The organism is Variovorax sp. S12S4 (assembly GCF_023195515.1).
GTDB lineage: Bacteria > Pseudomonadota > Gammaproteobacteria > Burkholderiales > Burkholderiaceae_C > Variovorax.
Genome location: NZ_JALPKR020000002.1, coordinates 1211852 through 1267943 on the forward strand (window position 1 = coordinate 1211852; position 56092 = coordinate 1267943).

Here is a 56092-nt window from a genome sequence, read left to right on the forward strand (position 1 = left end):
CCGTCCGATTCGCCGACACCCGCAAGGCCCAGCCGCGGCCCGAGGTACAGCAGGATGGCGGCGGTCTGCCCGACGACGATGTCGCCGTCGATCAGGAACGGCGGCGCGAACGCCGGGCGAACGATCTCAGGATCGTCGAGCCGGTCGCTCAGCGCCGATTCGCCGCCACCCTTCTTCTCGGGCAACCGCGCCACGTCGACATAGTCCGCACCGGCCGCCTCGAGCGCGAGCCGCACGAATTCGCCTCGGCCCTGGATGGTGGGCCAGTAATGAAGTTGGTACGTCATGCGGCCATGGTGTCAGGGTCTGCGCGACCCTGCAACCGGCCCGCTCTTAGCCCTTAGAGCCCCTCTGCGAGCTCGGTGGCCCTGCGTTTTGCCTCGGCTCTTGCGCCGGCATCAACCTCCGGGCCCATCAGCGTCTTTTCGACGACGACCGAGCGCACCTCGCGCACGCCGATGAACCGCAGCCACGTCTCGATGTAGGGCAACTGAAAGTCGAGTGCGTGCGCGGAGCCGTCTTTGCCCAGCGGGTAGTCGAGCCCCCGCGCGCAGACCACCGTCGCCATGCGGGTCTGGAGCATGCCCGAGAGGCCCGATGCGTCGAAGCGGAACAGCACGTCCTTGTGCGAAACCACGTCGATCAGGTGCTTCAGCTTGTAGGGAATGCCGAAGTTCCAGAGCGGCATGGCAAGCACGATGTGGTCCGCTGCGTGGAAGGGCGCGGCAATGCGCCGCACTTCGTCCCACTCCGTTTGCTGGGCTGCGGTGAGCGGCACGCCGTTGATGCCGGCGTACTTGGCGTCGAGCATGTCTTGCGACAGCTCCGGAAGCTCCATCGTCCAGGGGTTCAGGGTGGTTACGCGGCAGCCGGGGTGGACGCGCGTCACCTCGTCGATGAACGCCCCGGCGACCTCGATGCTGGCGGAGCGCGCAGATCTCGGCGACGTCTCGATGTACAGAAGTTCTTTCATGGCATGCGGTGAGTAAATGGTTCAGGAAAGCCGAGGCTAGGCATCGCACGCAATGCACACAAGCAACATAATTTGCACCGATTCAGAACCAACCGCACTGAAACCCATGCTCGACTCCCAACAGCTGCGCGCCTTCGTCTCGGTTGCCGACCACGCCAGCGTGACGCGCGCGGCTGACGCCATGCACCTGACGCAATCGGCCGTCAGTGCGCAAATCAAACGGCTGGAGGAGCAGCTGGGTTGCCGCGTGTTCGACCGCACCACGCGCTCGCTGCAACTCACGGCGCAAGGCAGCGTGCTGCTGAGCTATGCGAGGAGCATCCTCAGCCTGCAGCAGCAGGCGGTCTCCAAGCTCGCTGCGCCGCGCCATGCGCCAACGACGTTGCGCCTCGGGTGCTCCCGAAGGATTCCCCAGCGAGTGGCTGTTCGCCGCGCTCGCGAGCTTTCGCAGCCGCAGGCCGGACGTGCATGTGGAAGTCACCTGCGGCATCAGCACGATGCTTGCCAGGCAGGTGCGGGAACGCTCGCTGGACCTGATGGTCGGCACGGTCTGCGATGCCGGTAGCGACACGGAAACCCTCTGGATGGAACCGCTCGTCTGGGCATTTTCAGAAAAGTCGCTGCTCGACCCCGAGGGGCCGATTCCGCTCGCCTTTCTTTCGGAGCCCTGCCCCTTCCGCGAAGCCGCGCTGGCATCGCTGGCCGGCCATGGCCCGGCCAACTGGCAGATCGTGCTGACTGCGCAGGGCTCGAGTGCTTTGACGGCAGCGGCCGCTACCGGGCTGGCCATCACGGTGCTGACACCGTCGGGCATGCCGCCGGGCCTGAAGGCCATTCCGGCGGGGAGCTTTTTGCCGGTGCTGCCGCCGGCGAGGTTCGTGATTCAGCGCGGCGGAAGCGGCACCGCGCCTGAAGCCCTGTCGGCGCTGGCCAATGAGGTTCGGGAGGCCTGCTTTCGATGGAGGGGGTCGCGCGCAGGAGCGGCCGGGGTATAGCGCCTCGCAAATCACCGGCTCCGATCTCGGTCATCCATCGCGCGAAGCCGCTGGCCGCGATCGACGCCTACGTGGTAAATGCTGGCCAACTCGCATCGTCGCCAGAAATCCAGGCCTTCCAACGCATTGGTGATGTCGATCTTCGCGAGCAGAGAGAACCCCAGGACCACCCCTTGCGCGAATGCCAAGATCAGCGGCTCCGCGTGCTCGGTACTCCTCAAGCTGCCGCGGATTAGTTGGCCGCCAAGCTCCATGAGCTTCAGTGTGTGGGCAGATGCGGTAGCGGTGCCTTCCTTCGGTACCCTCAGACACCAAAGCCTGGAGCCGAGCGTCCACACCGTGTGGCGCGGAACCTCGTCGCACCGCGCCTCTTCGATCGCGATCTGCCTTGCGCGGATTGCACAGAAGTTGCGATGGTCCCGGCCGTAGAAGAATTCAGCGAACTCGTCGGCTTTCTTCTCCACCGCGCGCTCACCACGTGTCATGTTCTCTGTCGCCCTGAGGCCGGAGACATGCTCGACAAGGAACCCTAACTCATCGTCTGACATTCGGCGACCGGACGCGAGGCGGTCATACCAGACCGCTAGTTGGGCCAAGGTCTTGCATTCCGTGAAAGCCCTGTCGAAGGGCATATCAGGAGCGAGGCAAGCGAGCCGCTTGGGCTTGCCTTCAATCCGCTCCAGAGCAGCGTCCCTCCGCTCGGGCCACGCTCGAGAAAACTTCCCGCACTTCATTTCGAATCCCCCTGCCGCTTATTGGTATCGCGTCGATCAGTTGCCACCGCGCAGGAAAGATCGTAACTTAAAAGATGCTTATAGACCGCGCTTCTATGGACCGCCAACCTATGGACCGTGGAGTCTTGGACCTTCTAGGGCGACCATCGAGAAATGGCCCGAGTACCACCCCCCACTAGAAGAAAGACACCCTGCGCTGGTGGCTTTTGGCCAGGCCGTGCGAAATCGGCGGAAGGCGATGAATTTTTCGCAAGAGTCGTTCGCCGACGAGTGCGGGATCGACCGAAGCTACATGGGCGGTGTAGAACGCGGCGAACGCAACCTTGCCATGGTAAACATGATGAAAATCATCGACGCCCTGGGCGTGCAGCCCTCGGAGTTCTTCAAGGCGTTGGACAAGCCCACCAAGAAGAACAAGTCTGCGTAGCGATCGGTGGTTGGGCTGCTCCAACTGGCTGGTTGGATCAGTGTTGGGCGCCGGGGCAATTCAATTCGATGATCTCGCATCACTGCTGAGCCATTAGCAGCGGTTGATCGAAATGGTTGGTGAGGCTGGCGATAACGGCCACTCATGCGCCTCGACCACACGCCTGAACGTCCACAAGGGCTGTTGTGCAGCGGATGCTGTCGCGGAGTCCGCGAGGGCCAGCGTACGGTCTCAGCTCAATCTCAATCATCGCCCAACAACCGCGCCCGCGGACCGCGAACGACTGGTTTGAAGCTGTTCGCTGACTCGTCACGACGCCAATGCACGCTGGCGTGTGCGTGATCAATTTTTGCATCCAGCGTCTGTCGGTGAAGCGGCGAACGTTCTTCATCGTGTCAAAAGTTATCTTCGCCTGATATGATCTTCGCAGCATCATTTGGAGCCGTCGCATGCGCACCATCGTTGGCATCCGTAGCGAGCCTGCTCCCCAGGGCGTCGTTCCCATTGAAGCGCCCACGGTGTGGTTCGAATCGTGGCGGCAGTTGGCCGGCGTTCTGTCAGATGAGAACAGGCAGCTCCTCAAGATCATGAGTTCGGCGCAACCACAGACGGTCGCGGAACTGGCCAAGTTATCTGGTCGGGCACCGAGCAATCTCTCCAGAACACTGAAGAACCTTCAGGCCCATGGTCTGGTTCGCTTGCATCGTGCTGATGGTGCCCGCGCAATTCGACCCGAGGCGATTGCGACAGAGTTCATGGTGCTTCTGGAATGAAGCTCGGGAAGTACAAGAACAAAGTCTACGAAAAACTGCATCTGTTTCAGGAGGAACGCGAGTGAACAAAGGAGACATGAGCGAACGCGACATCTGTACCAAGTTCATCACCCCCGCCATACAAAACGCCGGATGGCAGCAGGCGCAGTTCCGAGAGGAGGTCAGCCTCACTGATGGCCGTGTCATGGTGCGTGGCAAGCTGGCCGCACGCGTCCGCAACCCAGAAGCCAAAGGCGGGCCGAAACGCGCAGACTACGTCCTCTACGCGCGGCCGGGCGTCCCCTGGCCGTGGTAGAGGCCAAGCAAGCCCGCTTCCCTGTGGGGCACGGCATGCAGCAGGCGCTGGCTTATGCTGAGATGCTGGACGTGCCCGTCGCCATCTGCAGCAATGGCACCGCACTCCTAGTGCACGACCGAACAGGTCTCACCTCGCCCACCGAACGTGAAGTCCCGTTGGACGCGTTCCCGACGCACGCCGAACTTTGGGCGCTCTACCAGCAGTGGAAGGGGCTGACCGAGCCCACTGCCATCGCGCTCGTGGAGCAGCCCTTTTATACAGACGGCAGCGGCCGGGAACCCCGCTACTACCAACGCGTCGCCATCAACCGCGCCATCGCGGCCATTGCCAAGGGCCAGCAGCGCGTGCTGCTGGTCATGGCCACGGGCACGGGCAAAACCTACACCGCGTTCCAAATCATCTGGCGGCTGTGGAAGGCCAAAGCCAAGAAGCGGATACTGTTCTTGGCTGACCGGAACATCCTGATTGACCAGACCATGCAGCAGGACTTCGCCCCGTTCGGCGAGGTAATGCACAAGGTGACCAACCGCCAGGTCAAGAAGAACTACGAGGTCTACCTCGCCCTGTACCAGGCAGTGACCGGCCGCGAAGAATGGAAGCAGATCTACCGGCAGTTTCCCGCGGACTTCTTTGACTTGGTGGTCATTGACGAGTGTCACCGCGGCAGCGCTGCAGACGACTCGGCGTGGCGCGACGTGCTGGACTACTTCAGCGCGGCCACGCACCTGGGCCTGACGGCCACACCGAAGGAAACCAAGGAGGTAAGCAACATCAGCTACTTCGGTGATCCCGTTTACACCTACTCGCTCAAGCAAGGCATCGAAGACGGCTTCCTTGCACCCTACAAAGTCATCCGCATCGCTACCGATGTCGACGCTGTCGGCTACACCCCGAAAAAGGTAAGGTCGATAAACTCGGCCAGACCGTTGAGCAACGCCAGTACAACACCAAGGATTTCGACCGCAATCTGGTGCTCGAGAAGCGCACCGAGCTCGTTGCCAGCAAGGTCTGGGAATATCTGAAGGCCACCGACCCAATGGCCAAGACAATTGTGTTCTGCGACGACCAAGATCACGCCGAACGCATGCGCCAAGAGCTGGTCAAGCTCATCCCCTCCGCTGCCAGCAACCGCCGCTACGTGATGCGCATCACTGGCGACGACACCGAAGGCAAGGCGCAGCTCTCTTACTTCATCGATAACGATGAGCCCTACCCAGTCATTGCCACGACGTCCAAGCTGCTCACGACCGGCGTTGATGCCAAAACCTGCAAGCTCATCGTGCTGGACCAGAACATCAACTCGATGACCGAGTTCAAACAGATCATTGGCCGTGGCACGCGCTTGCGTGAGGACTACCAGAAGCTGTACTTCACCATCATGGATTTCAAAGGTGCCACTCGCTTGTTCGCTGACCCGGATTTCGATGGCGAACCCGTGGTGATCTACGAACCCGAACCCGACGAACCCGTGGTGCCGCCAGAAGACACGGTTCCACCTGGTGCTGGCGAACCAGAGCCGCCCCCTATGGTCCCGGCGCCACAGTCGAAGACAACACGCCACCCGGGGGCAATACAGGTGGAGGCGGCGGCGAAGGCCGCACCAAGTATGTGATTGACGACGCCAACGTGCGCGTGGCCGTGGAGCGCTCGCAGTACCTCGACGCTGATGGCAAGCTCATCACCGACGACTATCGCGTTCTGCTCAAGGACGACATCAAGAAGGCACTGCAAGCCGAGTTCGGCACCATGACCGACTTTTTGCACCGGTGGAACAGTGCCGAGCGCAAGCAGGCCGTCCTGGAGGAACTCGCAGACCACGGCGTGCCTTTCGAAATACTGCGGCAGGCAGTAGCTAACGGCGCTGAGCTTGATGTATTTGATCTGGTCGCCCACGTCGCCTTCGACCAAAAGCCATTGACCCGCCGGGAGCGCGCCAACAACGTCAAGAAGCGCGATGTCTTCGGCAAATACGGTGAACAAGCGCGCGCCGTGCTCGATGCCTTGCTGGACAAGTTTGCCGACCACGGTGTGCAAGACATTGAAGACGCAAAGGTGCTGGAACTGCCGCCGTTTGATCAATTCGGCAGCAAAACCCAAATCCGGCGTGGCATCTTTGGCAGCCTTGAGCAATACACCCAAGCCGTTCACGAGCTGGAACAAGCGATCTACGAGCAGCCAGAATTGAAGCAGGCCTGACACTACGTCAAGCCACGTAAAACGAACACAACAAGATGAATCTCAGTAGCACCATCAAATCCATTCAGGACATCATGCGCAAGGACGATGGCGTCGATGGCGATGCTCAGCGCCTCGGCCAACTCACCTGGATGCTCTTTCTCAAGGTCTTTGACCAGCGCGAGGAAGAATGGGAAGACGACAACAAGAAATACAAATCACCGATGCCCGAGCGCTGCCGCTGGCGCAATTGGGCTGCCTATATCGTCGATGCCGATGGTAAGAAGAAGCCGCAGATCGCTGCGAGCGACTTGGTGCCCTTCGTCAACAACGAACTCTTTCCGGCGCTCAAAGATCAAATTGATGCGAGCAAGAGCCCGCAGCACAAGGTCATCAAGCAGGTGTTTGAAGACGCCAACAACTACATGAAATCCGGCCCGCAGATGCTGGCTGTGATCGAGAAGCTGGAAGACGCCATCAACTTCCACGACTTCAAGACCCGCGCCAGCTTGGGTGATGTCTACGAGCAAATGCTCAACGACCTGCGCGGCGCTGGCAATGCCGGCGAGTTTTACACCCCGCGCGCTATCACCGCCTTCATGGCCGACCGCGTCAACCCACGGCTGGACAAACGTGAAACCGTGATGGACCCGGCCTGCGGCACCGGCGGCTTCTTGACCGCCGCCATCGACCATTTTCGCAATCAACTTTCAGCCAAATCCAGTGCTGAAGACAAACGCGCCATCGAAGAACTGATCCACGGCATCGAGAAGAAGCAACTGCCCCACCTGTTGTGCACCACCAATATGCTGCTGCACGACATCGACGTGCCCAGCCAGATTGAGCACCGCAACACCCTGGGCATCGGCTGGAACGAATGGAGCGCCAACCACAAGGTCGACTGCATCATCACCAACCCACCCTTTGGTGGCTATGAAGATGATGGCGTGGGCAGTGACTACCCGGCCGACCTGCGCACCCGGGAAACCGCCGATATGTTCATGGCGCTCATCATCAAGAAGCTCCTCAAAGAAAACGGCCGCGCCGCCGTGGTGCTGCCCGATGGCTTTTTGTTTGGTGACGGCATCAAGGGCACGCTGAAAAAGCTGCTGCTGCGCGACTGCAAGCTGCACACCATCATCCGCCTGCCCAGAGGCGTGTTCGCCCCCTACACCGCCATCAAGACCAACCTGCTGTTCTTCACCAGGGGCACTGCGGTGGACGATGGCACCGAGCACTTCCAAACCGACGCCATCTGGTTCTACGAGCACCCCTACCCAGCGGGCTACAAGAGCTATTCCAAGACCAAGCCGATCCGGCTGGAAGAATTCAAGCCCGAGCAGGAGTGGTGGGGCACAGAGGCCAACGACTTTGCCGACCGCCTGGAAAATGAATTCGCCTGGAAGGTGGACTTTAAAACCAAGCGCGAGCAAGCCGAAGCCGCTGCCCAACCGCATTGGCAACGCGCCGAAGACCTGAACAACCAAGCTGCCAAACTGGAAGGCGAAGCGGGCGACTTGCGCAAGAGCCTGGTTGGCACCACCGATGTCGCCTACCGCGAAAAGATCGAAGCCCAGATTGCCGAGCTGCGCGCCCAAGCCGAACCACTGCGCCTGCAAGCGCGAGATGCGCAGGCCGCTGGCGACCGCATCTACTGGCCCATCTTCAACCTGGACATCAAAAACCCCAATGCGCCAGAGGAAGAGACCCACGACCCCGATGCGTTGCTGGTGAAATACAAAGAACTGTTGAGCGAAATTGAAGAAACCGAGAACCAGCTCAAGAGCGAATTAGCCGCCGCACTTGCGCATCACTTCGTGAGCGAGGATGCCTGATGGATGCACAGCGGTTTTTGGCGGAGTTTGGGCATATTGCGAATGCGCCAGCGGGTGTTGGCAAGCTACGTGAGCTGATCATCCAATTGGCCATTTCAGGCCGACTAGTAGAGCGCATCGAATCTGAAGCTGCTGTCTCGCAGGCAATTGAAGCTGCTACAGGGATGCGCCGTGCGTATGAAGAAGAGCTCGATCTCCGGGCCACCAGAATGCATCCACCAATGCATTCGAAGCCATTCGCGGTGCCCGATCATTGGCTGTGGATTCGCCTAGAACAAATCTGTCTCTACATTCAACGAGGCAAAGGCCCTAAGTATGTCGAGAAGAGCTCGACTCACGTTGTCTCACAAAAATGTGTGCGATGGTCTGGGTTTGATCTGTCGGCCGCGCGCTTTGTCGCCGACGACTCATTGAATTCCTACGGCAAAGAGAGATTTCTTTGCGCAGGCGACTTGTTGTGGAATTCGACCGGAACCGGCACAGTCGGACGTGTGGCAATCTATCCGCCGGCAGAGAACATCACGGCCGTCGCAGATTCACACGTTACGGTTGTTCGTCTCGCCAGCTGCTCCCCACGCTACCTGTGGTGTGTAATCGCTTCGCCTTGGGTGCAGGCACGTATCGAGCCGTCGCATCCAGATTCGCTGGTGTCAGGTACAACGCAGCAGGTGGAATTAAATACCAGCACAGCACGCGCGCTTCCCATTCCACTTCCGCCAATCGAAGAACAATCTCGCATTGTCGCCAAGGTCGATGAACTGATGGCCTTGTGCGACACGCTGGAAGCGCAACAGCGAGCCCGCCGCAAACTGCAAAACAACCTGCGTCAGTCCACCCTGCAAGCCGTCGCCAGTGCCACCAGCCCGCACGAACTGCAAACCACGTGGACGCGCTTGGCCGACAATTTTGGGAGACTGTTTCATGCGCCGGAGGATGTGGCAGACCTCAGAAAAATGGTGGTCGAACAAGCAATACGTGGTGCACTCGTCGCACGCAGCGAACCCTCAGATGAAACTGCTGTTGATACATATCTAGCAGAACTAGCTGGCAAAAAGTCTGGAAAGAGGTTTGCAAAAATCACTCACATTGACGAAGACATTCCTCTACCCAACGGGTGGCGCTGGGTTTTTTCTTGAAAATCTCCTTGTCGGTTCTGAGTCGGGATGGAGTCCAAAATGTGACCCTGAACCTCGGCGCGGCAATGAATGGGGTGTGTTAAAGGTGAGTGCTGTTACTTGGGGATTCTTCAATCCAGAAGAAAATAAGCGATTACCACTATCCTTAGAAGCCAGGCCTGAATGTGAAGTGAAGCCTGGCGACTTCATGCTTTCTCGCGCAAATACAGCGGAGTTGGTAGCTCGAAGCGTGATAGCCCCTACGAACTGCCCAGAGCAGCTATTGATGAGTGACAAAATTGTTCGGTTAGTTTTTTTGGATGAGAGATTGAAGCCGTGGGTAAATTTGGTCAATAACTCAGAATTATCGCGCTCGTATTACAAAGCAAGAGCAACAGGCACAAGTGACTCGATGCGGAATGTGTCGCGCCAAGTGATTCATGAATTACCCATTCCGCTTCCATCACTGCAAGTTCAAGAGCGTGTTTTGAAGGCGTTGGGTCGTATGATGACTTTCTGTGATGAGCTGGAGCGGCAATTGGTATCTCGTATGAGGTTGAGTTCGCAACTATCGATAGCAGCCGTCTCCAGTCTCACTGGCATCACCATCGAACAAGAAGAGGACCCTATGAAAGCCCCGCAGACCGAATTGATCGCACCACTGCGTCTGGGCACTGCGCCCGACATCAAAGCCCAGGCCCCGCTAGCCACCATCCTAGCGCGCCACAACGGAGAAATGAGCGCCAAGGATTTGTGGCAGCGCTTCGCCGGCGAGATTGACGCGTTTTACGCGCAACTGAAAACCGAAGTGGCCCACGGCTGGATTCTGGAGCCCGCGCCCGCCGAAATGCGCGAAAAGCGAACTGACGCGGTGAGCGCCTAGTATGCAACTACAGCGCATCCGCATCCCGGCCTTCCGCAATCTGCGAGATCTCGACATCGCCTTCGATTCGCACTTGCCGCTTGCTGCGGGGACCTTTGCGGACGCGATGCCCAAATCTATCCGCAGCCACGCCCTGATCGGTCAGAACGGCACCGGCAAATCCAACTTGATCGAGGCGCTGATTACCATCTTCCGGGATGTCGATCTGGCTCGCGAAGCGGCTTTTGATTACACGCTGGAATACAGCATTCGCGGCCATGCAGTGCGCATTGAAGCCGATGGCTCCAAGCAGAAACGCCCCTTTGTGTGGGTGGATGGCGAGGCCGAATCGAACGGCTATCTGCTGAAAAACCGTGAGCTGCTGCCGGCGCATATCTTTGCCTATTACTCGGGCCGCAATGAGCGCATAGAGACCTTGTTTCAGGAGCACCAGCGCCGTTTCAACCAGCGGCAGGAAATCACCACTGACGAGGTGCTGTCAGCGGCAACACTTAGTGCGTTCACCGAATCGGAAAAGTTTCTGGAGCTTGAGCAAGGATTGCGTAAATTCAAAGGGAAGCAAGAAGAAGAGCTCAGTGATATTGAACGCGTTGAGCTACAAAGAATTCTGCAGGAGCTCAAACCGTTTGAGGAGCAAAGAGCAGAATTCCTAGAGCGGACCGCAACCCGCAATCGGGGAAGGTTCGCGCACCTTGGCGACGACCGCCTGCGCCGGCTGTTTTACTGCCGTGGTGGCCATAGCCAGTTGGTGCTGCTGGCGTGTTTGCTCTCGGATGACCCAGTTTTTCAGAAGGTGCTCAAGAACCTTCACATCGAATCATTGGAATCCGCGCTGTTCGTTTTGAAAGAGCCGCACCGCCTGCGTGAAAAACGCCGCACCGGCAAGTTTGATGAACAGGAACTGATCGAGGGCGACCCGCGCTTTTGGTATGCGCGCGGCAATGTGGTGAGCGAGTTCCTCGACAAGCTCTGGCAAGTGGCCTGGGCACCGATTGAGCAAGAAGCGACCAAGCAGATCGACTTCCGGGGACGTACGGAAAAGCAGAAGCAGCTTTATCTGTTTGTGCCGAGCCAAGACAAACTGAAGCGATTGGGCGAACTGGTAGGTAGCGCCGACAGCTTCTTCCGCTACGCCGAGGGTGCTTACATCGGTGACCTCATCGACGAAGTGCGCATCACGGTCAAGAAACGCGATGAACATGGTGGCAAGGTGAGCTTCACCCAACTCTCGGAAGGCGAGCTGCAAATGCTCACGGTGCTGGGCCTGATGCGTATCACCCGCGAAGACCACTGCCTGTTCCTGCTCGACGAGCCAGACACCCACCTGAACCCCATCTGGAAGCTGCGGTATTTCGATGACATCGAAGGCGTGCTGACCTCAGAAGACGGTGCGCTGATGCAGGGCGAATCCCAGATCCTCATCACCACCCATGACCCGATGATGGTGGGCAGCCTCAAGCGCGAGCAGGTCCACATCCTGCGCCGGGATGCTAATCGCACGGTGGTGGACACGCCGGATGAACACCCGCAAGGCATGGGCGTGACCGGGCTGCTGAAAAGCGAGCTGTTCGGCTTGTCATCTACGCTGGACATTGAGACCGAGCGGCGCTTGTTCCGGCGCAACGAGCTATTCGTCAAGCAGCCTCGCACAGCCGAAGAAGGCGCGGAGTTGACCAGGCTATCGACTGAGCTTGCGGACTTGGGCTTCTCGACAGCTGACTTCCGCGATCCCGACTACGCCCTGTTCGTGCGCAAGATGGCACAGCACCGCAAGTTCCGCAAACCTACGCTCAGTCCAGAAGAGCAAGCCGAGCAAAACAAGGTGGCGGACGAGATCATCGATGAGATCTTGCGCGAGGAGGCTGGCAAGTGATCTTCATTGACCTCGAACACAAGAAGCCCACTGACAGTGACATCCCTGGGTGGACACCGTGGACGCGGGCGGAGTGGGATGCTTGGCTTGCCAAGTCTGCGCAGTTGGTGACCGACATGGCCGCTTTGCAGGCTGCTGGCAAGCGAGACGAGCGCAATGCACTGATTGATGTCAACAATGCGCACTGGGGTGCGCTGAAGCAGTGGCTTTTGGCGCTGTCGGGCGGAAAGTGCTGGTTTTCCGAAGTTCGTGACCTCTACTCGCATTACGACGTCGAGCACTTCCGACCCAAGAAGGAGGCCAAGACTCCGGATGGCGCGCAGCGTGATGGCTACTGGTGGTTGGCGTTCGACTACATGAACTTTCGAGTCTGCGGGAATGTTGGCAACCGCAAGAAGGGGGCTGGTTCCCGCTGCAGCAGGGGTCGCTTTGTTCCACGTTCTCCGCGCGCTGCGAGGAGTCTGAGGCCCCGTACCTGCTGGACCCGATTGACGACGACGACGTATCGCTGATCGCTTTCGATGAAGAAGGGAAGCTCGTTCCGATGCCCGGGAGTTCCCAGTGGGAACAAGACCGTGTGAGCGAAACCGTGAAACGGCTCAAGCTCAACGAGCATGTGCCCTTGGCTGAGGCCCGTCGAAGTGTCTGGCAGAAGGTCGATGCACTTGTCGAAGACTTTCTGGCTGCGAAAGCAAAGTGCGCCGCTGGGAAGAACCCAGCCGCAAAAGCCAAGCTGCTTGAGGTGCGCGCAAAGGTGCGCGAACTCACCCACCGGTCGGCAGAACTATCGTCGGTGGCGCGTTGGTGTCTCCAGGTTCGCAATGAGCCGCAACTGCTGAAGCTTGTAGCTTAAGGAGAGCGCGATGCCTATTCATCACGCCATCTGGCGCATCGGCGATCAACCAGCGCCTTTGTTTCCCGGCCGACTTGCCAGCGAGCAGCAGCTTGAGGACATGATCGTGCGGGATCCCCGGATTCTGTCCAGCGAGTGGATGTTGATCGGTCGCCAGGAGGTCACGTCGCATGGTGGACGTATTGACCTGCTGGCGATTGCGCCCGATGCGTCCCTGGTGCTCATTGAGCTGAAGCGCGACCGCACGCCGCGCGAAATCATCGCCCAAGCGCTGGACTATGCATCGTGGGTCGAGCAGTTGACGCCGGACCGAGTGGCTCAGATCTTCCAGCGGTTTTCCGGTGGCAAGAGCCTGGATGCAGCCTTTCAGCAGCGCTTCGGTCTGGAGCTGGACGAGGAGACCCTGAACCAGTCACATCAGATCATCATCGTTGCTGCTGAGCTCGACCCGTCCACCGAGCGGATCATCGGCTACCTAAACGCCCGCGACATCGCAATCAATGTCGTGTTCTTCCAAGTCTTTGAGCATGGGATCGACAAGCTGCTTAGCCGTGCTTGGCTGATCGACCCCGTTGAGACCCAAGCCAATGTGGCTTCCACGAGCACTGCCAAGGTAGAAAAGGAGCCATGGAACGGTGAGTTCTACGTTTCTTTTGGTGATGAATCGTCAAGGAGTTGGGATGACGCTCGTCGCTTCGGCTTCATCAGTGGTGGCGGCGGCAGTTGGTACAGCCAGACGTTGAAGCTCTTGTCACCCGGTGACCGGGTGTGGGTCAAGATCCCAAAGAAAGGATACGTTGGCGTCGGCACAGTGCTCGAGTCCGTGCAGTCGGTCAACGACTTCAAAGTGCAAACTGAATCAGGCGAGCAGCCCGCTTTGATAGTACTCAAGCACGCCGACCTATACCTGCTGACTGCCAATGATCCGGAGCGTGCTGAGCACTTCGTTCGAGTGCAATGGTTGGATACCGTTTCAGAAGACAAGGCGATCAACGAGGTCGGTCTGTTTGGCAACCAAAACACCGTTTGTAAGCCGACAACGCCCAAGTGGCGCCACACGGTCGACCGACTCAAGGGCGTATTTCCGAGGTGGGCGGAGCACCCGGGCGTCTGAGCGTCGTCGGGCGGCTGGTTGCGACGCACACCGGAAAAGCCACTTTGGATGCATGAGCGGCAAGCTTTGCCAACGGCGGTCGTTCTCCTCGCGCATCCGTCCGTCGGCAACCAGTCTGAAGCCGACTTGAATGAGCTTACGCAGGCCGCTTATCGATACCTCTTCGCAATCGCTGCAGCCCTACCCAGACTCGATGCGCTTCCTGATGCACGGCACCCGACACTGCGCCAAAAAATGAAGAGGGGCGGTTGGAAAAGCATCTCCAGACGAGAAAACAAAAAGCCGGACACCTGTGCAAGTGTCCGGCTTCATATCTGGTCCCGCCGCCAGGAATCGAACCTGGATCTCAGCCTTCGGAGGGCCGAATTCTATCCGTTGAAATACAGCGAGGAATCTGGGTTCCGGCAGAACCGGAGCCCCGCATTATCGCCTATCAGGCGGCGACTTCTTCAGCTTCGTTCTCAACGCTTGGGGTCGAGTTCCGGCCAAAGCCCAGTCCGGCCAGGTAAACGCGAAAGGTGCGCCGGCCGCTTTGCACCAGGTCGAAGGCGGCGGGGTCGAGCAGCCAGTTCTGAATGAGCCCGCTGATGAGCGCATGCAAACCCTGCGCGGCCACATGGCCGGGCACGGGCAACTTGATGCTGGCGCGGCGGGCGGCCAGGCGCAGGGCTTTTTCAAAATCGGCCACGCAGGCGTTGCGTGCGTCCAGGTGCCGCTGCTGCACCGACGCCATGTCGTGCGTGTATTCGACCTTGTGGGTGGCCACGTCGAACACGCGGCGCACCTGGGGGTCGGTCACCATGAGGGTGAGCGCATGCACCATGCCCTCTTCAATCTCGGCCAGGGGGTCGTCGTTGCCGGCCGCCGCGGCGGCCCGGGGGCCGGCCTCCAGCGGCAGGATGACGCGCTCCATCATGGCGTTGAAGAGGTCGGCCTTGTCCTTGAAGTGCCAATAAATGGCGCCACGCGTCGCGCCGGCCTGCTGTGCAATCTGTTGCAGCGAGGTCTGCGAAACGCCCTGCGCCTGAAACAGCAGCTCCGCGGCATCGAGCAACCGATGCCGCGTGGCCAATGCTTCTTCCTTCGTACGACGTGCCACCAAGTCTCCTGATTTGTAAACCCAAGCCCTTTCCGCATCGTGGGGCCATTCCATGCTGTCACTATACATCCATGAATGTATGTAAACTATCGGGCTTCCCCGATGGCCCGGCTATTTATGCTGGCTTTCTGTTCGCTTTGCGAACGCGCCATCTCCCGTCTTTGCTTCAAAGGATTCGCATGCCTCTCCTGCATGTTTCGCGTCAATCTTCGTTCTCGCCGCGCCTCGCGATCGTGGCCGCTGCCGTGGTGCTGGCGCTTGCGGCCTGCTCCAAGGGCGATGCGCCCGCCGGCAAGGGAGGTGCAGCCGGTGGCGGTGCCCCGCCGGCGCCCGAAGTGGGCGTGGTGGTTGCCACGCCGACGGACGTGGGCTTGGTGACCGAACTGCCGGGCCGGCTCGAAGCCTCGCGCGTGGCGCAGGTTCGCGCCCGCGCCTCGGGCATCCTGCTGAAGCGCGAATTCCGCGAAGGCAGCGACGTAAAGGCCGGCCAGCTGCTGTTCCGCATCGACCCGGCGCCGCTGGTGGCCGCATCGCAAAACGCGCAAGCCACGCTGGCCCGCGCTGAGGCCAACGCCGTGCAGGCCAAGGCACTGGCCGACCGCTACAAGCCGCTGGTCGAGGCCAATGCGGTCAGCAAGCAAGAATATGCAAACGCCGTGGCCGCGCAAAAAACGGCCGAGGCCGACGTGGCCGCGGGCCGCGCCGCGGTGCAAACCGCGAAGATCAACCTCGGCTATGCCGACGTGACCTCGCCCATTGCCGGCCGCATTGGCCGCGCGCTGGTAACCGAAGGCGCACTGGTGGGCCAGGGCGACGCCACCGAGTTGGCCGTGGTGCAGCAGATCAACCCGATGTACGTGAACTTCACGCAATCTGCGTCCGACGTGCTGAAGCTGCGCCGCGCGCTGGCCGCCGGCCAGTACAAGCGCGCGAGCGGCGACGAAGCCGCCAGCGTAACCGTGGTGCTCGAAGACGGCACCGACTACGCGCTGCCCGGCAAGCTGCTGTTCTCCGACCTGACGGTGGACCAGGCCACGGGCCAGGTCACGCTGCGCGCCGAAGTGCCCAACCCGAAGGGCGAGCTGCTGCCCGGCCTGTATGTGCGCGTAAAGCTCGAGCAGGCGCAGGCCACCAACGCGATCACGGTTCCGCAGCAGGCGGTGACGCGCACCCAGCAGGGCGACACGGTGTCGGTGGTAAGCGCCGACGGCAAGATCAGCCAGCGCACCGTGAAGATCAGCGCCGCCAAGGACAACCAATGGGTGGTGCTCGACGGCCTGAAGGCGGGCGAACAGGTGATGGTCGACGGCTTCCAGAAGCTGCAGATGATGCCGCCCGGCACGCCGGTGAAGGCGGTGCCTTGGCAAAAGTCCGCGCCTAACGGTGCGGCACAACCGGCAGCGCCGGCGGCGTCTGCCGCGGCGGCGCCAGCCAGCGGTGCGGCGGCTGCGCCGGCCGAGAAGAAGTAATAGCAGGAGCGCGCCCGCATGGCCAAATTCTTTATCGACCGCCCGATCTTCGCCTGGGTGATTGCCCTGTTCGTCCTGGTGATGGGCGGCGTGGCAATTACGCAGCTGCCGATCTCGCAATACCCGCCGGTGGCACCGCCGGCCATCGTGATCAACGTGGCGTACCCCGGCGCCTCGGCCCAGACGCTGGAGGACAGCGTGCTGTCCGTGATCGAGCGTGAAATGAACGGCTCGCCAGGCCTGATCTACATGGAATCGGTGGCCCAGGCCGACGGCACCGGCACCATCACCATCAGCTTCGAGGCCGGCACCAACGACGACCTTGCACAGGTGGACGTGCAGAACCGGCTCTCGCGCGCAACACCGCGCCTGCCGGCGGCGGTAACGCAGCAGGGCGTGCGCGTGGACAAGTCGCGCGACAACTTCCTGATGTTCGTGATGCTGTCTTCGGACAACCCGGCGTTCGACCCCATTGCGCTTGGCGACTATGCCGCGCGCAACGTGGTGCCTGAGCTGCAGCGCGTGGTGGGCGTGGGCCAGGCCCAGCTGTTCGGCTCTGAAAACGCGATGCGCGTGTGGATCGACCCGGCCAAGCTGCAGGGCTTCAACCTGTCGGCCACCGACGTGAACAACGCGATTCGCGCGCAGAACGCACAGGTGTCTTCGGGCACCCTGGGCGACCTGCCCAACGTTCCGGGCCAGGCTATTGCGGCCACCGTGGTGGTGAACGGCCAGCTTGCCAACGTCGACCAGTTCAAGGAAATTGTGCTGCGCGCCAACCCCGACGGCTCGACCGTGCGGCTGAAGGACGTGGCCCGCGTTGAGCTGGGCGGCCAGTCGTATGCCACCTCGGCGCGCCTGAACGGCGTGCCGGCGGTGGGTGTCGGCGTGCAGCCCACGCCCAACGGCAACGCGCTCGAATCGGCCAAGGCCATCCGCGCCAAGATGGCGGAGCTCGAGCGCTTCTTCCCGCAGGGCGTGAAGTGGAACATTCCGTACGACAGCTCGCGCTTCGTGCAGATTTCCATCACCGAAGTGGTGAAGACGCTGCTTGAAGCCATTGCGCTGGTGTTCGTGGTGATGTTCCTGTTCTTGCAGAACTGGCGCTACACGATCATTCCGACCATCGTGGTGCCAATTGCGCTGCTGGGCACGTTTGCCTCGCTGCTGGCGCTGGGCTTCTCGATCAACGTGCTGACCATGTTCGGCATGGTGCTGGTGATTGGTATCGTGGTGGACGACGCCATTGTGGTGGTCGAAAACGTCGAGCGCATCATGAGCGAAGAGGGGCTGTCGCCGCTCGAAGCCACGCGCAAGGCCATGCGGCAGATCTCGGGCGCCATCATCGGCGTGACGGTGGTGCTGATCTCGGTGTTTGTGCCGCTGGCGTTCTTTGCGGGCTCCACCGGCAACATCTACCGCCAGTTCTCGGCGGTGATGGTGACGTCGATCGCCTTCTCGGCCTTCATGGCGCTGTCGCTCACGCCGGCGCTGTGCGCCACGCTGCTCAAGCCGGTGGAAGCCGGCCACCACCACGAGAAGCGCGGCTTCTTCGGCTGGTTCAACCGCGGCTTTACGCGCACGGCCAAGGGCTACGAAAGCATGGTCGCGCGCATTCTGCGCCGCGCCGCGCGCTACCTGATCATCTACGCCGTGATCATCGGCGCGGTGGTGTTCACGTACATGCGCCTGCCAAGCTCGTTCCTGCCGCAAGAAGACCAGGGCAACATCATCGTGAACGTGCAGCTGCCGCCGGGCGCCACGCAAGAGCGTGCGCTGTCGGTCATGCAGCAGGTCGAAGGCTTCATCCTGAAGCAGCCTGAAGTGCAGAGCATGGTGGGCGTGATGGGCTTCAGCTTCTCGGGCCAGGGCCAGAACGCCGGCCTCGCCTTCGTCACGCTGAAAGATTGGGAAGAGCGCAAGGACCCGGCCCACTCGGCCAGCGCCCTCGCGGGCCGCGCCTTCGGTGCGCTCTCGGGCATTCGCGATGCGTTCATCTACCCGCTGAGCCCGCCGCCCATTCCTGAACTGGGCAACGCCAGCGGCTTCAGCTTCCGGCTGCAAGACCGTTCGGGCGCGGGCCACGACGCGCTCATCAACGCGCGCAACCAGTTGCTGGGCATGGCCAGCCAGAGCAAGGTGCTGACGCAGGTGCGCCCTGACGGCCTGGAAGACGCGCCGCAGCTGCAGATCGACATCGACCGCGACAAGGCCAACGCCCTGGGCGTGAGCTTCGATGCGATCAATGCCACGCTGTCGACCGGCCTGGGTTCGAGCTACATCAACGACTTTCCGAACCGCGGCCGCCTGCAGCGCGTGGTGGTGCAAGCCGATGCACCGGCCCGCATGCAGCCGGACGACCTGCTGCGGCTGAACGCCAGCAACTCGCAGGGCCAGCCGGTGCCGCTGTCGGCCTTTGCCACCACCAAGTGGGTGACGGGCGCCACGCAAACGGTGCGCTACAACGGCTACCCCGCCATCCGCATCAGCGGCGACGCGGCGCCGGGCTTCAGCACGGGTGCGGCAATGGCCGAGATGGAAAAGCTTGCAAGCCAACTGCCTCAAGGCTTCGGCTTTGAATGGACGGGCCAGTCGCGCGAAGAAAAGCTGGCGGGCTCGCAGGCCATCATCCTGTACGGCTTCGCCATTCTTGCGGTGTTCCTGTGCCTGGCCGCGCTGTACGAGAGCTGGTCGATCCCGCTGTCGGTCATTCTGGTGGTGCCGCTCGGCGTGCTGGGGGTGCTGCTGGCAACCATGCTGCGCGCCTACTCGAACGACGTGTACTTCCAGGTGGGGCTGATCACCATCATCGGCCTCTCGGCGAAGAACGCGATTCTGATCATCGAGTTTGCGAAGGACCTGCAGGCGCAGGGCAAGGGCATCGTCGAATCGGCGCTGGCCGCCGCCCACCTGCGGTTCCGCCCGATCATCATGACCTCGCTGGCCTTTGGCCTGGGCGTGGTGCCGCTGGCCATTGCCTCGGGCGCCGGCTCGGCAAGCCAGCGCGCCATTGGCACCGGCGTGCTCGGCGGCATGGTCACGGGCACGATCCTGGCCGTGATCTTCGTGCCGGTGTTCTTCGTGGTGGTGCGCACGCTGTTCAAGGGCAGCGCGCGCCAGCATGAAGCCGACAAGCGGCATGCTGAGGCCGCCGGCATCACGGAGGAAAAGACACATGACTAAGAAACTGATTCCCACGGCCCTGGCCGCGGCCATGCTGCTGGCCGGCTGCTCGCTGATTCCGACCTACGAGCGCCCCGCTGCGCCGGTACCCACCACCTTTCCGGGCGACCCGGCGCAGCCGGCGGGCCAGGCCGCGGCCGCCCTGCCCTGGCAGGACTTCTTCACCGATCCGCGCTTGACCGGGCTCATTCAGACCGCGCTGGCCAACAACCGCGACCTGCGCGTGTCGGTGCTCAACATCGAGCAGGCACGCGCGCAATTCCAGATCGAGCGCTCGGCTTTGTTCCCGGCGCTGGGCCTCACGGGCAGCGGGTCGCGTTCGAGCCCCAACCAGCTGCAGGCCTTCGACAGCAGCGCGGGCAGCGTGTCGTCGCAGTACAGCGTGAACCTGGGCATTACCGCCTGGGAGATCGACTTCTTCGGCCGCATCCGCAGCCTGAAGGACCAGGCGCTGGCGCAATACCTCGCCACCGAAGAAACGCGCAAGGCCGCGCAAATCAGCCTGATCGCGGCCGTGGCCACCGGCTGGCTCACGCTGATTGCCGACGACGAACTGCTCGAGCTCACGCGCCAGACGATGGTGACGCGCGAAGAATCGGTGCGCCTGACCAAGCTGCGCTTCGACAACGGCGTGTCGTCGGAGCTCGACTTCCAGGCCGCGAACTCGCTGGCCGAAACCGCGCGCGCTTCTTATGCGCAGCAGCTGCGCACGCGCCAGCAGGACGAGAACGCGCTGGCCCTGCTGCTCGGCGCGCCGGTGCCGGCGGAAGCCACGGCCGGCGGCGCCAAGGGCCTGGACGGCATCAAGCCGATGCCTGACGTGCCGGCGGGCCTGCCGTCCGACCTGCTGACCGAGCGGCCGGACATCCGCTCGGCCGAGCAGCAGCTGATTGCGGCCAATGCCAACATCGGCGCGGCGCGTGCGGCGTTCTTCCCGCGCGTGTCGCTGACCACGTCGATCGGCACCGCCAGCAGCGAGTTCTCGGGCCTGTTCGACAGCGGATCGAAGGCCTGGGCCTTCTCGCCGCAGATCACGCTGCCCATCTTCGATGCGGGGCGCAACATTGCGGGGCTCGACTCGGCCAAGGCCGGGCGCGAGATTGCCGTGGCGCAGTACGAAAAGTCGATCCAGACGGCGTTCCGCGAAGTGGCGGACGCGCTGGCCGGCCGCGCCACGCTGGGCGAGCAGGTGCGGGCGCAACGCGCGCAGGCCGACGCCGAAGCGGTGCGCTTCAAGCTTTCCGACATGCGCTACCGCAACGGCATTGCCAGCGCGCTCGACCTGCTGGACGCGCAGCGCTCGCTGTACACGGCGCAGCAATCGGCCGTGACCACGCGGCTCCTGCAGCTGCAAAACCAGGTCACCCTGTACAAGACGCTGGGCGGCGGCTGGGCGGGCCGCGAACAAGGGCTGAGGCTTTCGCGCGACGGCTCCGGGCAGGCCTTCCGTCCTTTGGGCGGAGGGCCTCTCTATAATCGCCGGTTGATTCGAAAAAGCCCCCCGACGAGCCCCCGTTATTGAGGACGCCATGAGCGCAGACCCGCACTACCAGGCCACAGAAGAAGCCCACACCGGCCCGATCAAGAACCCGAAGCAACTGCTGCTCGCGGTATTTTTCTCTTTTCTTGCCCCCATCCTGATCATCGTGGGCCTTGTGGCCTATGTGGTTTCGGGCAACAAGCCCGCGGGCACGGCCGAGGGCGACAACATGGCGCTCTACGGCGTGTCGCAAGACGCGCGCAACCGCGAAGTGGCCGAGCGGCTCAAGAAGGTCGGCACCATCGAAATCCGCGATGCCAACCGCCCCCTTGCGGCTGGCGAGACCGTGTTCAAGGCCCAGTGCGCCGCCTGCCATGCGCCGCCCGGCATTCCCGGCGCCCCGCACCTGAACGACGCCGCAGCCTGGGGCCCGCGCATCGGCCAGGGCTACGCAACGCTGCTCGACCATGCGCTGCATGGCAAGGGCGCCATGCCGGCACAGGGCGGCGGCGACTTCGAAGACCTCGAAATTGGCCGTGCCGTGGTTTACCTGGCCAACGCCGGCGGCGCCAAGTTCCCGGTGCCCGAGCGTCCCGCCGCGGCAGCGGCACCCGCCGAAGGCGCTGCTTCGGCCGCCGCACCGGCGGCGCCCACCGCCAGCAAGTAACCCAGGGCTTCGCCCCAATAAAAAAGCCGGCCTCGAGCCGGCTTTTTCATGCGCGCGACCTGAACAGCTACTGTTTTGATAGCGTAGCGGACTGGCGTGCCGCGGGGCTCAGCACATGACCGAAGCGCTGCGGCAAGTCCGCCGAGCGCACCGGCTCAGGCGTCCACAGCCCCTGGTCGATGGCCTCTGCGGCCAGGCCAACGTCCTGCGTGTGAACCAGCCCCAGCCCGATGGGAGCGGCCAGGTAGAGGCGGCCCTCCTCGTCGAGCAGGCACCCGGAAACCTCGACTGCCTGCCCGGTGTGGGCGGTGACGGCAAAGCCCCCGTGTCGTCGGCAATGCGCCAGACAAAAGGCGCCGCCTCCAGTTCGACATAAACGCGCTGCGGTCCGTTCTGGAAGAACCACTGGCCTTCGCCGTCATGGTCGTAGTTGCGATGGATGAAGTCGATGAGCTTCTCGTGCCGCAGCATCGAGCCCTTGGCGGCCGGAAACGGCCCCTGGGCCTGGGTGCGGTCGTCGCGCATGTACCAGTTGCCGCGCGCGTCCAGGCCAAGCCAGCCGTAGCAATGCGGCACGTTGGGCCACTTGGCGAGCGCTTGTTTAACGATGTCGTCCATGAAAGCTATTCTGCGCGCCCGCGCGGCAACCAGGGCTAGGCGAATTGCCCGAGCCAGCTACCGACGCTCTCCGGCATGCCGCGCACATGACCCGGCGGCACGCCGAGCGGAAAACCCACATGGCCGCCGTGCGCGGGCTGCCACAGCGTGACATGTCGGCCCACCTCGCCCGGCCCCGGCAGGCTGCGGGCCGGAATGAACGGATCGTTCAGTGCGTTCACCACCAGCGTGGGCACGCGAATCGCGCTCAGGTGCGGCTTGGACGAGCCCCGCGCCCAGTAGTCGTCGGTGTTGCGAAAGCCGTGCAGCGGCGCGGTGAACACGTCGTCGAAGGTGTAGAGGTCTCGCGCCGCCAGCAGCCGCTCGCGGTCGAACAGCCCCGGAAACTGGGCCAGCTTGGCTAGGGCCTTGGGCTTCATGGTGGCGAGGAACATGCGCGTGTAGACCAGCCGGTTGAAGCCGCGGCCGATGGCCTCGCCGCCGGCTGCCAGATCGAGCGGCGCACACACCGAGGCCACCGCGGCCACCGAGGCGTGGGCCGAGTCGCCGGCCTCGCAGGCCCAGCGCAGCAGCGCATTGCCGCCCAGCGAAACGCCCGCGGCCAGCACGGGGCCGCCGCCATGGAGCGCCTGCCGCTCGCGCATGCGCCGCAAGATCCAGTCGATCTCTTCGTAGTCGCCCGAGTGGTAGGCGCGCGGCGCCAGGTTCAGCTCGCCGCTGCAGCCCCTGAAATGCGGCACCGCGAAGTCCATGCCGCGCTCGGCCGCAAAGGCGGCAAAGGCTTCCGCATAGTGGCTGCGGGACGACCCCTCCAGGCCGTGGAACAGCACCAGCAGCGGACGCGGTCCGGCGCTTGTGCCCTGCAGGACCGAATCGGCGAAATCGACGTCGATGAAATCCCCGTCCGGCGTGTTCCAGCGCTCGCGGCGGTACACCGGCGCCAGGCCGGTGAAGCGGCGCGCATACAGCGCCGCCCAGATGGTCTGCAGGTTGCCGCCGGGCAGCCAACGCGGCGCCGCATAGCCCATCGATGAGTGCGGGGAAGAAACGTCGCCAGGCATTTCTCAGTGCAGGATCTGGGGCGGGTCGTTCGCGTCGACGGGCTCCCGCGCGCTGCCGGGGCTTGCATGGTGCGCCACCATGCGCCAGCCTTCGGCGGTCTTGTGATAGACGTTGGTGGCCAGCACAAAGGCGTGCTTCGGGCCCTCGGCCGTGAGCACCTCGATGCGTTCGAGGACGTTGTGCACCGCGCTTGCGAGCGACTCGATCTTGCGCACGCGCGCGGGCATGGCGTGAATTGCGCCGTTGCCGAACATCTGCTCGAAAGCGGCGCGGATTGCCGTGGCGCCCACCAGGCGGGGGCCGCCCGGGTGCACGCAAAACACCTCGTCCTCGTCGGCCCAGCACGCCATCAGCGCTTCGATGTCGCCGCGCTGCAGCGCCTCATAAAACGCGGCCTCGATGTCGTCGGCAGTACCGCCGACGGCAGCGGCGGCGCGGAGTGGGGTCTTGGGCATGGGGTGATTTTGCCGCGCGATCCATGACGCCGGCGCTGCACCGGTTTGGCCTTGCCGCGCACCGTGCTGCCGCAAGCCGGGCGGTTCATCTGCTCCACTTTGGACCAAATGGTCAAAAAGAAACATTAAAAAACATTCAACGTGTTGATTTGAAAGGGATTTTTTAACTGGCACGGGCCATGCATAGGGCTTTGCGACCCTGCAACTGGAGCTTCTGCATGAACGTCGGCATCTTCATCCCCATCGGCAACAACGGCTGGCTGCTCTCCGAAAACGCACCGCAGTACAAGCCGAGTTTCGAACTCAACAAGGAGATCACGCTCACGGCCGAGCGCTACGGCGTCGACTTCGTGCTGTCGATGATCAAGCTGCGCGGCTTTGGCGGCAAGACCGAGTTCTGGGACCACAACCTCGAGTCGTTCACGCTCATGGCCGGGCTCGCGGCCGTCACCACCAAGATCAAGCTCTTTGCCACCGCGGCCTCGCTGGTGATGCCGCCGGCCATCGTCGCGCGCATGGCATCGACCATCGATTCGATTTCCAACGGGCGCTTCGGCCTGAACCTTGTCACCGGCTGGCAGCGGCCTGAGTACTCGCAAATGGGCATGTGGCCCGGCGACCAGTTCTTCGGCACGCGCTACCAGTACCTGTCTGAATACATTCAGGTGCTGCGCGACCTGTGGGGCACCGGCCAATCGGACTTCAAGGGCGCGCACTTCCAGATGGACGACTGCCGCCTGAGCCCCCGGCCGCAAGCGGACATGAAGGTGATCTGCGCGGGCCAGAGCGACGCCGGCATGGACTTTTCCGCCAGGTACGCCGACTACAACTTCTGCTTCGGCAAAGGCGTGAACACGCCCAAGGCCTTTGCGCCCGCGGCCGAAAAGCTCATCGAGGCCACGGGCAAGACCGGCCGCCACGTGACCACCTACGTGCTGATGATGGTGATTGCCGACGAAACCGACGAAGCCGCGCGCGCCAAGTGGGAGCACTACAAGGCGGGCGCCGACCACGAAGCCATTGCCTGGCTGGGCCAGCAGGGCGCGGCCGACACCAAGTCGGGCGCCGACACCAATGTGCGCCAGATGGCCGACCCGACCTCGGCCGTCAACATCAACATGGGCACGCTGGTGGGCTCGTACGCCACCGTTGCGCGCCTGCTCGACGAAATGGCCGAGGTGCCGGGCACCGAAGGCGTGTTGCTCACTTTCGACGATTTTCTGCAGGGTGTTGCGGCCTTCGGCGAACGCATCCAGCCGCTCATGAAGAGCCGCGCGCATGTGCAGAGCCCCGTGGCCTCGCAGGCCGAACCCGAGCGCCTTGCGGCCTGAAAGGAACGACGCGCATGGCCACGCCCGCACGCAACACCACGCTCAGCTCGACCACGCCCGTCGGCGCCCCGCGCCTGCCCGGCGCACCCGCGCCGCTGGTGCTGCCCGCCCGGCCCGAACCGCTGGCGCTGCATGCCACCGACTCGGCCCTGATCGTGGTCGACATGCAGAACGCCTACGCATCGATTGGCGGCTATGTCGATTCGGCGGGCTTCGATATTTCCGGCGCGCAAGGCACCATCGCCAACATCGCGCGCACCATTGCGGCGGCGCGTGCGGCCGGCATGCTGGTGGTGTTTCTGCAGAACGGCTGGGACGCCGCCTACGTCGAGGCCGGCGGACCGGGCTCGCCCAACTGGCACAAGTCGAACGCGCTCAAGACCATGCGCGCCAAGCCCGAGCTCGCAGGCAAGTTCCTCGCCAAGGGCGGCTGGGACTACGAACTCATCGCAGAGATGAAGCCGCAGCCCGGCGACATCGTGGTGCCCAAGACGCGCTACAGCGGCTTCTTCAACAGCACGCTCGACAGCACGCTGCGCGCACGCGGCATCCGCCACCTGGTGTTCACCGGCATCGCGACCAACGTGTGCGTGGAGTCGACGCTGCGCGATGCCTTCCACCTCGAATACTTCGCCGTGATGCTCGAAGACGCCACGCACGAGCTTGGCGGCGCGGCCATACAAAAGGCCTCCGTCTACAACGTCGAGACCTTCTTCGGCTGGGTTTCGACCGTGGACCAGTTCTGCGCCACCTTTGCACCCCAGCCCGCCGCGCAGCCTGTAGCAGCTGAAGCGGCCATCGCCTGATTTTTTTCAAAAGGAGCCCGTCCTCATGCCCAAGCAAGCCATCATCCCCGCCGGAACCACCACGCCCATCGCCCCGTTCGTGCCCGGCACCATGGCCGACGGCGTGGTCTACGTGTCGGGCACGCTGCCCTTCGACAAGGACAACAACGTGGTGCATGTGGGCGACGCCTCGGCGCAGACGCGCCACGTGCTCGAGACGATCCAGAACGTGATCAAAACGGCCGGCGGCACCATGGACGACGTGACCTTCAACATGATCATGATCAAGGACTGGGCCGACTACGCGAAGGTGAACGCGGTGTACGCCGAGTTCTTTCCGGGCACCAAGCCTGCGCGCTACTGCATCCAGTGCGGCCTGGTAAAGCCTGATGCACTGGTCGAAATCGCCTCCATCGCCCACGTCGGCAACAAGGCCTGAGCATGCCGCTGCACTACGAAGTGCATGGGCCGGCCGACGGCGAGGCTGTGCTGCTGTCGTCGGGCCTCGGCGGTTCGGCCGCCTTCTGGCAGCCGCAGATCGGCGCGCTCGTTGCAGCGGGCCATCGCGTGATTGCGTACGACCAGCGCGGCACGGGCCGCAGCCCCGCCACACTGAGCGCGGACTACGCCATCGCCGACATGGCCCGCGACGTGGTGCAGATTCTGGACGCCACGTCAACGCCGCGCTGCCACCTGGTGGGGCATGCGCTCGGCGGACTCGTCGGGCTGCAGCTGGCACTTGACGAGCCCACGCGCGTGGCGAGCCTGGTGCTGGTCAATGCATGGTCGAAGCCCAACCCGCATTCGGCTCGCTGCTTCGAGGCACGGCTCGCGCTGCTCGATGCCTGCGGACCGCGCGCATACGTGGAAGCGCAGCCGATCTTCTTGTACCCCGCGGCCTGGTGCGCGGAACATGCGCAGCGCGTGGCCGACGAGGTCGACCATGCGTTTGCGCACTTTCCCGGTGAAGCCAACATGCGTGCGCGCATCGGCGCGCTGCGCGCCTTCGACATCGACGCGCATCTTGGCGACATCACGGCGCCCACGCTGGTGGCCGCCGCCATGGACGACGCGCTAGTGCCGTGGACCTGCTCGCAGCACCTGGCCGATGGCCTGCACGACGTGACGCTGCACTTCATGCCGCACGGCGGCCATGCGCACAGCGTGACCGAGGCCGACGCCTTCAACCGCAGCCTGCTCGACTTTCTTTCCCGGGTCAGCGCACCCGGCGTTCCCGCATGACCACCACCACCGCCCTCGACGACGCCGCACTGGCACTTCTCTTTACCGAGGCACGCAGCCACAACGGCTGGACCGCGGAGCCCGTGACGGATGAGCAGCTCCGGCAGGTCTATGCGCTTGCCCGCATGGGCCCGACCTCGGCCAACTGCTCGCCCGCACGCTTCGTGTTCGTTCGCACCCCCGAGGGCAAGCAACGCCTTGCGCCTGCGCTTTCCAAGGGCAACCTTGAGAAGACCATGACGGCACCGGTCACCGTCATCGCAGCATGGGACCGCAAGTTCTACGACAAGCTGCCCATGCTGTTCCCGCACACCGATGCGCGCAGCTGGTTCACCGGCAGCCCCGAGGCCGCGCACGAAACCGCCTTTCGCAATGCCAGCCTGCAGGCGGGCTACCTGCTGCTCGCCGCGCGCGCGGTGGGGCTCGATGCAGGCCCGATGTCGGGCTTCGACAAGGCGAAGGTGGATGCCGCGTTCTTCGAGGGCACCGACTGGAGCACCAACTTCTTGATCAACCTCGGCCACGGCGATGCGGCCAAGGTGTTCGGCCGCCTGCCGCGGCTCAGCTTCGAAGAAGCCTGCGTCCTCGCCTGAAACCATTCCGGAAATCTCTCCCATGCTGCTGAACGCAATGGCCTCCCACCACGTCACGCCGAGCGGCCTGCCCCACGCGCTGCCCAAGGCCGACTACCGCAATGCCATGGCGCGGCTGGGCGCGGCGGTCAACATCATCACCACTGACGGGCCTGCGGGCCGTGCCGGGTTCACCGCATCGGCCGTGTGCAGCGTGACCGACGAGCCGCCGATGCTGCTGGTGTGCCTGAACCGGTCGGCATCGGTGTATCCCGCGTTCACGGCCAATGGCGTGCTGTGCGTGAACGTGCTCGCGGCGGGTCACCAGGCGCTCTCGGGCCTGTTCGGCGGCAAGACGCCGATGGACGAGCGCTTTGCCGCGGCCCGCTGGAGCCGCAAGGCGACCGGATCGCCGGTGCTGGAAGATGCCGCGGCGTCATTCGACTGCCGTGTGGTGCGGGCCACGAGTGCGGGAACGCATGACGTGCTGTTCTGCGAGGCGCTGGCGATCGCGATTGGCGGGGCGGCGCAGAGCCTTATTTATTTCGACCGGCGGTACCACGAGATCGCGGCACCGCCGCATTGACCTGGTCTTGTCCCCTCTCCCTCTGGGAGAGGGAGAAAAGACCGATCACCGCGGCGCAATCCCCTGCAGCACGATCCGCTGCACGTTCTCCACCGTCTGCTCGAAGAACACCGGGTCCTCCAGCGTGTGCCCCGTCAGCGCCTGCACCTGCACGCCGAAATCCGCGTAGTGCTGCGTGACGGCCCAGAGCGCAAAAATCAGGTGATGCGGATCGACCGGCGCGAGCTTGCCCGACGCGACCCATGAACGGATGACCTCCGACTTGCGTTCCACCAGCGTGCGCAGTTCGCGGTCGAGCTCGTCGCGCAGCAGCGGCGCTCCCTGGATCATTTCAAGGCAGAACAGGCGCGACGCATCGGGCCGGTCGCGCGAAACCACGAGCTTGCGGCGGATGTAGCCGCCGATGGCCTCGCCCGGGTCCTGCTCGGCACTGAAGCCGCGCAGCGGCTCAAGCCACAGCGCGAGCAGGTCGCGCAGCACGTTCACATACAGCTCTTCCTTGTTGGCAAAGTAGTAGAGCAGGTTGCTCTTCGACACATCGGCGCGCGCCGCCACCTGGTCGATCGAGGTGCCATGCAATCCGAAGCGCGAGAACAGGCCCAGCGCCGCACCGAGGATGGCGCTGCGCTTGTCCTCGATCTGGCGCAGCCTGCGGCTCACCGCCGAGGCGCTGCGCACCGGGGGCTTCGCGGACTTGCGCACCAGGCCCTTCACGGCGCTCTTCACAGCGCTCTTGGCTGGAGTCTTCTTTGTGCTGCTGGCTGCGGCCAGCGCTTTGGTCTTCGGCATCTTCCCTCGCTTCTCGATTTGCAGGCTCTTCATTCAACGCGCACCACTGTAAGGCCACGGTGCATCGCGTTGCGCCAGGCAGACCGTTCAGCACGCGCGGCGCGCACCATGCTGACGCGACAAATGCGTTTTGTCCATTTGGTCCAACTGGCACAGACGTTGCATGGCGAAAGGCATGCCAAGCACGAGGACCGACACATGACCACCCTGCTGTCCGTACCCATCATCGATCTCGCGCCCTACTTCGCCGGCACGGCCGAAGGCAAGGAACAGGTCGCGAAGAAAGTCGACGAGGCCTGCCGCAGCATCGGCTTTCTCGTCATCACCAACCACGGCATTCCGGCCGAACTGATCGCGCGCGTGTCATCGCTCTCGCGCCAGTTCTTCGACATGCCGCTGGCCGAGAAGCGCAAGGTCGACCGGCCGCGCGAAGACGCGGTGCGCGGCTACAGCGCAGTCGGCGAAGAAGGGCTTTCGTACAGCCTGGAAGAGGCCGCGCCCGGCGACCTGAAGGAGTCGTTCTCGATCGGCCCCTCGAACGTGCCCGACGACGACTACCACCGCGGCCCCGCCGCCGGCCCGCACTTCGAGCCCAACAGCTGGCCACCGATCGAAGGTTTCCGCGAAGCGTACGAAGCCTACTTCGAGGCCATGAGCGATCTCTCCCGCTCGCTGATGCGCATCTTCGCGCTCGGCCTTGCGCTGCCCGAGACGTTCTTCGACGACAAGATCGACAAGCACATCAGCATGTTCCGCGTGCTGAGCTATCCGCCGCAGCGTGAAGCGCCGCTGCCGGGCCAGTTGCGCGCCGGCGCGCACAGCGACTACGGCAGCCTCACCATCGTGCTGCCCGACGACAAGGGCCTGCAGGTGTTCAACAAGGCGGGTCAGTGGGTCGACGTACCGCAGGTGGAAGGCGGCCTGGTGGTCAACATTGCCGACCTGATGATGCAGTGGACCAACGACCAGTGGGTGTCCACGCTGCACCGCGTGGTCAATCCGCCGTTCGAAGTGGCCAGCACCAACCGCCGCCAGTCGCTGGTGTTCTTTCACCAGCCCAACTACGACGCGATGGTCGAGTGCCTGCCAAGCTGCCTGGCGCCGGGCGAGCAGCCGAAGTACGCGCCCATTTCATCGGGCGACCACCTGACCTCCAAGTTCGTGAAGCAGACGACCTTTGGTGGCACCAAGGCTGTGGCCTAGGCACCGTGATGAAAACTTGTTTTTTCAGTCGCGGTGCTGTGCGTGAGTTGCCTTGTTCGGGGCGCGCACCCGCCGACGGGGTACCTTGCTCCGCGAATGTCCCCCGGCCTGCGGCCTCCTCCTTTATTTCGCTGCGCAAGGCACCCCGCCAGCGGGAGCGTTACAAAGAGCGGTCGTTGATCAGCGGTACACCAGCAGCGTGCCCCAGTGCACAGGGCATCGGGTGCTCCGCGCAGCGAAATAAAGGAGGAGGGCGAAGCCCGGGGACATTCGCGGAGGGGAGTACCCGGTGGCCTTTGCACAAGCCCTGAACAAGAACAACAGCGCCAAAAACGAAGAGCAATGAGCCCTTGACATGCCCCATCTCTCTTACGTCAACGTCTTCGCCAAAGACGTGGTCGCACTCAGCGGCTTCTACCAGCGCGTGTTCGGATTCCCCGAGATCGAGGCCATTCGCTCGCCGATCTTTCGTGGACTCGACACCGGCAAGTCGAGCCTCGGCTTCAACGCGCTCGATGCCTACGAACTATTGCGCCTGGCCGAGTTTTCCGACACGCGCGGCGTCAAGTTTTTGCTGAACATCGACGTCGACAGCAAGGACGACGTGGACCGCATGGTGCCCGTCGCGCTCGAGGCCGGCGCCACGCTGGTGAAGCCGCCTTACGTCACCTACTACAACTGGTACCAGTCGGTGCTGCTCGACCCCGAGGGCAATGTGTTTCGCATCAACTTCATGATGTGACGCGCGCGGCACCTCCGTCTTTCAACGCTTCTTCCCTGACTTGCTTCTCACGAAAGGTCGCTCCATGCTGCGCACTCCCACCCACGGCTTCACCTCCGGCCTTGCCCTGGCGCTTGCAGCCGGCGGCGCGTTCGTCTCGCTGCCCGCGGCAGCCGCCGACGGCTTTACGCTCAAGGACAAGCCCAAGATCGCAATGCTCTACTTCGGCCCGAAGAACGACGGCGGCTGGACGCAGGCCTTCGACGAAGCGCGCGTGAAGATCGAGAAGGAAATCGGCCAGAAGATCCAGTTTGTGGAGAACGTTCCCGAAGACGCATCGGCCATCAAGCCTGCGGCCGAGAAGTTCATCCAGCGCGGTGCCAACATCGTGATCGGCACCGCCTTCGGCTATTCGGACAGCTTCAAGGACTTGGCCGCCAAGTACCCGGGGGTGGCTTTTCTCAATGGCTCGGGCACCACCAACGGCAGCAACCTCGAATCGTTCTACGGCCGCACCTACGAGAGCCAGTACCTCTGCGGCATGGCCGCGGGCGCGGCCTCCAAGACGGGCAAGCTCGGCTTCGTTGCGGCCAATCCGTTCGGCGTGGTGAACTGGACCATCAACGCCTTCGCGCTCGGTGCGCAGAAGATGAACCCCAACGCCACCGTCAACGTGATCTACACCGGCGCCTGGAACGACCCCGTGAAGGAACGCGCCGCCGCGGCCGCGCTGATCGACCAGGGCGCCGACGTGATCGGGCAGCACGTGGACTCGCCCACGCCGCAGATCGTGGCACAGGAGCGCGGCGTGTACGGCACCGGCCACCACCGCGACCTGCGCCAGTTTGCACCCAAGGCCACGCTGTGCTCGTCGGTGTGGGTGTGGGACCGCTTCTTGACGCCCGAGCTCAAGAAGATCATGGCCGGTGACTGGAAGCCCGGCCAGTACGGCGCCTTCATCGAGATGAAGGACGGCGGCACCGACATTGCTGGCTTCGGCCCCGCGGTGCCCAAGGACAAGGCCGCGGCCATTACCGCCGAGCGCGACGCGATCATGAAGGGCAAGCAGGTCTATGCCGGCCCGCTTGCCGACCGCGACGGCAAGGAGCGCGTGGCCAAGGGCGCGGTGCTTTCGGACGCCGATCTGTGGAAGATGGACTGGTTCGTCAAGGGCGTGGTCACACAGAAGTAACCCAAGAGAAGAAAAAGCAAGGCGATCCGGCATGCCCAACGCGCTCGAACTCACCGGCATCCGCAAGAGCTTCGATGGCTTTGCGGCGCTGACCGACGTGCACTTTGCCGCGCGCTGGGGCGAGGTGCATGCGCTCCTGGGCGAGAACGGCGCGGGCAAGTCGTCGCTGATGAACATTGCGGCCGGGCTCTATGCACCTGAAGCCGGCCAGCTCTTGGTCGACGACAACGTGGTGCGCTTTGCCGGCCCGGCCGACGCGGCAAGGCAACGCATCGGCATGGTTCACCAGCACTTCAAGCTGGTGCGGCCGTTCACGGTGGCAGAGAACATCCTTCTCACCGCACCGCCCGCGCCCGGGTTCCAGAGCCACGGGGAGCGCCTTCGCGAAATCACGCGCAGCATCCGCAACAAGGCCTCGGAGCTGGGCTTCGACATCGATCCCGCAAGGCGCGTCGATTCGCTCTCGATTGCCGAGCAGCAGCGGGTGGAAATTCTCAAGGTGCTGCTTGCGGGCGCCCGCATCCTGATACTCGACGAACCCACCGCGGTGCTTACCGACCAGGAGGCTGCGCGCCTTCTGCAAACCGTGCGCGGCCTTGCGCGAAGCAGGCTCCGCCGTGGTGCTGGTCACGCACAAGATGGCCGACGTGAAAACGTATGCCGACCGGGTAACGGTGATGCGCGGCGGCCGCACGGTGGCCACGCTGGCGCCAGATACAGCCTCGGTGGCCGAGCTGGTGAAGCTCACGGTGGGCGAATCGATTGCCACGCAAAGTTTCCAGGCGGCAAAGTCGCCGCGCGGCGCTGTGCGGCTCGCGGTGCGCGGCCTGCGCTCTGCGCCCCCGCCGGAAGGCCGCCGCGTGCTCGACGGCGTCGACCTCGAACTGCATGCGGGTGAAATCTACGGACTGGCCGGTGTCGGCGGCAACGGACAGGGCGAGTTGGCCGGCGCCATCATGGGCCTGCCCGATGCGGGCGGTGCGCTCGAAGGCGAGATCCACCTCAGCGGCCACGGCGACCTGAAGGCCATGAGTGCACCAGCGCGCCGCAACGTCGGCATTGCCGCCATTCCGGCCGACCGCTACGGCCTTGCGCTGGCCGGCGGCCTCTCGGTGGCCGAGAACTACGCCATCGGCCGCGTGCACACCGGCCGCTACGGCCCGGCGTGGCATCTGCGGCGCGGCCGCATCCAGGCCGATACGCAGGAGGCGGTTCGCGCCTTCGATGTGCTGGGGTGCGCTCGGTCGCGCAGAAGGCCGCGCTGCTCTCCGGCGGCAACGCACAGAAGCTGGTGCTCGCGCGGGAGTTCGGCAAGTCACCCTCGCTGGTGCTGGCGCACAGCCCGAGCCGCGGGCTCGACGTTCGCGCGAGCGCCGAGGTGCATGCGCGCCTGCGCGCGGCGCGCGACAGTGGCGCCGCGGTGCTGCTGATCAGCGAAGACCTCGACGAAGTGCTGCAGCTGGCCGACCGCGTGGGCGTGATGACACGCGGACGCATTGCAGGCGAGTTCGCGCAACCCGCCGACCGGCAGGCGATTGGACAGGCGATGGTGGACCATGGTTGACGCCACGCTCGCGGCCATTGCGCAGCCCGCGCAGACCGACCCGGATGCCGCGCAACGGACACGCCGCCAGCCGCTGGCGCGCCGCCGCTATGCGCTGGAGATCCGCCAGCACATGGGGCGGCGGCGGCAGGCGCTGATTCTTGCGGCGGCGCTGCTGGCCGGCCTGGCAATTTCCGCCGCCATTCTTGTGGCCGCCGGCGTTCCCGCGGACGAACTCGCCAACGAGTTCGTGATGCAGACCTTTTTCGACGGCCAGAACTTTCGCGCCGTGCTGTTCCAGGCTGCGCCGATGATCCTCGTGGGCCTGGCAGGCTCGCTGGCGTTTCGCGCGCGCTTCTGGAACCTGGGCCTCGAGGGCCAGATGGTGTGGGGCGCCATCGGTGCCACGGCCGTCTCGATGTGGCAGATCGGCCCCGAGCCGCTGCGCCTGCCGCTGATGTTTGCGGCCGCCATCGGCTGCGGGCTGCTCTGGGTGCTGGGGCCGGCGTGGCTGAAGATCAGGCTCGGCGTGAACGAAATCATCTCCACGCTGATGCTCAACTACATGGCGGCCAACTTTTTGCTGCACCTGGTGTACGGCAGCTGGAAGGACCCGAAGGACAACTTTCCCTATTCGCCGCAGTTCCGCGCCTTCGAGCGGCTGCCCGAACTGGGCGCCGGCGTGAGCAGCGCCATCTTGCTCACGGCGGCGGTGGCGCTGCTGGCATGGTGGCTGGTGGGCGTGAGCCGAGCCGGGCTGTACCTGCGCTTCGTCGATGCCAATCCGCGCGTGGCGCATGCCAACGGCGTGCCGGTGCGCCGCACCATCTATGGCGCCGTGCTGCTGTCGGGCGCGATGGCCGGGCTGGCAGGGTTTGCGGTGGCCTCGGGGCAGGAAGGGCGGCTCACGCAGGCCTTCTACCAAGGCTATGGCTTCTCCGGCATCCTCATCGCCTTTCTGGCGCGCAACAACCCGCTCGCGGCCACCGTGGTGGCGCTGCTGGTAGCGGCGCTGTTCGTCACCGGCCGCAGCCTGCAGGTGTTCTACCAGGTGCCGTTCTCGATGGTGCAGCTCATCCAGGCCATCATCGTGGTGTGCGTGGCGTCGAGCGATTTCTTCATTCGCCACCGGCTGCGGCGCGTGGGTGGGGAGCAAGCGCAATGAGCGGAAGCATCGTCCTCAACTGGCTCGCGAGCACGCCCGACTTCGCGGTGCCCTATGCGCTTGCCGCGCTGGGCCTGATCATCAGCGAGCGCGCGGGCGTGCTTTCGCTGGGCGCCGAAGGGCTGATGCTAGTGGGCGCACTCGCGGGCATCGGTGCGCAAATCGCCTTGGGGCAACCGGGCGTGTCGCTGGTGCTTGCCATGCTGGCGGCCAGCGCGGTGTCGCTGCTGTTCGCGGTGATGGTGATCTGGCTGCGCGTGAACCAGGTGATTGCGGGGCTGGCACTGGTGTTCTTCTGCCAGGGCTTCACGGCACTGGTCGGCTCGCTGGCCGAATGGACCAACCACGCCACCGAAGGCATCGGCTCGATGGCGCTGTGGCCGCTGTCCCTCATGCCCGGTGCCGGCCGCCTGTTCGAACAGAACGCAATGGTGTGGCTCACGCTGCCCATCTTCGTTGCGGTGGCGTGGTTTCTCTCGCGCACCTCGGCCGGGCTGCGGCTGCGCGCGGTGGGCGAAAACCCGCAGGCGGCCGATGCGGCCGGCATTCGCGTCACCACATGGCGGCTGGCCGCGGTGCTGGCGGGATCGGCGCTGGTGGGCCTTGCGGGTGCCTACATCTCGGTGGTGAGCACCAAACTGTGGATCGCAGGCATGACCGGCGGGCGCGGCTGGATTGCGGTGGGGCTGGTGATCTTCGCGCGCTGGTCGCCGTGGAAGGCGCTGGTGGGTGCGCTGCTGTTCGGCTGCATCGAGGCGCTCATTCCCCAGCTTGCGGCGGCCGGAGTGCAGCTGCCGCAGTACTTCGTGATGATGACGCCCTATGCGGTGACGCTGGGCGTGATGGTGTGGGTCGCATTGGCCCGGCGCGGCGGAGACGACGAGCCGGGCGCGCTCGGCCAACCCTATGTTCGGGAGGAGCGGCGATGAAGGCCTGGGTGTACGGCGAAGAGCGCGAACTCGGCGCCGCGCAGTTTGCAGACTACCTCGATCCGGCCACCACGGCTGTGGTGTCCATCGACATGCACCGCGGCCACCTGGACGACAGCCCCGACTGCCCCTGCCCCGCGCCGCGTGCACGCGACGTGGTGGCGCCCATCGACAGCTTTCACGACGATGCCCGCGCGCTGGGCGTGCGCATCGTGCACGTCAAGTCGGTGCTGCGGCCCGGTGGCGCCGATGACATCAACGGCATTCCGGCTGCGTGGCGGCGCACCTTTCCGCTGCACGTGGGCGCCATACCGAATGCCGATGCGCATGCCATCGAAGGCTCGCGCTGGACCGAGTGGGTTACGCGCGTGGAGCCGGGCGACATGCGCGTGGAAAGCAAGCGCCGGCTGTCGGCTTTCTATCCGACAGACCTCGACTTTCTGCTGCGCAACCAGCGCATTGAAACGGTGGTGCTCAACGGCGGGTTTACCGATTGCTGCGTGCTCAACACCGCGTTCGACGCCAACAACCACAACTACCGCGTGATCGTGCTGCGCGACCTGGTGCGCGGCACCGATGCGCATCTGGAAAGCGCCGCGCTCAGCATGGTGTCGCTGCACCTGGGGCTGGTGGTCGACTCGGCCGAACTGCTGCGCCAGTGGCGCGGCGCTGGCCAAAGCTAGTCGGCAAGGCCCAGCCAACGCCGCAGCACGGGCTGCATCTCTTTCTGCGCCGCTTCCCACACCAGTTCGGGCGCGGCCACGTGCACGCCGGCGGGTGCGATGCGCAGGGCCACGTCGACCAGCTCGGCCACCTTGGAGGGACGCACCGGCTGCTCGCTGGTCGGCACCATGAAACGCATGATCGACAGCATCCACGCGGCCAGCCTTTCGGCGGGGTTGGCCAATTTCGCATTCAGCGGCTTGCGCGCGGAACGCAGGAGAATCACGCGCTCGAAACCGCTGGCGACCACTGCCTGCTCGTCGAGGCTGGCCAGCCCACGCTTGAGCGCCTCGGGCAGGCGGCCCTGGTCGTGCGGCTGCACGATGGCAAGCGTCTGCACGCCGCAGGCGCGCAGCCAGCGCGAGAGTTCGGGCAGGTCGGAAGGCTGCGGCACCCACAGGGCGCGCTCGCGGCCGTGATACAGCCGGGGCGGATCGAATGCGATGACCGCGGTATCGGCGGACGTGAGCCCCCATTGCGCGATCGGCAGGTCGGGGCAGAGGCAGGTCTCGACCCCGCGCATGCCGTCGCGCATGGGTTCGCGCGACAGCACCCGCACGTGGGCAAAGCGGTGGCCGCCCGCGAGCCGGCGCAGCAGCTCCTGGCCCAGGGCGCCGGTGGCGCCGGCAATCAGCAGCGTTCCGGCCGTTGCGGTGGAAACGGCGGTTGCAGGCGGCACCGCGCGGTTGGCAGCCTGCAGGGCTTGAAGGGGATCGAGGGCCATGGAGACATCTATGCTAACTTCCGGCTCTTCTGCGGAGGTAATGCAAATGATGATGAAACGCTGGCTCTTGATTCTTGCTGCGGTCCTGTCCCTGAGCGGATGCGGCTACAACCAGTTCCAGTCGCTCGACGAGACGAGCAAGTCGGCCTGGAGCGAGGTGCTCAACCAGTACCAGCGGCGTGCCGACCTCGTGCCGAACATCGTGGCCACCGTGAAGGGTGAGGCCAGCTTCGAGCAGGACACGCTCACCAAGGTGATCGAGGCGCGCGCCAAGGCCACGTCGATCCAGGTGACGCCCGAGACGCTGAACAACCCCGAGGCATTCAACAAGTTCCAGCAGGCGCAGGGCGAGCTCTCGTCGGCGCTGTCGCGGCTGATGGTGGTGTCCGAGCGCTACCCGGAGCTGAAGGCCAACCAGGCCTTCCGCGACCTGCGCGTGACGCTGGAAGGCACCGAGAACCGCATCACCGTGGCGCGCAACCGCTACATCCAGACGGTGCAGGAGTACAACGTGCTGGCGCGCAGCTTCCCGACGAACATCACGGCCAAGATCTTCAGCTACGAGCCGAAGCCGAACTTCTCGGTGCAGAACGAAGCGCAGATTTCCACGCCGCCGACCGTCGACTTTTCTACTCCGAAGAAGTAACACGCGCGATCGATGACCGTTGCCCTGATACGCCGCGTGCTGGCTGCCGTTCTGCTGGCGGCCACGGCGTGGGCCGGGCTTGCGGCCAGCGCATGGGCGCAAGACCTGCTGCCGGTGCCGGCACTCACGGCGCGGGTGATCGACCAGACCCAGACGCTGGCTGAACCGGAGCGCGCCGACCTCGAGGCCAAGCTGGCCGCCTTCGAGCAGCGCAAGGGCTCGCAGATGGTGGTGCTGATGGTGCCCACCACCCAGCCTGAAGACATTGCCAGCTATGCCAACCGCGTGGGCAACGCCTGGAAGATCGGGCGCAAGGACGTGGGCGACGGCATCATGGTGATCGTGGCCAAGAACGATCGCAAGATGCGCATCGAAGTGGCCAAGACGCTCGAAGGCGCGGTGCCCGACCTGGCGGCCATTCGCATCATCGACGAGGAGATGAAGCCGCGCTTTCGCAACAACGACTTTGCAGGCGGGCTGAACGCGGCGGTGGCCCGGCTCATCGGGCTGGTCGACGGCGAGGCGCTGCCCGCGCCTTCCAGCGGCAGCGACGAAAGCGCCGGTGACGGCATCGACTGGGAGAACCTTGCGATCTTCCTGTTCGTCGGCGTCTTCGTTGCGGCGCCCATCGTGCGATCGATCGTCGGCAAGAAGCTCGGCTCGGTGGTCATGGGCGGCGGCATCGGCGTGATCGCGTTCTTCATCACGACCAGCATCGTCATTGCGGTGCTCGCGGGCTTCGTGGCGCTGATGGTGTCGCTGTTCTCGGCGGTTGCGGCAACCGCTCCCGGGCGCCGGGGCGGCGGTGGCGGCGGCTTTGGCGGCTGGAGCGGCGGCGGTGGAGGCGGCGGCTGGAGCAGTGGCGGCGGCGGAGGCGGCGGTTTCAGTTCCGGCGGCGGCGGTGATTTTGGAGGCGGCGGCGCCTCGGGGGATTGGTAGGCATGGCAACGCTTTTCTCCAGGCTCGGCCGCATCTGGCGCCACCAGTGGATGGACGAGGCCGATGTGCGCCGCGTGCTGCCCGACGCCGCCATGGAACGCCTGGCCGCGCGGGTGGCTGCGAGCGAGCGGCGCCACAGCGGCGAGATCCGCATCTGCGTCGAGGCGGGCCTGCCCTGGTCTTACCTGCGGCGGGATGCCTCGGCGCGCGAGCGTGCCGTCACCATGTTCGGCAAGCTGCGCGTGTGGGACACCGAGCACAACAACGGCGTGCTCATCTACCTCTTGCTGGCCGAGCATGCGATAGAGATCGTGGCCGACCGCGGCATCAGCGCGCGGGTCAGTGCCGCCGAATGGGCCGCGATGACGCAGCGCATGGGCGCGGCATTCCGCGAAGGGCGTTTCGAGGATGGGCTCACACAGGCGCTGGAAGAAATGTCGGCCTTGCTGGTCGAGCACTTTCCGCTGGCGGACGACCAGCCGGACACCAACGAGCTGCCGGACGCGCCCGTGGTTCTTTGAATTTGTTTTTCCCTCCCCTTCCCGGGGAGGGTTGGGGTGGGGGCAAGCGGCGTTGGCGATGGGCACGCTCTGCCTGCCCCCATCCCAGCCTTCCCCGGAGGGGGAAGGAGCTAAATCCCCTACTCCGGTGCCGGCAGCGCCCAAACGGTTTCGCCACCTACCGCGTAGAAGCGCCTGCCGGGCGCCCGCTCCACCAGCCACCCGCCCGTGAACTCGCCGAAAGCCGGCAGCACCGCCTGTTGTTCGTCGCTCACGAAACACGGCAACCGCACGCTGTCCCGCCCCGGCCCGTAAAGCCTGCACACCGGATGCAGGTGCCCGGCCAGCACAAAGTGCGTGGCATGCGACTGCGGATGATGGCAGCAGGCGAAGGGGCCGAGCAGATAGGGCTCGTCGACCACCTCGATATCCAAGGCCGCAGGCGGATCGCCCGCGCGGCTGTCGTGGTTGCCCCGCACCAGCGTCATGCGGACGGCCCCGTGCGTGGCCCGCCAGTCGGCGAGCGCGGCCAGCACTTGCGGCGTGCGCGCCTGTGCCGCATGCATGAAGTCACCGAGAAACACGATGCGCTGCGGCGCATGGGCCGCGATCAGCGCGTCAATCCGCGCCAGGTTCTGCTGCGTGGTGCCGCCCGGCACCGGCTGCCCCAGCGCGCGGTAGGTCGCGGCCTTGCCGATATGCAGGTCGGCGATGAACAGCACACCGCTCGCCGGCCACCAGATGGCGCGTTCGGGCAGCAGATGAACCCACTCGCCGGCCCATCGGACCGGCAGGGCCGATGCGGAAAGTTGCGGGGAAGTCACTGGCACCAAGTGTCGCAAAAGCCGGTGCGCATGGGCGGCCGTCACTTGCAATTCACCCCTGCGAACCCCAGTTCTTCGGTATGACCGAAACGCCATCGCTGCACATCGTCTGTCCGCACTGTCACACGACCAACCGCGTGCGCGCGGCACAGCTGGGCAGCGCGCCCGATTGCGGCAGTTGCCACCGCCCGCTGTTCGCCGGCCATTCGACTGCGCTGCCGGACGAAAAGACCTTCGACCGCCACATTGCACGCAACGAAATTCCGGTGCTGGTGGACTTCTGGGCGCCGTGGTGCAGCCCGTGCCGCCAGATGGCGCCGGCCTATGAGCAAGCCGCGGCCCAGCTGGAGCCGCGGGTGCAGCTGGCCAAGGTCGACACGGAAGCCGTGCCCAACCTGGGCGCGCGCTTCAACATCCGCAGCATCCCCACGCTGGCGCTGTTTCGCGGTGGCCGCGAGGTGGCGCGGCAGGCCGGTGCCATGGGCGCGGCGGACATCGTGCGCTGGGTCAAGGCGCACGGCGCCGGCTGAGCCGGACGGCTCGCTCCTCACTTCACAGCGGCGGCAACGGCCGTGAGCGGCGCGAGGGCGGCCTGCGCTGGCGCTGCGGGGTGGGTGGCTTGCCCGGGCTTTCTTGGCCGAACGCGAGCGTGCTCTTCACGCGTTCGATTCCGCCAGCGGTGACAATGCCGCCCGCGGCTTTTTCGAGCTGCTCGACCATGCGCGCGATGCGGTCGGCCACGTTCTCGTTCGACAGCTTTTCGCGGAACAGCTCGACCATGAGCGGAAACGAAAAAGGCGTCGGCCGCTCGAGCGGCTTCAGCACCAGCTGTTGAGTCGCCATGCGCGCAAGGCTGGCGCGCAGGCGGCCGATTTCGAGCTCCTGCGCGAGCAGCTCCTGCTCGGCCTGCAGCAGCAGCTTGTTGGCGGGGTCGTACTTGCGGAACACCTCCCAGAACAGCGACGACGAGGCCTGCAGCTGCCGGTTGCTGCGCTTCTCGCCGGGGTAGCCCTGGAAGATGAGGCCCGACACACGCGCAATTTCGCGAAAGCGGCGCTGCGCCAATTCGCCCGCGTTGAGCGAAGCCAGCACTTCGTGCAGCAGTTCGGCATGCGCATCTTCGCCCTGCGGCAAGCGCAAGACCTGCGGCAGCAGCGCGGGCCAATCGACCGGCACGGCGCTCAGCAGTTCGAAGCCGTAGTCGTTCACCGCAATGGAGAAGGTGCGCGCATCGTGCTGCGCCACGCGCCAGGCCAACAGGCTTGCAAGCCCCAGGTGCACGTGCCGCCCCGCGAAGGGATAGAGAAACAGGTGCGAGCCTTCGCGTGTCGTCAGCGTTTCGGCCAGCAGGGTTTGCGGCGTTGGCAGGGCCGACCATTGCTGCTGGATCTCCAGCAGCGGCCGCACGCACTGCAGTTCGGGTGAGTCATAGCGGCCTTCCCCGGCCAGCGCGAGCTGCTGCACCACGGCATCGGCCAGCGTGGTCGACAGCGGCATGCGCCCGCCGTTCCAGCGCGGCACCGCGGCGCGCTTGCCGGTGGCGCGCCGCACCCAGGCCGTCATGTCGTGGATGCGCACGAGCTCCAGCAGCCGGCCGCCGAAGAGGAAGCAATCACCGGGCTTCATGCGCGCAACAAAGCCTTCCTCGACGCTGCCGATCTTCGCGCCGCCCATGTACTGCACCGCCATGCTGGCATCGCTCACGATGGTGCCGATGTTCATGCGGTGCCGCCGCGCGAGCCGCGCGTCCGGCACGCGCCAGACGCCTTCGGCATCGGGCACCGCGCGGCGGTAGTCCGGGTAGGCGGCCAGCGAAGGGCCGCCCTGCGAGACGAAGGACAGGCACCACTCCCAGCTCTCCCGCGACAGCCCCGCATAGGCCGCGGTGCCGCGCACCTCCGCATACAGGTCGTCGGGCACGAAGCCGCCGCCGAGCGCCACCGTGACGAGGTGCTGCACCAGCACGTCGAGCGGCTGCACGGGCGTGTGGCGCGCCTCGATATGGCCTGCCGCAATGGCCGCGCGCGCCGCGGCGCCCTCGACCATCTCGATGCTGTGCGTGGGCACCAGCGTGATTCGCGACGGCCGGCCGGGTGCATGGCCCGAGCGCCCCGCGCGCTGCAGCAGCCGCGCGACGCCCTTGGGCGAGCCGATCTGCAGCACGCGCTCGACCGGCAGGAAATCGACGCCCAGGTCGAGGCTCGATGTGCAGACCACCGCCTTGAGCTCACCGCTCTTCAAGCCGAGTTCCACCCACTCGCGCACCGCACGGTCGAGCGAGCCGTGGTGCAGCGCAATGGTGCCCGCCCATTCGGGCCGCGCCTCGAGCATGGCCTGGTACCAGATCTCCGATTGCGAGCGCGTGTTGGTGAACACCAGCGTGGTGCTGCTGGCGGCAATTTCATCGAGCACCTGCGGCAGCATCGTGAGGCCCAGGTGGCCGCCCCACGGAAAGCGCTCGGCGCGGCCGGGCAGCAGCGAATCGACCACCAGCTTCTTGGGCACCGCGCCCTGCACCAGCACGCCCTCTTCATCGCCGAGCAATGCGCGCATGGCCTCCTGCAGGTTGCCCAGCGTGGCCGACATGCCCCACACCGCAAGCCCCGCATTCCAGCGCCGGAACCGCGCAAGCGCCAGTTGCACCTGCACGCCGCGCTTGTTGCCGAGCAGCTCGTGCCATTCGTCGACCACCACCATCTTCACGCGGCCGAGCACCTCACTCGCATCGGCGCGCGCGAGCAGCAGCGAAAGGCTCTCGGGCGTGGTGACGAGCACGGTGGGCAGGCGCTCGTTCTGCGCGGCGCGCTCGGCGGACGATGTGTCGCCGCTGCGTGCACCGGCGCTCCACGGATGCACCTCGGCGCCGAGCGCTTCGAGCGGCTGCTTCAGCGCGCGCAGCGTGTCGGCCGCAAGCGCGCGCATGGGCGTGAGCCATAGCACCGTGAGCGGCGGCGCGGCGGGGCGCGCGGTTTCTTTTCTGGCTTGCGAGAAGACCTGCAGCGCGCCGAGCCACACGGCGTAGGTCTTGCCCGCGCCGGTGGTGGCATGCAGCATGCCGGACTTTCCTTGCGCGACGGCTTTCCACACATCGCGCTGGAACTTGAAGGGCTTCCAGCCGCGAGCGGTAAACCACGCATCGAGCGCCGCCTTCACGGTGGTCTTGCTCCTTCCCCTCCCGGGGAAGGCTGGGATGGGGGCAAGCGGCCTTCGACAAGCGGCTGGCCTTTGATACGCCGCTTGCCCCCACCCCTGCCCTCCCCGGGAGGGAGGGAGAAATTCGGGGTCCACCGGCGCAGTCATGACGGCAGCAATGCGGCCAGCGTCTGCAACGTATCCGCCTCCGCCACCGGCTTGTCCTCGCGCCAGCGCAGCATGCGCGGAAAGCGCACGGCAATGCCGCTCTTGTGGCGCGTGCTGCGCGCAATGCCCTCGAAGCCGAGCTCGAACACCAGCGTCGGCTCCACGCTGCGCACCGGGCCGAAGCTCTCCACCGTGGTCTTGCGGATGATCGCGTCCACCCGCGCCATCTCGGCATCGGTCAGGCCCGAATAGGCTTTTGCAAAGGACACGAGCTTGCGGTCTTGCTGTTCGGGCGGACCGTCCCACACGGCAAAGGTGTAGTCGCTGTAGAGGCTGGCGCGCCGGCCATGGCCGCGCTGCGCGTAGATGAGCACGGCGTCGATGCTGAGCGGGTCGATCTTCCATTTCCACCACACGCCAACGTCCTTGGTGCGGCCCACGCCGTACTGCGCGTCGCGGCGCTTGAGCATCATGCCTTCCACACCCATGCTGCGCGCTGCTTCACGCTGGCGCGCCAGGTCGCCCCACTCGGCGCCGGTGAGCATCGGGCTCGGCAGCAGCGACGGGTGCTGCATGCGCGTGACGAGCTCGTCGAGCAGCGCGCGGCGCTCCCACTGCGGCAGCGCGCGCAGGTCGCGGCCTTCCCATTCGAGAATGTCGTAGGCCAGCAGCACCACCGGTATTTCGCGCAGCAGCTTCGCGCCCAGGGTCTTGCGGCCGATGCGCTTTTGCAGTTCCGCAAAGGGCTGCACCTTGTCTTCGCGCCAGACGGCGATCTCGCCATCGAGCACCGTGCCGTCGGGCAGCGCCTCGCCCAGCACGGCGAGCTCGGGAAAGCGCTCGGTCACCAGCTCTTCGCCGCGCGACCACAGCCAGACCGCACCCGCGCGCTTCACCAGTTGCGCGCGAATGCCGTCCCACTTCCACTCGACGACCCAATCGGCCGGCGGACCGAGCGCCGCATCGAACTGCTCCAGCGGCAGGTTGAACGCATGCGCAAGAAAGAAGGGGTACGGCTGCCCGCTGGTCTTTTGCACCTGCTCCGCACCCGACTCCGGCGCGATGAGCGCGCGGTAGTCGTCGGCCCGCGGGCGGCCGCCGATGTGGGTGTAGCCCATGAGCCGCTGCGCCACGCGCTTGGGGTCGATGCCGCCCACCGCCGCGAGGGCCTGCGTGACCTGCAGCTTCGACACGCCTACGCGGAACGCGCCGGTGATGAGCTTGAAATACACCAGCCGCTCTTCGGCCGCCAACTGGCGCCATTGCGCACGCAGCCTCGCGGGCAACTCGTCGGGCGCCGACTTGCCGGCTTCGCGCAGCGGCAGCAGATGCTCCTCGACCCAGCGCGCCAGACCGAGATCGTGCGCCTCGGTGGGTGGTGGCAGCAACAGCGCGATGGTTTCCGCAAGATCGCCTACCGCCTCGTAGCTCTCGTCGAATAGCCATTCGGGAAGGCCCCCGCCTCTTGCGCAAGCAATCGCAGCAGCTTGGTGGGCACGAGCTGGCGTGGCTTGCCGCCGGCCAGGAAGTACACGGCCCAGGCCGCATCGGCGGGGTCGGCCTCGCGCAGGTAACGCTGCAGCGCGGCCTGCTTGGCAAGGCTCGAGGTGCTGGCGTCGAGCTCGCGGTAGAGCGCGGCGAAGTCCTTCATGCCTTTGCTCCTTCCCCCTCTGGGGGAAGGCCGGGATGGGGGCTGCCAGCGTCCCCATCGGGCGCCGCTTGCCCCTTCCCGGCCCTCCCCAGCGGGGAGGGAGTTTCCTGGTCGTCCTCATCGCCGTACTCGGTCTTGAAGCCCTGTGCCTCCAACCCGTTCTCGGTGAGCCAGCGCACCATGACCGCCACGCTGCCGTGTGTGACGAACACCCGGCTCGCGCCCGTGCCCGCGATGGCCTGCTGCAGGCCGGGCCAATCCGCGTGGTCGGACATGACGAAGCCGCGGTCCACACCGCGCCGGCGGCGCGTGCCGCGCAGTTGCATCCAGCCGCTTGCGAAGGCGTCGGCGTAGTTGCCGAAGCGGCGCATCCACGGCGTGCCCTGGGCCGAAGGCGGCGCCAGCACCAGGGCGCGCTTCAAAAGCGCGGCGTCCACGCCCGGGTCGGTCACGCGCAATGTCTCGGGCAAGGCCACACCCGCCGCGCGATACACGGCGTTGAGCGGCTCGACCGCGCCGTGCACCACGATCGGCCCGATGGAGGCATCGACGCCATGCAGGATGCGCTGCGCCTTGCCGAAGGCATAGCAGAACAGCACAGATGCGCGGCCGGCCTCCGCGTTGGCGCGCCACCACGCATCGATCTCCGCGAACAGCGCCGCCTGCGTGGGCCAGCGATAGATCGGCAGCCCGAAGGTCGATTCGGTGATGAAGGTGTCGCACGGCACAGGCTCGAAGGGCGTGCAGGTTCCGTCGGGCTCGGTCTTGTAGTCGCCCGAGGCCACCCACACGCGCCCGCCGTGTTCGAGGCGAACCTGTGCCGAGCCCAGCACATGCCCGGCCGGATGCAGCGAAACGCGCACGCCGTGGTGCTCGATGGCTTCGCCGTAGCCTAGCGTCTGCAGCGCGATGTCGCTGCCGAGGCGAGTGCGCAGCGTGCCGGCGCTGTCGGTATGCGCCAGGTAGTGCGCATGGCCCATGCGCGCGTGGTCGGAGTGGGCGTGCGTGATGACGGCGCGCGCCACCGGCCGCCACGGGTCGATGTAGAAATCGCCCGGTGGGCAATACAGCCCCTCCGGGCGTGCGACGACGAGATCTTCTTCCTTCGCGGCCATGGCCGCATCGTAGGCGGTGGCGGCCTTGCGCGTTGCCGAACGCGGGCCGCGAAGCGCTGTGGGCCGGCGCCTACTTCTTGCGCCCGCCCGCCATTTCGAGCACGTTCATCTTCATGCCGTTGGACATGATCATGTCGCCGGGCTTCTGGCCGGCCTTGCAGGAGCCGATCCACTTGGCTTCGATGACGGCGGAGCCTTCGGCGCGGCCCATCAGCGGCGGGCTGTAGGTCGACTTGCTTTCCATGCGATAGGCCGAGCTGAAGTCGCCGCTCATCACGGCGTGCGACGTGGCGGTGGTGGAGCCGATCTTGCAGACTGAATCGATCACCAGCTTGCCGCCTTCGTTGCGCAACTCCTGCTTGGAGCACGTGTCCTTGCCCATGCCCTGGCCCATGTCGCGCAAGGCCTTGTCGCTGGCCGCGTCGATGCACTGCTGGATGGTCTGGCTGGCGCCCTTGGCAGCGGTCCCGTCGCCGGTCTGGATTTCCCAGAGGCCGGGCTTGCGCGCGGGGTAGTCGATGGCCATGGCGGGCATGGCGGCCGCGCAGGCCAGCGTGAGAAAGGCAATGGCGGTCTGGCGAATCTTCATGGCGGGCTCCGTGTCGGTTCGAGAGAACGATGCCCGGTTTTTACCGCAGGCGCCGGCCGTGAGGAATAGCGCAATCGGCCTACGCCGGCTCCGCCTGCACAGCCGCTGCCGCAACGGCTTGGCGTGGCCGCGAAGCCAGCCCGAACCCGATGCCCAGTGCCAGCCCGCCGAGCACGTCGATCAGCACATGCTGGCGCACCGCCATCGTCGAATAGACGATTCCGAATGCCCATGCGATGTTGAGCATGCGAAGCCACGTGGGCGCCGCCACGTCGCGCAATTGCCTCGCAAGCACCACGCAGGCAAACACCGAGAACGACACGTGCAGCGACGGAAACGCGTTGCCGGCCGCATCGATCGTTTTCAGCAAGTGAAGCGACGTGCCCGGGCTGGTGTCGATGGTGAAGTTGGGTATGGCCGTGGGCATGAACCAGAACACCACGAGCGCGATGCACGTCATGAAGGCGCAGCCCAGCGCAAAGCTCGAGAGCTCCCGCCGGTCCTTGGCCAGGAACACCGGCAGCGCGATGTAGAGCCAGAGCGAAAGATAGACCGGCAGCAGCGCCGGCCAAAAGGCGATCAGCCGGTCGAATGCCGTGAGCGGCAGCGTCCAGGGCTGGCCGGCGTTCTTCATGATCCAGAAGTACAGCGGGAAGAACCCGGCAGTGGCCACCGTGTTGCCGACGAGCTTCAGCGGCCAGAGCGCAAGGCAGCGCCGGCCCAGGGCGCGAAGCCACGGTGGTGGGCCGGAAGGCGGCAGGTCTCGAAGGGAAGAAGGTGTCATGGGCGCCAGGCGCCGTGCGTTGCGTGCCCGCAGGTGCGGGCATGCGGCACGGCTACCAGGGCGTCCACTTTAATTCGCTTTTCGACGATGCCACCGTGCGCTCGATGAAGCGGACGCCGCGGGCGCCGTCTTCCACGCGCGGATAGTCGGCGGCGATGGCATCGGCCTGCTGGCCCGCGATGCGTGCGCGGATGTCGGCCGCTACGCCGCCATAGATGTTGGCAAAGGCCTCGATGAAGCCTTCGGGGTGCCCCGCGGGCAGCCGGCTCGCGCGCTGGGCCGATTCGCAAAGCCACGGCGAGCCGCGCGTGAGAATGCGCTTGGGTCCGTCGTGCGGCAGGTGCAGCAGTTCGCTCGGCCCCTCCTGGCGCCATTCGAGCGTGCCCAGCGCGCCGGAGATGCGCAGGCGCAGGTCGTTCTCCAGCCCGGTGTTGATTTGCGAGGCGATCAGCACGCCGCGCGCGCCGCCCTTGAAGCGCAGCAGCAGGCTGCCGTCGTCGTCGAGCATGCGGCCCGGCACCAGCGCGCTCAGGTCGGCGCAGAGGCTTTCGATTTCCAGCCCGGTCACGCTTGCGACGAGGTTCTCGGCATGCGAGCCGATGTCGCCGATGGCGCCGGCTGCGCCGCTGCGCGCAGGGTCGGTGCGCCAGTCGGCCTGCTTGTTGCCGGCGTCTTCGAGCTGGCTCGCGAGCCAGCCCTGGTTGTATTCGACGACCACCTTGCGCAGCTCGCCGAGTTGGCCCGAGCGGACCATCTCGCGCGCCTGCCGCACCATCGGGTAGCCGGTGTAGTTGTAGGTCACGCCGAAGACCGTGCCTTGCTTTTTCACGGTGGCCACGAGCGCATCGGCCTGCTCGCGCGTGTGCACCAGTGGCTTGTCGCACACCACGTGAAAGCCCGCCTCGGCAAAGGCCTGCGCCACCGGAAAGTGCACGTGGTTGGGCGTGACGATCGAGACGAAGTCGATGCGCTCCTCGGGCGGGCGCTTCAGCTCGTCAGCCAGCAGCGACTGCCAGTCGCCGTGGTTGCGGTCGTCAGCCAGCCCGAGATCGCGGCCCGAGGCGCGCGCCTTCTCGGGGCTCGAAGACAGCGCGCCGGCCACGAGCTCGATCTGCCCGTCCAGCGCCATGGCCTTGCGGTGCACGGCGCCGATGAAGGCGTCGCGCCCGCCGCCGACCATGGCGCAGCGGAGCTTGCGAAAAGCGTTCTCGGTCACCTTAGAACGGCGAGTTCGGGTGGTAGAAGTCTTTCGCGTTTTCCTTGGTGATCAGCACCGAAGGAATGATCGTCGTCGCGGGCAGCTTCTCGCCCTTCAGCCGCGCCTCGGCCGTGAGCTTGATGGCGTCGTAGATGAACTTGGGCGAGTAGCTCACGTCGGCGCCAATGCGCTTGTCCTTGCCGTCCATGATGGTCTTGACCATGCCCTTGGCGCCCGCGCCGCCGAAGACGATCTTGATGTCGTCGCGCTTGGCCTGCTCGATGGCCTTGAGCACGCCCACGGCCATGTCGTCGTCGGCCGCCCAGATGGCGTCGATCTGCTTGAAGCGCGTGAGGTAGTCCTGCGTGACCTTGAAGGCGTCGTCGCGGTTCCAGTTGGCGTACTTGGCGTCGAGCAGCTTGATGTCCGGATGGTTCTTGAGCACCGCGTTGAAGGCGTCCATGCGCTCGTTGTCGAGCGTGGTGGCAATGCCGCGCAGGGCGACCACGTTGCCCTTGCCGCCGAGCTGCTTGGCAATGTACTCGGCCGGAATGCGGCCGAACGCGGTGTTGTCGCCGGCCACGTATGCGTCTTGCGCGCTGGTGTCCGTCAGGCCGCGGTCGACCACGGTCACGTAGGCACCTTTGGCCTTGACCTGCGCCACCGGCTTGGTGAGTGCGGCCGATTCGAACGGAAACACCACGAGCGCGTTGATCTTGGTGACGGTCGAGAGGTCTTGCAGCTGGTTGGCCTGCTCGGGCGCGTTGGCGGCGGTCTTGATCGTGATCTTCAGGTCCTTGTGCTGCTTCTCCAGGTCCTTCTTGGCCTGGTTGGCCCAGTAGTTGATGCCGCCCATGAAGCTGTGCGTGGCCGCGGGAATCGAAACGCCGAGGTTCACTTTCTCGGCGGCGAGGGCGGGCAGGCTCGCGAGCGCTGCTGCGGCCACGGCCGTGAGTGCGATGCGGCGGGTGAAGCTTGTCATGCTGGATGTCTCCTTGTGGTTGATGGTGAAGCGGAACGGGAACGAACTAGCGGCGCCCTCTTTGGAGGAACGCAACGATGATGATCACGAAGCCCTGCACCGCGGCGTTGAGGTACACGCTGATGATGCTGGTGAGATTGAGGATGTTGCTGATGACCGAGAGCAGGATCGCGCCCACCACGGTGCCGGTGATGCTGCCTGCACCGCCCTTGAGCGCGGTGCCGCCGACGATGACCGCGGCAATCGCCTCGAGCTCCCACAACAGGCCCGTGGTCGGCGACGCCGAGCCCAGGCGCGGCACATACAGCAGCGTGGCAATGCCCACGCACACGCCCAGCAGCACGTAGGTCAGGATCTTCACGCGGTCGACGTCCACTGCCGCATAGCGCGCGACCTGTTCGTTGGAGCCGATGGCTTGCACATAGCGGCCATAGGCCGTGCGGTTCAATATGACGCCGCCGATGATCGCGACGATCACGAACACCCACACCGGCACCGGAATGCCCGCTAGGCTTGCGTAGTACACCGGCGCATAGAGGTCCGACAGGTCGTTGTCGAGCGTGAGCGCGCCGCCGTCGGCAAAGTACGTGAGGTAGGCGCGAAAGATGCCGAGCGTGCCCAGCGTGACGATGAAGGGCTCGATGCGCCCCTTGGTGATGAGCAGGCCGTGCGCCAGGCCGAACAGCGCGCCCAGCACCACCGCGAGCACCGCGCCCATCACCACCGCCATGAGCGGCGAGCCTGACGCAGGCCCGGCCCAGTTGATGAACATGATCACGCTGCCCGCGATGAGCGCCGCCATCGAGCCCACCGAGAGGTCGATGCCGCCCGAGATGATCACGAAGCACATGCCCACCGCAATGATGCCTATGAAGGCCGTGCGCGTGAGCACGTTCATGGCGTTGTCGACGGTGGCGAAGTCGCTGTTGAGCAGCGTGCCGCCGATGCACAGCAGCACAAGGCCGATGACGGGGCCGAGGCCGTGCAGGCGCTCGGTCCAGCGCGGCTTGCTTTCGCTGCGGTGCTGCGCGGCTTCAGGCTGCGGCATGGGTGTCTGCTGTTCCGGTGGCATGAGCGATGAGCTCCTCTTCAGTCAGGTTGTCGGCATTGAGCGTGGCGACGAGGCGCCCCGCGCGCATCACCGCCACGCGGTGGCACAGGCCGATGAGTTCCATCAGTTCCGACGAAACGACGATCACCGCGAGCCCTTCACGGGCGAGTCGCTGGATCAGGAAATAGATGTCGCGCTTGGCGCCGATGTCCACGCCGCGCGTGGGCTCGTCGAGCACCACCACCTTGGGCTTGGGCTGCAGCACCTTGGCGAGCGCGAGCTTCTGCTGGTTGCCGCCCGAGAGCGACGATGCGCGCACGTCGAGCGAGCCGGTGCGAATGCCGTAGTCCTTCACGGCCTCGGCCAGCGCGCCGCGTTCGGCATCGGGCTGGAGCCATGGGCGGGTGTAGCGCTCGAGCGCCATCAGCGTGAGGTTCTGGCGCAGTCCGAAGTTCACGTGAAGGCCCTTGCCCTTGCGGTCTTCGCTCAGGTAGGTGAGGCCGTGTTTTGCGGCGTCGCGCGGATTGCGCCAGCCCTTCTGGTCGGGCACCGCCTTGCCGAGCATCTCGACCTGGCCGCTCGCAGGCCGGAGGCCCAGCAGGCCTTCGAACAGCTCGGTGCGGCCCGCGCCGACCAGGCCCGCAAAGCCGAGGATCTCTCCGGGACGCACTTCGAAGCCGACATCGTTCGCCCAGCCGGGCACGCTGAAGTTGCGCACGCGCATGGCAGGCGCGTCGGCGGCCACCACCACGTCGCGCGGCGGGTACAGGTCGGCCAGTTCGCGGCCCACCATGAGGTTGGCCATCTGCTGGCGCGAGACCTCGGGCGTGGGTGCGCGCGCGACAAAGCGGCCATCGCGCATCACGATCACCTCGTCGGTCACCTGCTCCACTTCGTCGAGCTTGTGCGAGATGTAGACGATGGTCACGCCGTCGGCGCGCAGCTGCGCAATGAGCTTGAAGAGCCGCTCGGTCTCGCCGGGCGTGAGCGTGGCGGTGGGCTCGTCCATGATGAGCAGGCGCGCGCGGCGTGCAATGGCCTTGGCAATTTCGACGAGCTGCTTTTCCGCGACGATGAGGCGGCGCACCTTGGTGCGCGGATCGACCTGCAGCCCGACTGCGGCCAGTGCGGCGGCGGCATCGCGTTCCATTGACGCATCGTCGAGCAGCCAGCCTTTTTTCTTCTCGTGGCCGAGAAAGATGTTCTGCGCCACGCTCAGGTCTTCGGCGAGATTGAATTCCTGGTGAATCAGCACGATGCCCAGCGCCTCCGCATCGCGCGAGCTCGCAAAGTGCCGGGGCTCGCCGTTGATGCGCAGCGTGCCGCCGGTCGGCTGTTCGTAGCCCGAGAGAATCTTCATCAATGTCGATTTGCCGGCGCCGTTTTCGCCGAGCAGCCCGTAGACGCGACCCGGCGCCAGCGCAAAGCTCACGCCGTGCAGCACCTGCACGGGGCCGAAGGCCTTCACCACATCGGCAAACTCGACTGCAACGCTTCCCTTGGTTTCTGCTGCGGTCATGGCGCCACTCCGCGGACTTTCAGTGTTTCGTGCATTGCGAGCACGCCGGCGCCGATCAGCCCGCCCTGCACGCCCAGCGGCGTGTACTGGATCTCCAGGTGCCGGGTCGAGAGCGCGAGCGAGCGCTGGTAGACGCTCTGCCGCACGGCCGCCAGAAACAGCGGCCCGATGCGCGTGATGCCGCCGCCGATGAACACGTGCGACGGATTGAAGAAATTCACCACCGACGCCAGCATCTGGCCGATGAGGTTGCCGGCGTTCTGGATGATGCCGTTGGCCGCCGTGTCGCCCGCGCGGCTCGCCTGGCCGACGTCGACGGCTTCGATGCGCCCATGCACCCGCAGGCATTCGGCGAGCATGGCGCTTTCGCCGGCTTCGGCCGCCTGCACGGCCATGCGCGTGATGGCCGGCCCCGCCGCCATGGCTTCCACGCAGCCCACGTTGCCGCAGTGGCAGCGCGGGCCTTCCTGGTCGACGCAGATGTGCCCCACGTCGCCGGCCGAGCCGGCGGCGCCGCGATAGACCTCGCCGTGGCAGACGATGCCGCAGCCGATGCCGGTTCCGATCTTGATCACGAGAAAATTGTTGAGCGAGCGCTTCAGCCGCCAGAGCTCGCCGAGCGCCATCAGGTTCACGTCGTTGTCGACGAAGACGGGCGCCGCGTAATCTTCGCGCAGGTAGTCGCGGATCGAGAAGCTGTCCCACGCGGGCATCAGCGGCGGGTTCACGAGCTGGCCGATCTCGAAGTTGACGGGGCCGGGCACGCCGATGCCGATACCGAGCACGTCCTTTGCGCCGCTGTTGCAACGCGCGAGCAATTCGCGCATCAGCACGCGCACCCGCGCCAGCACGACAGCCGGGCCTTCGCGCACGTCGGCGGGTTCGTCATGCTGGGCAAGCACGGTGAGGTCGGGGCGCAACACCGCAACATCGAGGCTGGTGGCGCCAATGTCGATGCCGACCAGCACGCCCAGGCCGGCATGCAGCTGCAGGTTTTCGGCACGCCGCCCGCCGGATGAGCGCTGGAGACCAGCTTCGGCCAGGAGGCCTTGTTCGACGAGGCCCGCAATCAGCGCATTCGCCTTGCTCTTGGAGAAGCCGAGCTGTTCGGCCATGGCATGGCGCGAGCCGCCGGCCGACCAGAAGGTGGTCTCCAGCAACCGCATTTCGTCCGCAGTGATGCCGCTCCAGCGTGTCACGCGTTGTTGTCTCCGTCTTTGTTGCCTGCTGCCCCAAGGCTCGCCGCAGGTGAGTGAACGCGAATACTAGAGGCAGGTCTTCAGCCGGACAAGGCTGAACTTCGACCAAATTCAGATCGAAGACATCGGGAGATCGAACTTTGCGGACGAAAAAAGCCGCCCGGAGGCGGCTTCTTCTGGCGGGCCCTGGGGGCTGCCGCGGTATTTACTTCTTCTGGCGGTACTTGCGAAGCGCCGCGATCTGGGCAGCCATGACGGCGAGTTCGGATTGCGCCATGGCAATGTCGATGTCGCTCTTGGCATTCTTGAGCGCTTCCTCGGCGGCGGCCTTGGCCTGGTTGGCCTTTTCGTCGTCGAGGTCCTTGCCGCGAATGGCGGTGTCGGACAGCACGGTGACGGTGTCGGGCTGCACTTCGAGAATGCCGCCAGCCACGAAGACGAACTCTTCGCCGCCGTCGGCCGTTTCGATGCGCACTGCACCCGGGCGGATGCGCGTGATCAGCGGCGTGTGGCGCGGATAGATGCCGAGCTCGCCGGCTTCACCGGGCAGCGCGACGAACTTGGCCTCGCCCGAGAAGATCGACTCTTCTGCGGAGACCACGTCGACGTGAATGGTGTTTGCCATCTTTTTTCCTTTGCCGTTCTATGGAGAACTTCGGAAAGCAAGCAGTCGGTCGGCTGGTGAGGCGCCGCGCACAGCCGTACAGAAGTACGGCGAGCACGGCAACGAAGCCAGACGGTCGAATGCGCCGCTTTACGCGACCTTCTTGGCCTTCTCGAAAGCCTCGTCGATCGTACCGACCATGTAGAACGCTTGTTCCGGCAGGTGGTCGGCTTCGCCGTTCACGATCATCTTGAAGCCGCGGATGGTTTCGGCCAGCGGCACGTACTTGCCAGGCGAGCCGGTGAACACTTCGGCCACGTGGAACGGCTGCGACAGGAAGCGCTGGATCTTGCGGGCGCGGGCCACGGCAAGCTTGTCTTCCGGTGCGAGTTCGTCCATGCCCAGAATTGCGATGATGTCGCGCAGTTCCTTGTAGCGCTGCAGCGTGCCTTGAACGGCGCGGGCCACGTTGTAGTGCTCTTCGCCGACCACGTTCGGGTCGAGCTGGCGCGAGGTCGAGTCCAGCGGGTCCACGGCGGGGTAGATACCGAGCGAAGCGATGTCGCGCGACAGCACCACGGTGGAGTCCAGGTGGGCGAAGGTGGTGGCGGGCGACGGGTCGGTCAAGTCGTCGGCCGGCACGTACACGGCCTGGATCGAGGTGATCGAGCCAACCTTGGTCGAGGTAATGCGCTCTTGCAGGCGGCCCATTTCTTCGGCCAGCGTCGGCTGGTAGCCCACGGCGGAAGGCATACGGCCCAAGAGAGCCGACACTTCGGTACCGGCCAGCGTGTAGCGGTAGATGTTGTCCACGAAGAACAGCACGTCGCGGCCTTCGTCGCGGAACGACTCGGCAATGGTCAGGCCGGTCAGCGCCACGCGCAGGCGGTTGCCCGGGGGTTCGTTCATCTGGCCGTAGACCATGGCCACCTTCGAATCCTCGAGCTTCTCGAGGTTCACGACGCCGGAGTCGGCCATCTCGTGATAGAAGTCGTTGCCTTCGCGGGTACGTTCACCCACACCGGCGAACACCGACAGACCCGAGTGAGCCTTGGCGATGTTGTTGATGAGTTCCATCATGTTCACGGTCTTGCCCACGCCGGCGCCGCCGAACAGGCCCACCTTGCCGCCCTTGGCGAACGGGCAAACAAGGTCGATCACCTTGATGCCGGTTTCCAGCAGGTCTTGCGAGGGCGACAGTTCGTCGTATGCGGGTGCCTTGCGGTGGATCGAAGCGGTGAGCTCCTGGCCGACCGGGCCGCGCTCGTCGATGGGCGCGCCAAGCACGTCCATGATGCGGCCCAGCGTGGCCTTGCCGACCGGCACGGTGATGGGCGCGCCCGTGTTGGTCACGATCAGGCCGCGGCGCAGGCCGTCGGACGAGCCGAGCGCAATGGTGCGCACCACGCCGTCGCCGAGCTGCTGCTGGACTTCGAGGGTCAGCGCGCTGCCTTCGAACTTCAAAGCGTCATAGACCTTCGGCATCTGGTCGCGCGGGAACTCCACGTCGACCACAGCGCCGATACATTGAACGATCTTGCCTTGCACTGCGTTTGCTTGAGCCATGTGTGCTCCGATAAAAATTGTTTGTAGGGGACGACCGTG

At 65.0% G+C, this 56092-nt stretch carries 53 protein-coding genes, 1 tRNA gene and 5 pseudogenes (1 of these 59 only partly in view); 36 read left to right on the plus strand and 23 right to left on the minus strand.

Translation table 11 applies throughout. The features are described from left to right. Both M0765_RS06195 and M0765_RS06200 read right to left on the minus strand, forming a co-directional pair. Positions 1 to 287 carry the beginning of a glutathione S-transferase gene (locus M0765_RS06195; protein WP_258502593.1) on the minus strand. 442 nt of this gene lie to the left of the window's left edge, so 287 of the gene's 729 nt are visible here — the first part of the coding sequence; it begins with the start codon at positions 285 to 287; its stop codon lies off the left edge, out of view. Between the two features lie 53 nt (positions 288 to 340). Then, positions 341 to 973, minus strand: coding sequence for an FMN-dependent NADH-azoreductase (locus M0765_RS06200; RefSeq protein WP_258502594.1), 633 nt, complete (start codon positions 971 to 973; stop codon positions 341 to 343). Between the two features lie 106 nt (positions 974 to 1079). On the opposite strand from M0765_RS06200, the pseudogene M0765_RS06205 reads away from it, so the two are divergent. Continuing rightward, positions 1080 to 1205 (plus strand): annotated as a pseudogene (locus M0765_RS06205) (helix-turn-helix domain-containing protein); the annotation flags it as partial. Between the two features lie 136 nt (positions 1206 to 1341). Next, positions 1342 to 1968, plus strand: a complete 627-nt coding sequence (locus M0765_RS06210; protein ID WP_258502595.1) for a LysR substrate-binding domain-containing protein — start codon at positions 1342 to 1344, stop codon at positions 1966 to 1968. An 11-nt stretch (positions 1969 to 1979) separates the two neighbouring features. On the opposite strand, the gene M0765_RS06215 is transcribed toward M0765_RS06210, so the two are convergent. Further along, positions 1980 to 2516: a hypothetical protein gene (locus M0765_RS06215; protein ID WP_258502597.1), complete on the minus strand. Its 537-nt coding sequence runs from the start codon at positions 2514 to 2516 to the stop codon at positions 1980 to 1982. A gap of 385 nt (positions 2517 to 2901) precedes the next feature. On the opposite strand from M0765_RS06215, the gene M0765_RS06220 reads away from it, so the two are divergent. The 10 genes and pseudogenes from M0765_RS06220 (at position 2902) to M0765_RS06265 (ending at position 14048) form a co-directional block, all read left to right on the plus strand. Continuing rightward, a complete protein-coding gene (locus M0765_RS06220) occupies positions 2902 to 3129 on the plus strand; it encodes a helix-turn-helix domain-containing protein (protein ID WP_258502599.1) in 228 nt (75 codons plus the stop codon). Between the two features lie 449 nt (positions 3130 to 3578). Further along, positions 3579 to 3902 carry an HVO_A0114 family putative DNA-binding protein gene (locus M0765_RS06225; protein ID WP_258502600.1) on the plus strand — a complete coding sequence of 108 codons (324 nt, stop codon included), beginning with the start codon at positions 3579 to 3581 and terminating at the stop codon, positions 3900 to 3902. 61 nt (positions 3903 to 3963) lie between these two features. Then, a pseudogene (gene hsdR, locus M0765_RS29405) lies at positions 3964 to 6396 on the plus strand (EcoAI/FtnUII family type I restriction enzme subunit R). Between the two features lie 35 nt (positions 6397 to 6431). Then, positions 6432 to 8210 (plus strand): class I SAM-dependent DNA methyltransferase, encoded by a 1779-nt coding sequence (locus M0765_RS06235; protein WP_258502602.1) that lies wholly within the window; start codon positions 6432 to 6434, stop codon positions 8208 to 8210. Then, a complete protein-coding gene (locus M0765_RS06240; protein ID WP_258502603.1) occupies positions 8210 to 9346 on the plus strand; it encodes a restriction endonuclease subunit S in 1137 nt (378 codons plus the stop codon). Before M0765_RS06235 ends, M0765_RS06240 begins: the two co-directional genes overlap by 1 nt. Then, positions 9297 to 10208 (plus strand): restriction endonuclease subunit S, encoded by a 912-nt coding sequence (locus M0765_RS06245; protein ID WP_258502604.1) that lies wholly within the window; start codon positions 9297 to 9299, stop codon positions 10206 to 10208. The genes M0765_RS06240 and M0765_RS06245 overlap by 50 nt, the downstream gene beginning before the upstream one ends. A 1-nt stretch (position 10209) precedes the next feature. Continuing rightward, positions 10210 to 12081: an AAA family ATPase gene (locus M0765_RS06250; RefSeq protein ID WP_258502605.1), complete on the plus strand. Its 1872-nt coding sequence runs from the start codon at positions 10210 to 10212 to the stop codon at positions 12079 to 12081. Continuing rightward, on the plus strand, positions 12078 to 12593 hold the full coding sequence (locus M0765_RS06255) for a hypothetical protein (RefSeq protein ID WP_258502606.1): 516 nt from the start codon (positions 12078 to 12080) through the stop codon (positions 12591 to 12593). Before M0765_RS06250 ends, M0765_RS06255 begins: the two co-directional genes overlap by 4 nt. Positions 12594 to 12670: 77 nt before the next feature. Further along, positions 12671 to 12934 carry a hypothetical protein gene (locus tag M0765_RS06260; protein ID WP_258502607.1) on the plus strand — a complete coding sequence of 88 codons (264 nt, stop codon included), beginning with the start codon at positions 12671 to 12673 and terminating at the stop codon, positions 12932 to 12934. Positions 12935 to 12944: 10 nt separating this feature from the next. After that, the gene (locus tag M0765_RS06265; RefSeq protein WP_258502608.1) at positions 12945 to 14048 is read left to right on the plus strand and encodes an endonuclease NucS domain-containing protein; all 1104 of its coding nucleotides are present in this window, start codon (positions 12945 to 12947) and stop codon (positions 14046 to 14048) included. Positions 14049 to 14363: 315 nt separating this feature from the next. Here the strand turns inward: M0765_RS06265 and M0765_RS06270 are convergent. Further along, a tRNA-Arg gene (locus M0765_RS06270) sits at positions 14364 to 14438 on the minus strand. 43 nt (positions 14439 to 14481) lie between these two features. Continuing rightward, a complete protein-coding gene (locus tag M0765_RS06275) occupies positions 14482 to 15150 on the minus strand; it encodes a TetR family transcriptional regulator (RefSeq protein WP_274708763.1) in 669 nt (222 codons plus the stop codon). 176 nt (positions 15151 to 15326) lie between these two features. Here M0765_RS06275 and M0765_RS06280 point away from each other — a divergent pair, with 176 nt between their 5' ends. The 4 genes from M0765_RS06280 to M0765_RS06295 are packed head-to-tail and all read left to right on the plus strand — an operon-like array spanning position 15327 to position 21946. Beyond that, positions 15327 to 16616: an efflux RND transporter periplasmic adaptor subunit gene (locus tag M0765_RS06280; RefSeq protein ID WP_258502610.1), complete on the plus strand. Its 1290-nt coding sequence runs from the start codon at positions 15327 to 15329 to the stop codon at positions 16614 to 16616. 18 nt (positions 16617 to 16634) lie between these two features. Beyond that, positions 16635 to 19799 carry an efflux RND transporter permease subunit gene (locus M0765_RS06285; RefSeq protein ID WP_258502611.1) on the plus strand — a complete coding sequence of 1055 codons (3165 nt, stop codon included), beginning with the start codon at positions 16635 to 16637 and terminating at the stop codon, positions 19797 to 19799. Beyond that, positions 19792 to 21321 (plus strand): efflux transporter outer membrane subunit, encoded by a 1530-nt coding sequence (locus M0765_RS06290; protein WP_274708764.1) that lies wholly within the window; start codon positions 19792 to 19794, stop codon positions 21319 to 21321. Before M0765_RS06285 ends, M0765_RS06290 begins: the two co-directional genes overlap by 8 nt. Before the next feature lie 7 nt (positions 21322 to 21328). Next, positions 21329 to 21946 (plus strand): c-type cytochrome, encoded by a 618-nt coding sequence (locus M0765_RS06295; RefSeq protein ID WP_258502612.1) that lies wholly within the window; start codon positions 21329 to 21331, stop codon positions 21944 to 21946. A 67-nt stretch (positions 21947 to 22013) separates the two neighbouring features. Here M0765_RS06295 and M0765_RS06300 read toward each other — a convergent pair. The 3 genes and pseudogenes from M0765_RS06300 to M0765_RS06310 form a co-directional block, all read right to left on the minus strand. Then, positions 22014 to 22564: pseudogene (locus tag M0765_RS06300) on the minus strand (DUF2946 family protein). A gap of 35 nt (positions 22565 to 22599) precedes the next feature. Then, positions 22600 to 23592 (minus strand): YheT family hydrolase, encoded by a 993-nt coding sequence (locus tag M0765_RS06305; protein WP_258508146.1) that lies wholly within the window; start codon positions 23590 to 23592, stop codon positions 22600 to 22602. Between the two features lie 36 nt (positions 23593 to 23628). Beyond that, positions 23629 to 24081 (minus strand): YybH family protein, encoded by a 453-nt coding sequence (locus tag M0765_RS06310; protein ID WP_157616167.1) that lies wholly within the window; start codon positions 24079 to 24081, stop codon positions 23629 to 23631. 23 nt (positions 24082 to 24104) lie between these two features. Here M0765_RS06310 and M0765_RS06315 point away from each other — a divergent pair, with 23 nt between their 5' ends. The 7 genes from M0765_RS06315 to rutF are packed head-to-tail and all read left to right on the plus strand — an operon-like array spanning position 24105 to position 28597. After that, the gene (locus M0765_RS06315; RefSeq protein WP_258502614.1) at positions 24105 to 24248 is read left to right on the plus strand and encodes a hypothetical protein; all 144 of its coding nucleotides are present in this window, start codon (positions 24105 to 24107) and stop codon (positions 24246 to 24248) included. Positions 24249 to 24299: 51 nt separating this feature from the next. Then, positions 24300 to 25412, plus strand: a complete 1113-nt coding sequence (rutA, locus tag M0765_RS06320) for a pyrimidine utilization protein A (protein WP_258502615.1) — start codon at positions 24300 to 24302, stop codon at positions 25410 to 25412. Between the two features lie 14 nt (positions 25413 to 25426). Then, on the plus strand, positions 25427 to 26218 hold the full coding sequence (gene rutB, locus M0765_RS06325) for a pyrimidine utilization protein B (protein WP_258502617.1): 792 nt from the start codon (positions 25427 to 25429) through the stop codon (positions 26216 to 26218). A gap of 25 nt (positions 26219 to 26243) precedes the next feature. Beyond that, complete coding sequence (gene rutC, locus M0765_RS06330) at positions 26244 to 26636, plus strand: pyrimidine utilization protein C (protein WP_124958891.1); 393 nt, start codon at positions 26244 to 26246, stop codon at positions 26634 to 26636. A 2-nt stretch (positions 26637 to 26638) separates the two neighbouring features. Next, on the plus strand, positions 26639 to 27439 hold the full coding sequence (rutD, locus tag M0765_RS06335; RefSeq protein ID WP_258502619.1) for a pyrimidine utilization protein D: 801 nt from the start codon (positions 26639 to 26641) through the stop codon (positions 27437 to 27439). Then, positions 27436 to 28032, plus strand: coding sequence for a malonic semialdehyde reductase (locus M0765_RS06340; RefSeq protein WP_258502620.1), 597 nt, complete (start codon positions 27436 to 27438; stop codon positions 28030 to 28032). Before rutD ends, M0765_RS06340 begins: the two co-directional genes overlap by 4 nt. Positions 28033 to 28054: 22 nt before the next feature. After that, positions 28055 to 28597 (plus strand): NADH-dependent FMN reductase RutF, encoded by a 543-nt coding sequence (gene rutF / locus M0765_RS06345; protein ID WP_258502621.1) that lies wholly within the window; start codon positions 28055 to 28057, stop codon positions 28595 to 28597. 45 nt (positions 28598 to 28642) lie between these two features. Here rutF and rutR read toward each other — a convergent pair whose 3' ends face one another. Beyond that, positions 28643 to 29386 (minus strand): HTH-type transcriptional regulator RutR, encoded by a 744-nt coding sequence (gene rutR / locus M0765_RS06350; RefSeq protein WP_258502622.1) that lies wholly within the window; start codon positions 29384 to 29386, stop codon positions 28643 to 28645. 198 nt (positions 29387 to 29584) lie between these two features. Here rutR and M0765_RS06355 point away from each other — a divergent pair, with 198 nt between their 5' ends. The 9 genes and pseudogenes from M0765_RS06355 (at position 29585) to M0765_RS06395 (ending at position 36822) form a co-directional block, all read left to right on the plus strand. Next, positions 29585 to 30589 (plus strand): isopenicillin N synthase family dioxygenase, encoded by a 1005-nt coding sequence (locus M0765_RS06355; protein ID WP_258502623.1) that lies wholly within the window; start codon positions 29585 to 29587, stop codon positions 30587 to 30589. A gap of 355 nt (positions 30590 to 30944) precedes the next feature. Further along, positions 30945 to 31331 carry a VOC family protein gene (locus M0765_RS06360; RefSeq protein WP_258502625.1) on the plus strand — a complete coding sequence of 129 codons (387 nt, stop codon included), beginning with the start codon at positions 30945 to 30947 and terminating at the stop codon, positions 31329 to 31331. 64 nt (positions 31332 to 31395) lie between these two features. Further along, on the plus strand, positions 31396 to 32502 hold the full coding sequence (locus tag M0765_RS06365) for a BMP family ABC transporter substrate-binding protein (RefSeq protein ID WP_258502626.1): 1107 nt from the start codon (positions 31396 to 31398) through the stop codon (positions 32500 to 32502). A gap of 31 nt (positions 32503 to 32533) precedes the next feature. After that, positions 32534 to 32989, plus strand: a pseudogene (locus M0765_RS06370) (ATP-binding cassette domain-containing protein); the annotation flags it as partial. Between the two features lie 133 nt (positions 32990 to 33122). After that, positions 33123 to 33932, plus strand: coding sequence for a hypothetical protein (locus M0765_RS06375; RefSeq protein ID WP_258508495.1), 810 nt, complete (start codon positions 33123 to 33125; stop codon positions 33930 to 33932). Beyond that, positions 33923 to 34066 carry a hypothetical protein gene (locus M0765_RS06380; RefSeq protein ID WP_258502628.1) on the plus strand — a complete coding sequence of 48 codons (144 nt, stop codon included), beginning with the start codon at positions 33923 to 33925 and terminating at the stop codon, positions 34064 to 34066. Before M0765_RS06375 ends, M0765_RS06380 begins: the two co-directional genes overlap by 10 nt. After that, positions 34059 to 35210, plus strand: coding sequence for an ABC transporter permease (locus tag M0765_RS06385; RefSeq protein WP_258502629.1), 1152 nt, complete (start codon positions 34059 to 34061; stop codon positions 35208 to 35210). The genes M0765_RS06380 and M0765_RS06385 overlap by 8 nt, the downstream gene beginning before the upstream one ends. Further along, a complete protein-coding gene (locus M0765_RS06390; RefSeq protein ID WP_258502631.1) occupies positions 35207 to 36139 on the plus strand; it encodes an ABC transporter permease in 933 nt (310 codons plus the stop codon). The genes M0765_RS06385 and M0765_RS06390 overlap by 4 nt, the downstream gene beginning before the upstream one ends. Beyond that, the gene (locus tag M0765_RS06395) at positions 36136 to 36822 is read left to right on the plus strand and encodes a cysteine hydrolase family protein (protein WP_258502632.1); all 687 of its coding nucleotides are present in this window, start codon (positions 36136 to 36138) and stop codon (positions 36820 to 36822) included. The genes M0765_RS06390 and M0765_RS06395 overlap by 4 nt, the downstream gene beginning before the upstream one ends. On the opposite strand, the gene M0765_RS06400 is transcribed toward M0765_RS06395, so the two are convergent. Continuing rightward, positions 36819 to 37586, minus strand: coding sequence for a hypothetical protein (locus M0765_RS06400; protein ID WP_258502634.1), 768 nt, complete (start codon positions 37584 to 37586; stop codon positions 36819 to 36821). The genes M0765_RS06395 and M0765_RS06400 overlap by 4 nt on opposite strands. A 46-nt stretch (positions 37587 to 37632) precedes the next feature. Between M0765_RS06400 and M0765_RS06405 the strand changes: the two genes are divergently transcribed. From M0765_RS06405 to M0765_RS06415, 3 genes are read left to right on the plus strand one after another with little or no spacing between them, the layout of a single operon-like run. Then, positions 37633 to 38232: a LemA family protein gene (locus M0765_RS06405; protein ID WP_431769289.1), complete on the plus strand. Its 600-nt coding sequence runs from the start codon at positions 37633 to 37635 to the stop codon at positions 38230 to 38232. 12 nt (positions 38233 to 38244) lie between these two features. Continuing rightward, positions 38245 to 39171 (plus strand): TPM domain-containing protein, encoded by a 927-nt coding sequence (locus M0765_RS06410; protein WP_258502636.1) that lies wholly within the window; start codon positions 38245 to 38247, stop codon positions 39169 to 39171. Positions 39172 to 39173: 2 nt separating this feature from the next. Beyond that, positions 39174 to 39692: a TPM domain-containing protein gene (locus M0765_RS06415; RefSeq protein ID WP_258502638.1), complete on the plus strand. Its 519-nt coding sequence runs from the start codon at positions 39174 to 39176 to the stop codon at positions 39690 to 39692. Positions 39693 to 39811: 119 nt separating this feature from the next. On the opposite strand, the gene pdeM is transcribed toward M0765_RS06415, so the two are convergent. Then, positions 39812 to 40495 carry a ligase-associated DNA damage response endonuclease PdeM gene (gene pdeM, locus M0765_RS06420; RefSeq protein WP_258502640.1) on the minus strand — a complete coding sequence of 228 codons (684 nt, stop codon included), beginning with the start codon at positions 40493 to 40495 and terminating at the stop codon, positions 39812 to 39814. Positions 40496 to 40575: 80 nt separating this feature from the next. On the opposite strand from pdeM, the gene trxC reads away from it, so the two are divergent. After that, complete coding sequence (gene trxC, locus M0765_RS06425) at positions 40576 to 41025, plus strand: thioredoxin TrxC (RefSeq protein WP_258502642.1); 450 nt, start codon at positions 40576 to 40578, stop codon at positions 41023 to 41025. Between the two features lie 22 nt (positions 41026 to 41047). Here the strand turns inward: trxC and M0765_RS06430 are convergent, their stop codons facing one another. The 12 genes and pseudogenes from M0765_RS06430 to atpD all read right to left on the minus strand — a co-directional run bounded on the left by M0765_RS06430 (position 41048) and on the right by atpD (position 56053). Beyond that, complete coding sequence (locus tag M0765_RS06430) at positions 41048 to 43795, minus strand: ligase-associated DNA damage response DEXH box helicase (protein WP_274708765.1); 2748 nt, start codon at positions 43793 to 43795, stop codon at positions 41048 to 41050. Further along, positions 43792 to 45446 (minus strand): annotated as a pseudogene (locus M0765_RS06435) (ATP-dependent DNA ligase). The gene M0765_RS06430 and the pseudogene M0765_RS06435 overlap by 4 nt, the downstream one beginning before the upstream one ends. Further along, complete coding sequence (locus M0765_RS06440; RefSeq protein ID WP_258502645.1) at positions 45443 to 46561, minus strand: ligase-associated DNA damage response exonuclease; 1119 nt, start codon at positions 46559 to 46561, stop codon at positions 45443 to 45445. The pseudogene M0765_RS06435 and the gene M0765_RS06440 overlap by 4 nt, the downstream one beginning before the upstream one ends. Positions 46562 to 46631: 70 nt before the next feature. Beyond that, complete coding sequence (locus M0765_RS06445; RefSeq protein ID WP_258502646.1) at positions 46632 to 47150, minus strand: DUF3617 domain-containing protein; 519 nt, start codon at positions 47148 to 47150, stop codon at positions 46632 to 46634. Positions 47151 to 47229: 79 nt separating this feature from the next. After that, positions 47230 to 47934 carry a phosphatase PAP2 family protein gene (locus M0765_RS06450; RefSeq protein WP_258502648.1) on the minus strand — a complete coding sequence of 235 codons (705 nt, stop codon included), beginning with the start codon at positions 47932 to 47934 and terminating at the stop codon, positions 47230 to 47232. Positions 47935 to 47986: 52 nt separating this feature from the next. Then, positions 47987 to 49114, minus strand: coding sequence for a Gfo/Idh/MocA family protein (locus M0765_RS06455; RefSeq protein WP_274708889.1), 1128 nt, complete (start codon positions 49112 to 49114; stop codon positions 47987 to 47989). 37 nt (positions 49115 to 49151) lie between these two features. Next, positions 49152 to 50114 carry a substrate-binding domain-containing protein gene (locus tag M0765_RS06460; RefSeq protein WP_258502650.1) on the minus strand — a complete coding sequence of 321 codons (963 nt, stop codon included), beginning with the start codon at positions 50112 to 50114 and terminating at the stop codon, positions 49152 to 49154. A 46-nt stretch (positions 50115 to 50160) separates the two neighbouring features. Beyond that, positions 50161 to 51162 carry an ABC transporter permease gene (locus M0765_RS06465; RefSeq protein ID WP_258502651.1) on the minus strand — a complete coding sequence of 334 codons (1002 nt, stop codon included), beginning with the start codon at positions 51160 to 51162 and terminating at the stop codon, positions 50161 to 50163. After that, positions 51149 to 52684 carry a sugar ABC transporter ATP-binding protein gene (locus M0765_RS06470; protein ID WP_258502652.1) on the minus strand — a complete coding sequence of 512 codons (1536 nt, stop codon included), beginning with the start codon at positions 52682 to 52684 and terminating at the stop codon, positions 51149 to 51151. Before M0765_RS06470 ends, M0765_RS06465 begins: the two co-directional genes overlap by 14 nt. After that, on the minus strand, positions 52681 to 53850 hold the full coding sequence (locus M0765_RS06475) for an ROK family protein (protein ID WP_258508148.1): 1170 nt from the start codon (positions 53848 to 53850) through the stop codon (positions 52681 to 52683). The genes M0765_RS06470 and M0765_RS06475 overlap by 4 nt, the downstream gene beginning before the upstream one ends. Positions 53851 to 54088: 238 nt before the next feature. Continuing rightward, on the minus strand, positions 54089 to 54508 hold the full coding sequence (locus tag M0765_RS06480; RefSeq protein WP_126749114.1) for a F0F1 ATP synthase subunit epsilon: 420 nt from the start codon (positions 54506 to 54508) through the stop codon (positions 54089 to 54091). 129 nt (positions 54509 to 54637) lie between these two features. Continuing rightward, a complete protein-coding gene (gene atpD, locus M0765_RS06485; protein ID WP_126749115.1) occupies positions 54638 to 56053 on the minus strand; it encodes a F0F1 ATP synthase subunit beta in 1416 nt (471 codons plus the stop codon). Positions 56054 to 56092 lie beyond the last annotated feature (39 nt).

Bases quoted from the DNA above. Each gene is read 5' to 3' on its own strand.
- M0765_RS06455 (WP_274708889.1), bottom strand. From the start codon at position 49,114: ATGGTCGGCGGCGGGCGCGACGCCTTCATCGGCGCCGTGCACCGCAAG.
- M0765_RS06365 (WP_258502626.1), top strand. From the start codon at position 31,396: ATGCTGCGCACTCCCACCCACGGCTTCACCTCCGGCCTTGCCCTGGCG.
- rutB (WP_258502617.1), top strand. From the start codon at position 25,427: ATGGCCACGCCCGCACGCAACACCACGCTCAGCTCGACCACGCCCGTC.
- M0765_RS06410 (WP_258502636.1), top strand. From the start codon at position 38,245: ATGACCGTTGCCCTGATACGCCGCGTGCTGGCTGCCGTTCTGCTGGCG.
- M0765_RS06315 (WP_258502614.1), top strand. From the start codon at position 24,105: ATGACGCCGGCGCTGCACCGGTTTGGCCTTGCCGCGCACCGTGCTGCC.
- M0765_RS06415 (WP_258502638.1), top strand. From the start codon at position 39,174: ATGGCAACGCTTTTCTCCAGGCTCGGCCGCATCTGGCGCCACCAGTGG.
- rutD (WP_258502619.1), top strand. From the start codon at position 26,639: ATGCCGCTGCACTACGAAGTGCATGGGCCGGCCGACGGCGAGGCTGTG.
- M0765_RS06465 (WP_258502651.1), bottom strand. From the start codon at position 51,162: ATGCCGCAGCCTGAAGCCGCGCAGCACCGCAGCGAAAGCAAGCCGCGC.
- M0765_RS06285 (WP_258502611.1), top strand. From the start codon at position 16,635: ATGGCCAAATTCTTTATCGACCGCCCGATCTTCGCCTGGGTGATTGCC.
- M0765_RS06215 (WP_258502597.1), bottom strand. From the start codon at position 2,516: ATGTCAGACGATGAGTTAGGGTTCCTTGTCGAGCATGTCTCCGGCCTC.
- rutF (WP_258502621.1), top strand. From the start codon at position 28,055: ATGCTGCTGAACGCAATGGCCTCCCACCACGTCACGCCGAGCGGCCTG.
- M0765_RS06305 (WP_258508146.1), bottom strand. From the start codon at position 23,592: ATGGGCTATGCGGCGCCGCGTTGGCTGCCCGGCGGCAACCTGCAGACC.
- M0765_RS06395 (WP_258502632.1), top strand. From the start codon at position 36,136: ATGAAGGCCTGGGTGTACGGCGAAGAGCGCGAACTCGGCGCCGCGCAG.
- M0765_RS06450 (WP_258502648.1), bottom strand. From the start codon at position 47,934: ATGACACCTTCTTCCCTTCGAGACCTGCCGCCTTCCGGCCCACCACCG.
- M0765_RS06430 (WP_274708765.1), bottom strand. From the start codon at position 43,795: ATGACTGCGCCGGTGGACCCCGAATTTCTCCCTCCCTCCCGGGGAGGG.
- M0765_RS06280 (WP_258502610.1), top strand. From the start codon at position 15,327: ATGCCTCTCCTGCATGTTTCGCGTCAATCTTCGTTCTCGCCGCGCCTC.
- M0765_RS06290 (WP_274708764.1), top strand. From the start codon at position 19,792: ATGACTAAGAAACTGATTCCCACGGCCCTGGCCGCGGCCATGCTGCTG.
- M0765_RS06475 (WP_258508148.1), bottom strand. From the start codon at position 53,850: ATGCGGTTGCTGGAGACCACCTTCTGGTCGGCCGGCGGCTCGCGCCAT.
- M0765_RS06295 (WP_258502612.1), top strand. From the start codon at position 21,329: ATGAGCGCAGACCCGCACTACCAGGCCACAGAAGAAGCCCACACCGGC.
- M0765_RS06405 (WP_431769289.1), top strand. From the start codon at position 37,633: ATGATGATGAAACGCTGGCTCTTGATTCTTGCTGCGGTCCTGTCCCTG.
- M0765_RS06240 (WP_258502603.1), top strand. From the start codon at position 8,210: ATGGATGCACAGCGGTTTTTGGCGGAGTTTGGGCATATTGCGAATGCG.
- atpD (WP_126749115.1), bottom strand. From the start codon at position 56,053: ATGGCTCAAGCAAACGCAGTGCAAGGCAAGATCGTTCAATGTATCGGC.
- M0765_RS06225 (WP_258502600.1), top strand. From the start codon at position 3,579: ATGCGCACCATCGTTGGCATCCGTAGCGAGCCTGCTCCCCAGGGCGTC.
- M0765_RS06460 (WP_258502650.1), bottom strand. From the start codon at position 50,114: ATGACAAGCTTCACCCGCCGCATCGCACTCACGGCCGTGGCCGCAGCA.
- M0765_RS06265 (WP_258502608.1), top strand. From the start codon at position 12,945: ATGCCTATTCATCACGCCATCTGGCGCATCGGCGATCAACCAGCGCCT.
- M0765_RS06360 (WP_258502625.1), top strand. From the start codon at position 30,945: ATGCCCCATCTCTCTTACGTCAACGTCTTCGCCAAAGACGTGGTCGCA.
- M0765_RS06210 (WP_258502595.1), top strand. From the start codon at position 1,342: ATGCGCCAACGACGTTGCGCCTCGGGTGCTCCCGAAGGATTCCCCAGC.
- rutR (WP_258502622.1), bottom strand. From the start codon at position 29,386: ATGCCGAAGACCAAAGCGCTGGCCGCAGCCAGCAGCACAAAGAAGACT.
- trxC (WP_258502642.1), top strand. From the start codon at position 40,576: ATGACCGAAACGCCATCGCTGCACATCGTCTGTCCGCACTGTCACACG.
- M0765_RS06445 (WP_258502646.1), bottom strand. From the start codon at position 47,150: ATGAAGATTCGCCAGACCGCCATTGCCTTTCTCACGCTGGCCTGCGCG.
- M0765_RS06250 (WP_258502605.1), top strand. From the start codon at position 10,210: ATGCAACTACAGCGCATCCGCATCCCGGCCTTCCGCAATCTGCGAGAT.
- M0765_RS06480 (WP_126749114.1), bottom strand. From the start codon at position 54,508: ATGGCAAACACCATTCACGTCGACGTGGTCTCCGCAGAAGAGTCGATC.
- M0765_RS06200 (WP_258502594.1), bottom strand. From the start codon at position 973: ATGAAAGAACTTCTGTACATCGAGACGTCGCCGAGATCTGCGCGCTCC.
- M0765_RS06235 (WP_258502602.1), top strand. From the start codon at position 6,432: ATGAATCTCAGTAGCACCATCAAATCCATTCAGGACATCATGCGCAAG.
- M0765_RS06385 (WP_258502629.1), top strand. From the start codon at position 34,059: ATGGTTGACGCCACGCTCGCGGCCATTGCGCAGCCCGCGCAGACCGAC.
- rutA (WP_258502615.1), top strand. From the start codon at position 24,300: ATGAACGTCGGCATCTTCATCCCCATCGGCAACAACGGCTGGCTGCTC.
- M0765_RS06400 (WP_258502634.1), bottom strand. From the start codon at position 37,586: ATGGCCCTCGATCCCCTTCAAGCCCTGCAGGCTGCCAACCGCGCGGTG.
- M0765_RS06440 (WP_258502645.1), bottom strand. From the start codon at position 46,561: ATGGCCGCGAAGGAAGAAGATCTCGTCGTCGCACGCCCGGAGGGGCTG.
- M0765_RS06390 (WP_258502631.1), top strand. From the start codon at position 35,207: ATGAGCGGAAGCATCGTCCTCAACTGGCTCGCGAGCACGCCCGACTTC.
- rutC (WP_124958891.1), top strand. From the start codon at position 26,244: ATGCCCAAGCAAGCCATCATCCCCGCCGGAACCACCACGCCCATCGCC.
- M0765_RS06310 (WP_157616167.1), bottom strand. From the start codon at position 24,081: ATGCCCAAGACCCCACTCCGCGCCGCCGCTGCCGTCGGCGGTACTGCC.
- M0765_RS06355 (WP_258502623.1), top strand. From the start codon at position 29,585: ATGACCACCCTGCTGTCCGTACCCATCATCGATCTCGCGCCCTACTTC.
- M0765_RS06340 (WP_258502620.1), top strand. From the start codon at position 27,436: ATGACCACCACCACCGCCCTCGACGACGCCGCACTGGCACTTCTCTTT.
- M0765_RS06470 (WP_258502652.1), bottom strand. From the start codon at position 52,684: ATGACCGCAGCAGAAACCAAGGGAAGCGTTGCAGTCGAGTTTGCCGAT.